This is a genomic window from Paenibacillus endophyticus (genome assembly GCF_014192395.1).
Classification (GTDB): domain Bacteria; phylum Bacillota; class Bacilli; order Paenibacillales; family Paenibacillaceae; genus Pristimantibacillus; species Pristimantibacillus endophyticus.
Genome location: NZ_JACHXW010000013.1, coordinates 57672 through 115342, shown reverse-complemented (window position 1 = coordinate 115342; position 57671 = coordinate 57672). Strand labels below are relative to the sequence as shown.

Sequence of the window (57671 nt, the reverse complement as noted above, 5' to 3'; positions counted from 1 at the left end):
GGAGATGCAGCAGCTTTAGAAGCGGCACTGGATGAGGCGAACCAAGCGCTGACGGATCATCCTGAAGGCTCAAATGTAGGACAAGCATCCGCAGCGGCTCGTTCCGTGCTGCAAGCCGCAATCGAGTTGGCGCAGGCTGTATCCGATGATGCCGCAAATCAAACCCAAGCGCAGATCGATGCTGCCATCACTGATATTAAAGATGCCATCGAACAATTCGATGCAGCTTGGATAGCCTTAGAAGTAGAGGCTCCAGCAGATCGCCTGTATGGCAAAGCGGCAATCCTGCCGTTTACAGTGAAATATGGGTACCAGGTCATTGTGACAGGTACGCCTAGAATACCTCTTATTATAGGAACGGGCAGCACGTCAGAGGTCGTGTACGCTTCATATACAGGCGCGCAAGGCGTGCCGGTTACAGAGCTATCCTTCGCCTATGCCGTTACGGAAGGGATAGAGGATGAGGATGGGATTTCCATTGCTCCGCAGCTTGACCTGCCAAGTGGAGCGGGTATTGTGCGGGTGAGCAGCGGTACCGCCGCTTCTATTGAATATGCAGTGCCGGATACTAGCTTGATTCGTGTCGCAGCGATTCCGCCGAATCTGGTTCTAAGCGCCGTGGGAAGCGGTGGTGCCACGATGGATGTAGATGTAGTAGCGGATATCTATGGTGCAGCAGCAGGAAATACGCTGGCCAAGCTAAGGTGGCTGCCTGGGAGCCATAGCGTTGTTGATTTCGCTGAGGACATAGGCGCGGACATTTTGGCAGCCAAACAATTCACCGTCCGTACGAACGGTGCATACACAGTCTACGCCAGTGATGGTGCAGGCAATGAAACAATCAAGGAGATTTCGGTCACAGGCATCGTCGCGATAGTGCCTGGTTCAGGCAGCACTGGCAGCATTTCTCCGAGCACGGCTACCATTAAGCTGGGCGGTGTCCGAACGGAAGTGCGGGCTGCAGCAGGAACGTCCGCTAACGGGCAATCCGTCAAAGAGCTCTTTTTGACATCGGAGCAATTAGAGAAGGCGTTTGCTGCTGGCAACGGGGATATCGTCATTGCAATAGACGGGCTCGGCTCGGAAATAAAAGTGAATTTGCCTGCGGCTGCGCTTTTGAACGGGCGAAATGGAGCTCCTGACGCAATCGTGCAGGTGATCGTGAACGAGATTACCTTGGAAATTCCGCTTCGATCCATCGGAGACATAACCGGTAAAAGCATGTTCTCGGCAACGATAGCGCAAGCGCCGGATACGGCAAAGGAGGCAATTAGTCTAGCTGCCAAACAAATGGGAGCAGAGCTTATGCTTGATCGAGCGGTTGTCTTTCTTTTGGATGTTGACGGAAAGGCTTTAAACGGAGGAAATCAAGCAGCTGCTAAGCAAATAATCAAGCTTTCGGCAGCAGTCGATGCGAACAAAGCAACGGCGGTGTGGATGGATGCGAGCAACAAGCTCCACTTCGCGCCCTCGCAATTTGGTAATGATGGTACGGTGACGATTCATTCGCTTCATAATGGAGTGTATGCGATGATCCAATCCAACCGCATCTTTAAAGATTTACAAGGACACTGGGCACGAGTCGAGATTGAATTGCTGGCGAATAAGCTGATCGTCGATGGCCGGCCGGATGGAGGCTTCGCTCCGGATCATACCATTACCCGAGCTGAGTTCTCCGCACTGCTTGTACGAGCACTAGGGCTGCCCGAGCTAATCAATGAAGAGCTGTTTACTGACGTGAAAACGTCGAGCTGGTACGCGGGTGCGATAGGAGCGGCTCAGCAAGCAGGCTTAATCGATGGTTTCGAGGGCGGCGCATTCCGGCCTAATGCCAGTATAACGAGAGAGCAAATGGCTGTCATGATTGCGAGAGCAATCACGTATGCAGGGCAGACGAAGCAAGCGGGAAACACAGGTGTGCAGCAGTCATTTACCGATGGTGCAGACATCTCGGAATGGGCTATTCATGCGATCGACCAGTTAGTTGGATTATCGATTATCCAAGGCGTGAGCGATAAAACATTCGCACCGCAGGCTAACGCGACAAGGGCGCAAAGCGCGGTCATGCTGAAGAGGCTTCTTCAATATTTGCAATATATGAACTCATAAATCTAACCAGCCTCCGCCGTCCGATTGGACGGCGGAGGCACCTTGTTGTTGGTCAATGGATTCTGAAGCTGCTGATCGACAAGCATTCGATTTCAATCCGATGTTTCAGAATTGCCCATTGGAGGTAAGATAAGAGCATACTCGAATAGAGGAGCTGATTCATATGAATACAGATGGATTGAAGGATAAAGTTAAAGGCCTTGCGAACCAGGCAAAAGGCGAAGTGAAGGATGATTACGGCAAAGCGACGGATAACAAGAGTCTCCAAGCCGAAGGCAAGCTGGATAAGCTCAAAGGTGTAGCGCAGGAGAAGCTGGGCGAACTGAAGGATAAAATCAACCGTTAATGAGGGTTTCTTGCATTCAAGGGAGCCTGATGCTTCAACGGAACAGACTTGCGTAACGGATAAGCTGTATCCTGCTTGCGAAAAGCCGGTAGCCCGCTGTATAGAGGGTTGCCGGCTTTTTGGTGCGGTCGAGCGTTTGAATGCAAGTGATATGCGGCGGGAAGTGTGGTACCATATAATGGGATAAAAGGTTTTGTGCCGCTCATATTCTCCCCGCAGACTTGTAAAACGAGAGGATTTCATATGAAGACAAGAGACGTTATTTATATGATTTATAACGAAAAAGAACAATCAGTAACATCAACGGGTATAGCGTTTGCTGATTTCGCTACGTCTCTTTCTCAACAATTAAATCATGTATTGCTGCTTGTGTCGGGGTATGCAGGAGAAGATTATCATAAGGGACTTCAATTAGAATTCGTAAGAAAAGAACATTTGAATGATCTTTACCAACAGAATGTTTATCAATACGGAAATTTCTGTTGGATAGATTTTGATCAGGTTGAAGCTCTTGATCGTCTAGATGCTCAAGAAAAAGCAGAGCTATTATATTTGGGCCATTATAAAAAGGCGTTAAACGGTCCGTTTTTCAGTAAACTTAATAACAGATTTGTATATTTAGCCCACGATGATGGATGGTACAACAAGGTTTTCCATAAAGATAAAACCGACTATTTGGATGCGATGTGCCATATCATACCTAATAAGTTGAAAAAGTATAAAAGAGGCTTGCTTCCCATGGGGCTGGATCTTGCGAACCAATTATTATCATTAGCGCAAGAGGGCATACTTGTTGATTCATATCGGAGCATTAAATCGAGAAGCAGCTTGGAAGTACCCCTTTACATCATTGGTGAAGTCATGGACTTTGATGATGTTCATAACGACATGGAGAGATATAAAGCGAAGGCCGGTTCTGTATATTGGCTTGTTTTTCATAACAAACAATGGACGATAAGGTCGTACCAAGAGTAGTTCGGCCAAAAAAATTCAGAGGAGACGGGCATGATTGCTAAATTCGTATCTAGGGTACGAATAGGCTAAAAACCAGATCAATGATTGAAGCCGCTCCTGGCAAAGGAGTGGCTTTATTTTATAAAATGTCAGATAATCCTCGATCTAAAAACGACAGATCGCAATAAACAGAGCTAACGCGAAAAAGACTATGTTAACGCCGATTTCCCGGTATTCCTTGCGAGCAACGTGGAAGATGGCCCCTAAAAGTACGACTGCGGCGAGCCCAGCTGCGGCAATCGGTGTCCATACAGGCGCGATATTCGTCGCTTGCGGCAGAATGAGTCCGATTGCCCCGAGCAGTTCTGCCAACCCGATGAAGACGACGAACGCTTTTGGAACGTCTGACACCCATCCCCAAGACTTTTTGGCTGATTCATACTGAAACGCCTTCAACCAGCCTGAATAGACAAATCCTAATGCTGCGAGCCCTTGAATAATCCATACCGCGATATTCATTTTTGCTACCAACTCCTGACTATGTATTTGAAATCTACTAATGGTATAGTAGACCCTAATGATCAAACCCAGCAAGTAGGCACTTTATCTTAACGTAGTCACTAAAAGGTTACCTTAACGAGCAAGGGGAATTGGAGGAGTGCAATGAAAGAATATTGTAAGTTTGAATCGGCGCTAGATATTTTAGTGGGAAAATGGAAGCCGGCCATTTTGCTTCAGCTTATTTCAAATGGCATAATGAGATTCGGCGAGCTTCAAAAAGCGATTCCGGATATAAATAAGAAGATGCTTACCCAACAATTAAGAGAGCTTGAGCATAACAATATCGTACACCGCGAGGTGTACAACCAAATTCCGCCTAAAGTAGAATACTCAATCTCGGAATACGGCAAAGGGTTAAGCACTGTGTTAAAGGCATTAAATGATTGGGGAACTGCTCATATGAAGCATATGGATGCGCTATACGGCGTAGATCGCTCAGAGAGTGAGCCCAAGGGATAAGATGCAAGGACCAATGGCGGATGACTGCTTGTCGTCTGCGGATAGAAGTGCCCGACATCAAACACAATAAAACAGCGGCAAGCAAGGACGCATTTTTCGTCCATCGCTGCCGCTGTTTCTTTTTAAAAAAGCTACATGCCTATTTGATGCTAACGAGCCAATCCGCCAATTCTTCTGTTTGGCTCATAAGTGTTCGGTATTATTGCTTATTCTCAAAGACGTTAAGGACTTCGTCAATCGCATAGCTGTCTGCGAGCGGGGACATGCCCAGATTGAACCATTCCTTGCCAGCCATCGTATAAACGTGATTGTTTTTGACCGCAGTCATATTTTTCCAAAGCGAGCTGTCCAGCAGCTCTTTATAGCGGTTCTGGATGGCTTCATTGAATTCATTATTAAGCTGCAGGATGATATGGTCTGGATTGTATTCAGGTATTTTTTCCAAAGATATAGAGATGGAACGCTCGGCTTGCGGGAATTCTTTAATCGGGTTTAGGCCAAGCCGCTCATGAATAAAGCTGCCTCGATCAATCGTCTCTCCATAAATGATGATTTCCTTTTCCATGACCATCATGTACATTACCGTCTCATCACCAACGAGGGTATCCAGCTTCTGCTTAGCCGCTGTTTCTTTCGCCTGCAAATCGGCTATGACCGATTCTGCCAATGGTTCCTTTCCAAACACGCCGGCAATATCACGCAGCTCGTCCTTCCAATTATCGCGCTCCGGCAGGAGGATGGTGGGAGCGATTTTGGATAGCTGATCATAATCCTTATCGGACCACCATATTGGAGCAATGATCAAATCAGGCGCAGCGGCAAGAATAGCTTCAAAATTAGGCGTTTGGGCGATGCCCATTTTCACCGTATCTTTAAATCCCTCTTCTAAATAAGAAGGGTACTCCTCATGGTAGTTTTGTACGGCAACCGGCGTGACGCCAAGCGCATACAAAAATTCGGGATAGACGACGGAAAGTCCAATGACCCGCTTGGGATCGGTTGGAATCGTAATATCTCCTTTTAGGCTATTGATGACCCGCTCTGCAGAAGGCGCTTCTGCGCTCGGCTGGCTAGTAGGTTCAGTGGTTGCGCCCGTAGTGTTCGTTTCCGTTTTCGCTGCTGCACAGGCTGTGCTGATCAGCGCCAACAGGATCATCATCAATCCTGCCAATAAGCGTACATTTCTTTTCATTCCGTGGTGCCCCTCCTGTAAATCTGATTGATTAATGACTGCCGCTAATTAAAATTGATAATCATTATCATATAAAAGGAGTATAGTTGAAATTGTTCATTCATCCTATTGACGATAGCGACAAAATTTCATGTACGATCATGCCATAGCTTCAATGCCTCATCTAATAAAAGGTCATGAGTAAAAGCGTTATATTCAATCCAAGGGTAAGCAGGAAGAAAGTCAATCCTGCCATTCTGATAAGCTTTCAGGGAACGCCATCGTTCAGAGCGCATTAAAGTGTGCCAGCTGGACTGGGATTGGGGGTCATCGCCAACGATGACCAGCATGCGATCCGGGTCGATAGCGGTGAGTTGTTCAGGCGTCATTTCCTGATCGGTTGTCTCTTCATATATACGCTGCGCACGCCTAATATGCAAATCATCGTAAAATACCGTTGCAATGCTTTTGCCGCCTAGCAGCGTGAAGCTATTCCCGGTGATCCTCAGAATGAGGAGGGTGTCGTCTTTGAAAGCCCGTTTCAGCTGATCGCTGACGAATGCCGCCTTTCGCTCATAGTGATCCAACCAGACCTCGGCGATGGTTGATCTGTCCAAAAACCGTGCAGTTAGGCGGAGATGCGCGCGCCAATCGTTCTCTAACCATGGAACAAAAAAGGCGGGAGCAATTTCATTTAATTTTTTCTGCTCTCCACTTGAAACCAGATGGTTGGAACCGATAATATAATCCGGCGCAGCAAGCTTTAGTTGTTCCAATCTATTGGCATGCAGGGAGCTTAAACCGAGCACGGAGCTTGTTTCATATTTTCTTTGGTAATAATCGGTCCATGGATGCTCGGCTGGCGCTGCAGATGGCGTCACTTGCAGAGCAAGAAGCTGTCCGATGTTAAAGGAATCGTAGGCAACGATTTTTTGTTTGTTGTTCTTTATAAATGCAGCTGGCGGTATGCCGGATACCTGTTTGAATTTGCGCCGAAAATAAATATCGTCATGGTAGCCCACATGGCGCGCAATGTCCCGTATGCGATAGTGCCCGCCCGTTCTCATCAGCTGCTGCGCTTGCTCAATTCGGTAGATCGCCAAATAATCGATAGCGCTGCAGCCATATCTTTTTTTGAATTGGCGCATGAAATGGCGAGGGCTAATGCCGGCTACCTTAGCCAAATGCTCGATGGTCAGTTCTTGCTGGTAATGCTGCTTCATATAGCTTTTTACGTATTCAAGCACGGCTTCCGAATCGGTTTCCTGCTCGAGAACAGCGTCTTGCAGAATTGTAAGCAGCAACTCTTGGAAGTGGATTTGACCACGAAATCGGTTGAGCGGGCTCACGTCCTTCATATGCCGACAGATGGTTTCGCATAAAGTGCCTACTGTTACGGGAGACGACATGATAACCTCTCCTTTTACCGGGAAGCGGCGGAGTGGATCTTCAACGCTGCCGCTAGGGATCGGCTGTCCATTATCCGCAAAGACATCGAATCGGATATGGTAAAACCCCCGCTCATCCAACGAGTCTACCGCCGCTTCGACGAGCTGGCCCGGCACACATAGATATACGCTGCCTTGCCGCAGTTCAATAAATCTCCCGTCGACGGTCAGTTGACCTTGGCCGCTTGCAGCTACCAGAAGCAGGTGCGACTCTATAAATTGAAGCTTAAGTTTCCAGTCATGTCTATGTATGCTGACGGACTCTATTTCGCGAAGCTTGAAACTCATGTCTTCGAGCGAGCCGTATTCGGTTGTTTTCATGCTTTTATCGGTCTTCATTAAACAAGCTCACCGCCTTGTGGCTAACTAAAGAACATTTTAGCTTACTAAACCCTTCATCGCAATTTTGCAGGCGGGAGCATGGAGGGTTTATAACGCTTGAGTAAACGATTGGTCTTCTTCGAAAGTGGAAATAGCCGCTTATATCCGTCATGATTTATAATGAGATATATTTGCTGTGAGGTGTAGCTATGGAGTGGTCAGAAACGATCCGATTATGGAGCCAGACGCCGGTTAAAATAGTAGACATTCGCCATATCGTCTTAAAGCCATGGGAGGAGCCGCGCGCTTATCGGCTTCCCGCCAACGCCTTCCTATTTGCCAATCAGGGAGAGGCATGGCTGAAGCTGGATGGCATCGAGGTTTCTTCAATGGGCTATCACGTGCTTCACGGTGGAAAAGACGCCGTTTTGTATATGAAAGGTTCGAATCGTTCCATTGATTATTACCTGATTTTATATAAACCGATAATGGAGTTAACAGGTGACAATGCAGCTAAGCGGATAGAGCAGCTTGCGCGTTTCAAGAGGCCCTATACATTCCGCGCGAGCGATCCTATTCTGCTGCTTTCCTTGCTCGAGCGCATGTTTGTGCATTGGACCAAGGGGGAGGAGCTGGAACGCCTGCAAGCAGCAGGCTTGTTCTATCAATTCGTGTATGAGCAGTTTCGGCAGCTGCAGCTGGATGGCGCTGAGCTTGCCGAGCCTGATTTGGCCGCGCAGATCGCACTGTATATTCATGAGCATTACCGGGAATCCATTCCCATGGAGACGATTGCTAATGTGTTTCATTACAGCACGCATTATCTTGCAAGGGTGTTCAAGCGCAAGTATGGAAGCAGTCCGATGGAATATCTCGTACAAATACGTATGAACAAGGCGAAGGCTTTGATTATGGAAACGGATATCCCCATCCGCACGATAGCGGAGAGTGTAGGCTATACTGATATTTACTATTTCAATCGGCTATTCAAAAAGCAGGCTGGCGCTACGCCAGCGCAATTCAAAATGCACCGTCTCGGATTAAAAGGTTCAATTCGTACGAATATTATGCCCGAATCGTTCATTGCGTCCCAAGCAGAGGAAAGCTATATTGTTAATAGTGATAATCATTATCAACAAAATGCTTGGAGAGTGAATGAAATGAACGTTAGATTTAAGCCTTCTTTTGCGGTGAGCTTGTTATTCAGTCTTTCTTTGCTGTTAGCCGCATGCGGCGGCACGGGGGCTGAGGTGCAGCCGACTGCTCAGACAAATAACGAGCAAAAGAATGAATCGGCGAACGCATTGCCGGCAGAGAAAAGAATGTTTAAGGATGCTTTGGGCCGTGAGGTAGAAATTCCAGCGAATCCTGGCAAAGTTGTCGTTGTTACATATGGCGGTTATTTGCTTCCGCTCGGCTTAAAGCCGGTAGGTGCTGATCAAGGCACATTGGACCAATATCCGGAGGATATGGCCGAAGTGGAGAGCATTGGCGAGGGGCTAGGCAACGCAGAGGCTGTTTCGGCGCTGGAGCCCGACTTGATTATACTTCCCGATTATCACAAAGCAGAAGCGTTCGCATCGTACGAGAAAATTGCGCCGACGATTGCTGTAGCATGGGGCGGCGATCCGGATGTAATTAATACGCTTCGTACGATGGTGACATTATGAACCGCAAGGACGAAGCTGAGGCATGGATTAGCAAGTTCGAGGGGAAGCTGCAGCGGATTCGCGATCAAATCGACATCAATATTGCAGAGGGGACGACCTCCATTACGTTCATCCTCTACGAGGGAGAGATCCTTTTAGGGGGCAAAGGCGGTACACTGGGCAAGCTGATCTATGAAGATTACGGATTCAAGATGCCGGAGCAGTTCGAAAAGTATGCCGATGGAGGAAGCGTCATTTCCTTGGAAGAGTTCGTGAATAAGCCAGCCGACTATTTCTTCACCCAAATGACGGATGAAGAGATGGCCCAAATGATGGAGCTGTTCCAAGAGCCGGTCTACCAAGCGATACCGGCGATCAAAGAGAATAGAATCATTAACGTGACGCGTGATAAATGGAATTATGGTCCTTATTTGGTCGACGAAGCGGTTGACGCATTGATAGAACAGGTTGCCAAAGCGCATAAATAAGGAAGCTCACATGTTAGGGATTGAAAAGGAAGAGCCGTGCGGATGACCGCTTGGCTCTTTTTTATATGCCTCATGCGGCAGGGCAGGGAAGCAGGCTGTTCCTTCATGGGTGAGAGGATCATTGAAGAGGAGTATGGATACGGCATGACGAATACCTATTTTGGAAGCAGGAGCAGGAAAATGATTGTCATTGAAATATTTGCAGGGTGAGCTGTCGATTCTATCTGCTCTTATTCGTCGGATATATAGGAGCGATGATTGGCCGCTGGAATGAGGGCCAATCATCGCGTATCCATCATACATTCAGGAGGGAATAACGATGAGATTCATGATGATTGTTAAAGGTACGACGGATTCCGAGGCAGGGGTAATGCCAAGTCAGGAACTGCTGGAAGCGATGCTGCGCTACAATGAGGAATTGGCCAAGGCAGGCGTGCTGCTCGCTGCAGATGGGCTGCAAGCAAGCTCTAACGGGATTCGCATCTCTTACCCGAATCCGGGAGAGAAGCCGAAAGTGATCGATGGCCCGTTTACGGAGGCGAAAGAGATTATCGCAGGTTATACGCTTATTGAGGTCAAATCGCGGGAAGAAGCGATTGAATGGGCGATGAGGATGCCGGATCCGCATGGCAACGGCCAAGGGGAAATAGAGCTGCGGCAGATTATGGGGGCGGAGGATTTGACGCAGAATCCGGAAACGCTGGCGATGGAAGCCGCGCTTCGCGAGAAGCTGGAAGGACCTAAGAAGCAATGACGAAGGAAGCCGTCCAGCGTACGATTGATGCGATCTGGCGAATGGAGTCGGCTAAGCTGATTGCTGGGCTGGCACGCATCGTGCGGGACGTGGGACTCGCGGAGGATCTGGCTCAGGATGCGCTCGTTATCGCATTGGAGAAATGGCCGGAAGCTGGAATACCCGATAATCCAGGCGCATGGCTGATGACGACGGCGAAGCGGCGCGCGATTGACTTGATCCGCAGGAGCAGGCTGCGCGAACAGAAATATGAAGAGGTAGGGCGCGGCAGCGAGCTGTATACGGAGCAGGAGGTGGACATGTCGCTGGATGGCGAGGTTGGAGATGATTTGCTGCGGCTCATCTTCGCGACATGCCATCCGGCTTTATCGCCGGAGGCTCGTGTAGCGCTAACGCTCCGTTTGTTGTGCGGGCTCACGACGGATGAAATCGCGCATGCTTTTCTCGTTGCGGAATCGACCATCGCGCAGCGTATCGTTCGTGCGAAGCGCACGCTCAGCGCCATGCGGGTTGATTTCGAGGTTCCCGCAGGCGAAGAGCTGAAGAATAGGCTGTCAACGGTGCTCGAGGTCATTTATCTCATGTTTAATGAAGGTTATGCCGCAACCTCAGGCGGCAGCTGGCTGCGGCCATTGCTTTGTCAGGAGGCGCTAAGGCTAGGACGCGTGCTAGCGGAGATTGCATCTGCGGAGTCAGAAGTGCACGGACTGGTTGCGCTAATGGAAATGCAATCCTCACGTTTCAAAACACGTGTAAATAGTGAGGGCGAACCGGTCCTGCTTATGGATCAGAACCGGGCGCTCTGGGATCAGCTTCTCATCAGGCGCGGCTTGGCTGCGCTTGACCGTGCGCAGAAGCTGGGTCGACCAATGGGAGCGTATGCGCTTCAAGCTGCCATTACCGCATGCCATGCAAAGGCCCGTAACGCCGGAGATACGGACTGGGTGCGAATTTCCGCTTTATATGAGGCTTTGTCGCGCGTCATGCCATCGCCGATCGTCGAATTGAATCGGGCAGTGGCGATTGCGATGGCTTTTGGTCCAGCGTTTGGGCTGCAGCTGGTTGATCAGCTGACAGCTATGCCCGCAATGAAGGATTACCATCTGCTGCCGAGCGTGCGCGCTGATCTCCTGGCTAAATTAGGCCGTATGGATGAGGCCCGCGTGGAGTTTGAACGAGCCGCATCCATGACACGCAATGCGCGTGAGCGCGAGCTCCTCCTCAGACGGGCGGCAGAATGCGAGTGAATAAGAAGCAAGTCTCCTGCCCCGGATCGACGGCGGCCATGGAGGCTTTTTTTTGTGAGATATAAGCATATATATGTTTTCACCTATAAATGTGCTTATAGATATCCGCGAAACGAATGCTTTTGCCACAGAGGACGGCGACAGCCGTTTACGCTTGAAATATAAGGCTGTATATGTTTCACACGATAAAGTATTCTTCTTTTTCTACGAGAAACGGATAGCCCCTCTTGCAGAAGATGGTGAAACCGTTTCTTCTTGAAATATAGGAAAGTATATCATTTCGCCAAATTTCTCTATATTTCTACGCGAAACGTAAGCTTAGTCGCCAGAGGACGGCTTCAGCCGTTTACGCTTGACGTATAGGAAAGTATATGGGTTTGCTCCTACTTCTCTATACGTTTCGCTGAAACGATGGCGTCAATTGAAAGGACGCCGTCAGGCGTTTCTTCTTACGGGAAAATATTTTGTGAAAGGATGTGCAGTCTGTCGAATACCGGGTCGCTCGTTCGTTGCTTATATAGAGGCAGGTTTGCAAGCGGCCTGCATTCCAAGACGGGAGGCAAATCATATGCGGTATATGTTGATTGTGAAGGCGACTAAATATTCCGAGGCAGGCGTGAGGCCGAGCGATGAGCTAATTGCAAGCATGTCAGCGTTCAATGAAGCTTTGGCAAGCGCGGGCAAGCTTCTCGCGGTAGAAGGCTTGCAGCCGAGCGCGAGCGGGCTGCGCATATCCTATGCGGAGCACGGGGAGCTGCCGCAAGTGTTGGCGGGACCATTCGAGGAGCTGCACGAGCTTATTGCCGGGTTCACGCTGATTGATGTGGAGTCCGAAGAGGAAGCGATACGCTGGGCGCTTCGCATGCCGAACCCAAGCGGCTGCGGCAAGGGAGAGATCGAGCTTCGGCTGCTTCGTGAGGAAGCAGGCCTGCTGAACAACTCGAAAGGGTTAGCCTTAGAGGCTGATCTGCGGGACCAGCTCGGTATGCTCAAAAGAAGCTGACAGTCAGAAATTAGGCATCCATTGCCGTTCGTTTTCATACAACCAGCCGCCGAGGATGAGCATCACAAATACGATCGGCGAAAAGGAGAGCAAGTGATGAATCAGGAAGTATCGGATTTTATTGAAACAGTAAAAGAGCCCTGGCAGGGGGAGCTTTGCAGCAAGCTGCGCAAGGCCGTGCTTGCCGCTGTTCCGGGTATTCAGGAGCGGATGCAATACAAGAAGCCTCATTTTTTGCACAATGGAAAATATGCAGCCGTTATTTCCACGTCAAAGGACGCGGTAAGCTTCACGATTTTTAATGCGAGCGGACTATCGCTCCCAGAAGGATTGTTCGATGGTCCCCCAGAGAGGAAAACGATCAAGCTGCGTCAGGGGCAGCCGTTCGATTCTGAGCAGCTAGCTTCCTTCGTGGTTGAAGCGGCTTCAACATTATAATTCGCCTGCCGTGCAGATGCGAATGGGGTTTTGCGGAGCGGGAGTCTATAGAAATGATATACTAGCAGAGGATGCGTCGATAATGTTTGGCGTATAAGGTATAGCTATTACCCGCCGCTGATGGAGCAATTGGGACTTGCGGAGGTCGAGCATAATCCAAGGAATAATCGTATGAGGGCGATCTAATTCGCTAGTAAGAATAGGATCTTTCTATGAGCAGAGCATGCTGATCGAAAGATCCTATTTGGTTTGGGATCGTTTGGGATCGTTTAAATTCGTTTGGAATCAACGCTGGATAGGCTCAATCCGGTATGAAGCCTTGCCGCCCGTGGCCTGCCCATCGTTTAGCAGAACCAGATGCCATCCAAAAGATAGGACGGAGGTCAGATGCCGAGCTTCACTCTCTGACAAAGAAGCAACTACCGCTTCATGGCCAGGCTCCAGCAGCAGCTCAGCCTCGTGCCGAAGCGCAACGAGAATCCAGCTGTGAATGCCGCGAATCGTATTGTATTTGATCTGGTAGCCTTGATTCACGGCCTGCTCAAAGCTGCTCGCGTTCTCGGCGGCAAACGCGGTTAACCCCGTATAATCAAATTGGAATTTGCTGTCATCCGCAGGAAGATCCCCCGCACGAACTCGGTTAATCAACTCTTCATTCGCCCAGCCATGCGCTTTAAGCGATTCCAGCATAAGGGCATCCCACTGGGAGAGACTTGCTTCCGGCTTATTGATATTGGACATGTGTAGTTGCTCCTTTTCGTATTTTGCATAAATCGGCCAAATGAGAAAAAGACTGCCCCGTCACCGTGGATGATCTGAGGCAGTCTATTTCCAAATATAAGACTCGCTTGACGTATAGGAAAGGATATGGAGTTTGCTCATCCTTTCTCTATACGTTTCGCCGAAACGATGGCGTCTATTGAAAGCACGCCGTCAGGCGTTTCTTCTTCGTTATAAAGGTTTATTTGCTTGCGTTGTACGCAGCCAGGAATTCCTTCACTTTCGCCGAATCGGCCTTCAGCTCTAGTCCTGTGTCAACAAGCGGGCTCAAAGTGGATACCGCTTTGAATTTATTGCCGCCGTAGTATGCAAGAAACTCATCTTGATTGATGGAGTAAAGCACGGCTTTTCTCAAATCAGCGCTAGTTGCTACCGGACGGTTTTTTGTGTTGAAAAGCAGATAAGAAACCGCGTTGCTCGGAATCGTTTGAAGCGTCAGCTTGCTGTCACTCTTAACTACATCGTATTTGGTTTCGGAAACGCCGTAGTAAAGGTGGATCTCGCCGCTGCGCAGCGCGGATAAGCTGCTGTCTGCGTCTTTGATGAAACGGATCTTGATATTGTTGATTTTTGGTTCATTGTCCGTGCCCTTAAAGTAAGCAGGGTTTTTGTAGAAAATGGCTTCGTAATCATTTTTGCTGGAAAGGATGTAAGGACCGCTTGTATAAAGCGTGTTGTTGTATGCATTGCCTTCCGTTACCGTGTTCTGATCGCCGTAAGGGATGTCTTTGTTCACGTCGAATTTGGCTACGTCATACGTATTGATGCTCTCCACTTGCTTCTTGGACACGATGCCTGCGGACTGGTGAGCCAAATAGTTCAGTACTTGCGGGAAAGGCTCGGTAGTCGTAAGCTTCACGACCTGGTATTTGCCGTCTTTGCTGCTTGCTTGCGTTTTGTCGGATACAAGTGCAGAAATCGGTGCGCTAAGCCCTTTCTCTAGCGCTGCTTTCACGCTGTCGCTGCCGCCTGTTACTTTTACGCTATCAAGCGAAGCTGTGTCGGTAACGAGCTCGATTTTTGAGATATGCTCATGAAGCGTGAACGTACGGTGGTCAGGCACTGAGTTTTTGTCCTTCGCCCGGTCAAGGGAGAAGATAACATCGTCTGCGCCAACGCGCTCGCCTGTATCTACGGCAAGCTTGTTTTTAATTTGAGCGAAATTAATATTGTCTCTTAGGATAAAGTAGTAATCGGAATTTCCTTCGGCAATTGCGTGATTGTAAGACAGGGAGCCGTCAGAAGTGATTTTATCGTCATCGGTCAGGTTCACCAAGCGAACGTACATATTGGTATTGATAATATTGATGGAGCCGTCGTTGCCCTTAATCGGGTCGAGCGATGTCAAGGTTGGAATCGTCGATTGCAGCACCAATGCATCCTTGGCGCGCTTAGCCGTATCTTTGAAATCAAGAGCTTCCCATGGAAGCGAACGGGACTTCGAGATGCGAACGGAATCTTTGTTCAGAACTTCTTGGTTGAACGCTTGCGCCTTCAAGGAATTGTACAGTGGAGCAATATAGGCTTTGTCGAATACGAGCTGCTGCTCGAATTGCTTGTAGGTTTCCGTATACTCTGCCGGTGTTTGAGCGCCAGCAGCATCGATCAGAGCATCGATATCCGCATCCGCTAGAATGCTGTAATCCCCGCCTGTTTTGAAAAGCGAGCGAACCGCATAATCCGGGTTTCCCGTTACCGTGGTCCAGCTGGACAATGCGATATCAAAGTTGCCTGCGTCCTGCTGGGACTTGAAGCTGCCGTAATCGGCTTGTACATTCAGCTTCACGTTGAAGCCGTTTTTAGTCAGCTGATCGCGGATAATGTTAATGTCTGCCTCATTGCTGCTCATGCCGAGCAATTCGATATCAGCCGGGCTGCTGTCAACGACTGGCTCTGTGCCTTCGGACGGCTTAGGGGATTCCGCGGCATCGTTCTTGGTGGTTACGCTGCAACCGCTGAGCATAATAGAAGCACTAAGCAGCAGCAAAGCGCCAAACTTGGTTTTGTTCTTCATGGTGTTCCCTCCTGATAGATATTCTATTTTTATTTTAACTCACATTCATTCATCGTCCGTTCATGCTTTCGTAACGTAGAAGTCGATGGAATATGAATGAGTTACGTGTTTATAAAGCTGGCCGTTAGTCCAGCTTAGGGTCGAGCGCATCGCGCAGGCCGTCGCCAAGGAAGTTGAACGAGAGCACGAGCGCAATAATGGCAAGCCCCGGGTAAATGGCCGTATAAGCATGCGTCTCCAGGTACGCGCTGCCAAGCTTAAGGATGTTGCCCCATTCCGGAATATGGGGCTCTACGCCGAGCCCTAGATAGCTCAAGCTGCTGGTCGAGATGACTGCCGTGCCTATCGTAAGCGTGGACTTCACGATCATGGGCGCGATGGAGTTCGGCACGATGTGCTTGAACAGAATGGCACTGTCGCTTGCACCGAATGCGCGCGCAGCTTGCACATACTCAAGCGTGGAGACCAGCATCACGTTCGCTCTCATCGTTCGCGCATAGGTCGGAATGGCTCCAATGCTCAGCGCTAATATAAGATTGACAGTGCTTGCGCCGAAAGCCGCAATGATGGCGATGGCGAGCAATATACCGGGAATGGCATACAGGATATCCAGCGCTCTCATGATTACGTTGTCCGTATGGCGTCCGTAATAACCGGAGATGGCGCCAAGCACGCCGCCAATCACAACCGGAATGAACGTGGACATGAGGCCAACGACCAATGAGATTCGTGCGCCGAATACGATACGTGAAAATAAATCTCTGCCGAAATTGTCCGTCCCTAGCGGATAGGCCAAATTCGGCGATTGCAAAATTAAGCTGTAATTGTTAGCGATGGCCATGCCGTAATCGAAGGTCAGATAGCTGGTAATGGACAACGTAAGCAAAAACAGAATAAAGAGCAGCCCGAGCATCGAAGTTGAGCTTCGGGAAAGGCGCTCTACGACTTCCCCCAGCTTGGAACCGGACGTATGGCCCTTGTCGCGAAGCTTGGAAATAAGCAGCAGCCCTAGGAATAAAGCGAACAAATTGCCGCTGACCGAGGTCAGGAGAAGCACGGCGGCAACCGCCCACATCCAGCGAGGTAAAACGGCCTTGTCGGCATGCCTAGCGATAAGGAGCAGTGCGGCAAGCTGCAGAACGGCTGCAACAATAAGCAGAAACATGCCTGTCAGAAATCCGTTTGCCACGTAAGGCTTGAATAAATTAAGCGCGGAAACGGCGAAAACGAGAACCGTTGTAAGCCATGCATAAGCGGCCAGCGTATAGGCAGCGCTTTTCTTCACCTTCACAAGCTGGAAAGCAGAGGTGGCGATGAATATGTTGGCACTCAGCAAGCTGAGCAGCAGCACGTATCCGAGTGACCTCGTCGAACGTTTTATGGCGCCACTCCGAATGAGATCCCTGCGAATAAGCGCCCATACGCCGAACTGAAGCAGCGTAAACACGAAATAGGCGAGACTAGCTATAAGGACGGCAGGCTTGAAAGCTCCCGTGCTGGGCACGTAGCTGTTCAGCAGCAGGACAATCGCCAAAGCCAAGGATACGATGCCTGAGAAGCTTGCTTGCCCGTATTCTTGGCTGGACTTCAGCCGGAACTGGACTTCTTGCTTGGTGATGGACGGATTCGTCAAAGGTAGCACCTGCTTTAGTATTGTTTCATTTTGGAACGAATTCTCGGGTCAAAAAACGCATACAGCAAATCGACAATCACATTCACGATGGAAATGGTAATGGCCGTATAGACTACCCCGCCCATAATGCTCGGAATATCGGGAATGAACTGCTTGTCTACGATATAGCTTCCGATACCGCTAATATTGAATACTTTCTCCGTGACGGCTGCCCCGCCGAGCATGCCGCCGAACTGGAGGCCGATAACCGTAATGATCGGGATAAGCGCGTTGCCGACGGCATGCTTCCACAGGACATGCCTGCGTGCAAGTCCTTTTGCCTTGGCGGTCGTAATATAATCCTCATGTATGACCTCCAGCGTCGAGGAGCGCGTCATTCTGGCTACCGCAGCCGTTAATCCCGTACCTAGCACGACGATCGGCATAATCGCGGACAGCCAATTGTCGGGATTATAAGTGGCGGGCAACCAGGGCAGTTTAATAGAGAAATTAAGGATGAAGATTAGCCCTTGCCAGAAGTTGGGAATGGACAGTCCAAGCAAAGCAATGAACATAAAGGTATAATCGAGAAAGGAATTCGGCCTTGTAGCCGACAGGATCCCGATAGGCAAGGCAATTAGAACAGCGATCAACGTGGAGATAAACGTTAAGGTTAGCGTAACCGGAAATTTATTCGCGATTGCCGTAGTTACGTTCTCGTTGCCGGCAAATGATTTGCCAAGATCAAAGGTTAATATGCCTTTAATCGTATTCCATAGCTGAACCAAATAAGGCTGATCCAATCCGTAAAGATGGTTGAACGTTGCGATTTGTTCGGCTGTAGCAGTCTCGCCCAGCAGATTCGCTGCCGGATTCATCGGCGAGATGTATAGAATCGTGAAGACTAGGAAGGCGACTCCGAAAATAACGAAAATGGCCATGAACAGCCGTTCTACGATATATTTCACATAAGGATTGGCATAGATCGCCATCAGTAGATACATGGGCAATCCGATGATTACCGATAGAACCATGAAGAAGGGGTTCATCGCTAGTGAATGGTAAGTTTCGCCGAACGTAACCTTCAGGCCGCTCTCACTGGACAAGCGTTCCTTTAACTGCGCTTGCACGGTTTCTTCGAATTTCCGTGCAGCGATCTGTTTGGCTTCGCGAGCAGTCTGCTCCGTACTGACCGTTTGCTCGAAGAAACGATGCTTCCGCTGCAGCTGGTCCTTTGCTTCCATAAACAGCTCGTCCATATAACCTGATTTCAGCAGCTTGTTTCTCGTTTCTTCCACGATGCGAGTGTAGCCGCTCTTGGATTTGAGCAGTTGATGCGCCACATAAACAATAACGGTAACAGGCGCTCCAGCTAACAGGAGAAGCAGCCTATAGGATGGATGTAATAACATTTTGCGGTATATGGCGGCCAAACGATCAGCGAAGCCATTACCCGTTGCAGTAGCGTGCCCTATCAAGCTAGTCCGCTCCTTTTCGTTCAAGCTTTTTTTAATTGCATTATTCCGATCGATATAGTAGATTTTATTTTAAGGATAGAAAAAAGTCAATAACCTCATGGTTGGATTGAAACTATAATCATTATACAATATATAATAGTGTTGAGATATAAATTAGTTACTTACTTTTTGAAATCTTTTTGGCTTTTATTGGAAAATAATAACAACGTAGGTGACGATATGCATACATTGCTTCAAGTAAACGATTTATCAGTATCATTCTTTTCACACGACAAGGAAATAGAAGCCGTTCGCCATGTCAGCTTTGAAGTTCATAAAGGCGAGACGCTTGGCATCGTCGGTGAATCCGGGAGCGGGAAGAGCGTTACTGCCCGCACGATTATGAGGCTGCTGCCATCGCCGCCTTCTATGGTAAAGAATGGCGAGGTGCTATTCCAAGGGCAGAATCTAGCCTTCAAGTCCGATAAGGAAATGGAAGGTATCAGAGGCCGCGATATCGGAATGATTTTCCAGGACCCAATGTCCTCCCTTAACCCAACGATGCGGATCGGCAAGCAGATTGAAGAGAGCTTGATTAAGCACCGGAAGCTGAACAAGCAGCAGGCCAAAGCCGAAGCGATTGAGATGCTTAAGCTTGTAGGCATTCCGAATAGCGAAGCTCGCTACTTACAGTATCCCCATGAGTTCTCCGGTGGTATGCGTCAGCGGGTTATGATTGCCATAGCGCTTGCATGTCGGCCTTCGCTGCTCATCGCTGACGAGCCGACTACGTCGCTCGATGTGACCATACAGGCGCAGATTCTTAATCAAATGAAGGATATACAGAAGCAGCTGGGAACTTCCATTATTCTCATTACGCATGACCTTGGCGTAGTCGCGGGCATGTGTGACCGTGTTGTCGTAATGAAAGACGGCGAGATCGTCGAGACGGGAACGACGGAGCAGATCTTTGCGAATCCGCAGCATCCCTATACAATCAAGCTGCTTAACGCGTTGCCTCGTCTGAATGAGAAGAAAAAGGCAAAGCCTGCTCCAACGCTCTCTAGGCAAGCGGATGATGTGCCGCTGCTTCAAGTGCGGGCACTTAAGCAATATTTTGATATGGGCAAAGGGCAGATTGTTAAGGCGGTTAATGATATCAGCTTTGATATCCGGGCAGGCGAGACGCTTGGCGTAGTTGGCGAATCCGGAAGCGGAAAGTCCACGGCTGGCCGCACGATTCTCCGTTTAAATGAAGCGACAGGAGGCGAAGTGCTCTATCGTGGCATTCCGCTGCAGCAATTGAACCGGACGGAAATGAAGACGATGAGGCGGCATATGGGGATGATTTTCCAGGATCCATATGCATCCCTCAATCCAAGGCTGCGCATTGTTGATATTATCGGCGAAGCGCTCGATGTGCATGGGATAGCGACAACGAAGCAGGAGCGTCAAAGGCGCGTGGAGGAGCTGCTGGAGATGGTGGGGCTGGATGCTTCGCACGCGCAGCGGTACCCCCATGAATTTTCCGGCGGGCAGCGCCAGCGGATCGGTATCGCACGGACGCTGGCCGTTGAGCCGGAGTTTATTGTATGCGATGAGCCGTTATCCGCGTTGGACGTATCCATACAAGCACAGATTGTGAAGCTGCTCGAGGAGCTCCAGCAGCGGCTGGGATTGACCTATCTGTTTATTGCTCATGATCTATCGATGGTCAAGCATATCAGCGATCGCGTCGCGGTGATGTATAAGGGGAAAATCGTCGAGCTTGCCGAAAGCGAGGAGCTGTACGCGAATCCGATTCACGCTTATACGAAGTCGCTGCTCGCGGCGATTCCCGTACCCGATCCCAAGGTTGAGTCGTTGAAAAAAGCGGTGCCGCATACGGAAGCCTCCAAAGCCGACCCTTACGGGCTGGAGCACTCGACTTTTGTGGAAGTGAAAAAGGGGCATTGGGTAGCAATAGCTGACTAATAAGAGCAGGCGCTGCATATAAGAAATAAGCGGTACGCTAATGAAACACATAGGCAGCAGGAAACGGGCCGCAGCAGGTTAAGAGTAATAACCTGCTGCGGCCATTTTGTTGTCTTATGTTGCTGGATCTGTTTAATCACTTCGCCGATAGGGGTAAATAATAGCAGCTTGTGCAGGAGCAGTATGAACTGCGGGTCTGCAAATCACGATTTGGAAGGAGGGATGGAAGATGCCTTGGACAAAAGAGGAATACCCCGATTCACTGAAAAATTTCATGGCACCTGTTCGGAATAAAGCGATCGAGATTGCCAACGCGTTATTAGAGGATGGCTATGAAGAAGGCAGGGCTATTGCAATCGCCACAGCTCAGGCCAAAGAATGGGGCGAGAACCGGGATAAGCAAATTCGGAAAAAGAATGCGTAGACGAGACCTTCTCCTCATTCCTTCCCTCACAGAGGAAATGGCGAGCAGCCCGCGAATTTTTACTAATGGGATTGATTCTATAAGCCATTAATCGTAAATGCGGTGAATAAATGGACAGGAACCGAGTAAAATATGAAGCGGTTAGCGCTCGCATATTTCCCTTGCTCCTAGCTTAGCATACCGTTTGATGAAAATCGGGCTGTGACGGAGTCATTAAGATCGTAAGTGAATGAACGAGCTCGCAAATAAATACTGAAAAAGCTGATCGCGGGAGGAAATCCGCGATCAGCTTTTTTTATTCCATAAGCTGCTGGTGCGCGGAAGCGGTACTGGGCTCTGATTTGGCAGGCTCGGTACGCTTTCGCTTTTTTTTATAGAAGGATAAGATGCCGGAGGTGACGGCGATTGAAAGTGCAGAGTACAGCCCGCTCGTAAGGGAGAATGCGGTTAAGCTGGTGAGTACGACTAGAAGGTCGAACGTAAAATTGATTTTGCCTGGATTGATCCCGTAGTTCTTATGCAAATAAATCGCAAGGATAGTCGCCCCGCCCAATGAAGCGCCATTCTTGAACAGAGCAGTAATGCCAGCTCCGATAATGGCTCCACCGGCTATAGCCCCAAGCAGCGGTGAAATTGTAAATACGGGCAGTAAGCTGTCCATGCTGCTGAACAAGGAAAGAAGAACGATTGCCAGCGTGGTTTTGAGCGTAAAGGACCTGCCCATGTAAAAGTAGGAGAATACAAAAAACGGAAGGTTGAGCAAAATGAACAAATAGTGGAATTGGACATGGAGCAGAGGGGATATGCTTAAAGAGAGCCCCGCCGTGCCTCCGGTAACGATATCTGAATGCTTCAAGATGACCAAACCACTGGCCGTAACGAGACAGCTTGCTGCAAAATGAAGCCATTTTCTTGTGTTCGCCTTCACTTTGTCGGTCGACTTCCTTGCCATATCGCATGCACCGCCTGCTTGAATTTGTTCAATATAAGCATACAAAACAAGACGGAATGGATATATGATAAACTGAATGGAATTTATGTGAGTTTATGTAACATTGAAGTAAATAGCAGCATTTGTTCTGCAATGTGAAGGAGGGGAAGTTATGATCGATCCAATTGACAGAGCGCTGCTCCAATTGCTTCAGGAGGATGGGCGAATGACGGTAAGCGAGCTGTCCAAGCGGCTCTCCCTTAGCCGCCCCAGTATTTCGGAACGACTGCTTCGCCTGCAGGAGAATGGCATCATAACGGGATTTGGCGCAAGGGTGTCGCCGGCCGCGATCGGGAGAAACATTCAGGTCATTATACAAATGAGCGAATTGAAGGTATTTCCGACGGAGTTTGAGAAGCGAATAATGAATGACGATGAAATTATGGAATGCCATCGCGTAACGGGTACGGTCAGCTATATTTTGAAAGCGTCGGTTACGGGGATGGATGCGCTAAGCGAGCTTGTAGAACGGCTTATGCCCTTCGGCAATGTCAATACTTCGGTTATTCTCTCCTCCCCAGTGATGAACCGGAGCATACTGCCGAAAGCGTAAGCGGCTCCTTACGCCAGATCGTTGTTGATGTCGATCCGGGCGTGATTAGTCATAGGCGATTAAAAAGAGTAGTTACGCTTGATATAGTATCTATACTCCACGCTAGATAGTGATGTTTTTTTCCCTTCTTCCCTATAGGTAACAACTTCTCTAGAATAAAGATGCAAGCTTGGACAGCGCTTTAATTGCTTGCGAGCATCGAATCATGAGGAGCTGAGTAAAAATGCAATTTCGTCATTTGGGAAAAAGCGGTTTGAAGGTTAGTGAAATTAGTCTAGGCAGCTGGTTGACATATGGCGGATACGTTGAGCGCGATCATGCTGTGAAGGCTATTCAATCGGCATATGGACTTGGCGTTAATTTTTTTGACACGGCGAATGTGTATGAACGGGGAGAAGCAGAGAAGCTTCTGGGCGAGACGCTGCGGGCATTCCCGCGTGAATCCTACGTGCTCGCGACGAAAGTATTCGGGGAAATGGGCGAGGGGCCTAATGACCGCGGCTTATCGCGCAAGCACATTATGGAGCAATGCCACGCCAGCTTGAACCGCTTGGGTGCAGATTATGTGGATTTGTACTATTGCCACAGGCATGACCCGAATACGCCAATGGACGAGACGCTTCGAGCACTCAGCGATTTGGTGCGGCAAGGAAAAGTATTATATGTAGGGGTAAGTGAATGGACGGCTGCTCAGATGGTAGAAGCGCATGCAATTGCCGATCGCTACTTATTGGATCGTATCGTTGCCAACCAGCCGATATATAATATGTTTAATCGTTATATTGAGAAAGAAGTCATTCCGTACGGCGAGCGCAGCGGGATTGGCCAAGTCGTATTCTCGCCGCTGGCTCAAGGCCTTCTTACCGGCAAATACAGCTCGGTAAGCGATATTCCTGAAGGCAGCCGGGCTGCCAAGTTGGAAGGTATGCGCAAGGGAGTAACGGAGGAGAAGATCGCGAAGGTCATTGAGCTCAGCCGAGTGGCGAAGGAGCTTGAGCTCACGGTAGGACAGCTTGCCTTGGCTTGGATTCTAAGACAGCCTAACGTAAGCAGTGCGTTGGTTGGCGCAAGCCGTCCGGAGCAGGTAGAGGAGAATGTGAAGGCTTCGGGAATTAAGCTAAGCGCGGATAGTCTAGCCCGCATTGAACAAATACTAGGCGCATAAGCAACCGGGAGAGTAACGATAGACACTTTGCAAGACTGAAGACTGAGCTGCCTTTAGATTCATAAAGGCGGCTTTTTTTTGCTCTGTGCAAGCTGGGCAAGCTTGACGATTGTCTAAGGCAGGGGTACGATTGAGTTTAATGTTTCCTTCTTTACTAGATTTTAGGTGTGCAATATGCGCCATGCATGGGAGAAGGAGAAGTTGACAGGGTAGGAGAGAGAGTGATGAGAAAGCTTTTTGCCATCGAAAATATTTATGTCTTGCTGGCGTCCTGCGTCGCGATATGGCTGCTATTCGCAGGGACGTTTATCGGCGTGGCCGACAACGGAGACTTTCTACGAATGATGGGTTCGGCGGGATTGAACTATTATGATGCGTTGGAGTCATATGAGGATCGTTTTTTTGGTTATGCGCATGCATACTTCGCGTATGATCATTTTTTTCGAGGCTTTTATCCGTCTACGCAGTTTATTGTTGTAGCGATAGCTAGGTTTATTGGAAAGCTGTTTAACGGGTCGGCGTTTGACGTGCGGGTTCTTGGCGGTATGTATGCTGCTTTGCTGATTGCGGCAGGCTATCTTATTATTAAATACAACAAGACAAAGTCGGTTGTCACGGCAGTTGTGCTGGCGCTGCTCATGCTGCTTGTCTTCTCTGATATCGGGTATTTAGCTTACTTCAACTCTTTGTTCGGGGAGCCAGTATCGTTTGTATTCCTTCTGCTTACAGTCGGTCTCGGACTGCTGCTTACGAAGCAAGAGGAGCCCTCCCGCAGGACGCTGGTGCTTTTCTTTGCAGCCATTCTGTTTCTTGTTTGCTCCAAAACGCAGAACGCGCCGATTGGCGTGGGCTTTGCCCTTCTTGGCCTACGGTATGCTTGGCTCAGAGAAGATAAAAGCTGGCGCAAGCTCGCGATCATCCTATCTGCATTGACTTTCCTTGCTTCTATTGTCATGTACGCAGCGGCGCCTAAGGATTTCAGGCATATTAATATGTATCAAACCGTGTTTTTTGGCATATTGAATCAGTCACCGGACGTAGAAGGTGATTTGAAGGAGCTCGGGCTGCCTAGTCGTTTGGCGGTGCTTGCAGGAACGAATTATTTCCAAGGAGACACGGCAATCAAGCCGAATGATCCATCCCTAAAGGCGGAATTCTATGACCGAATCTCGCATATGGACGTATTGCTGTTTTATCTCAAGCATCCTGCCAGGCTGATTAGCAAAATGGAGTATGCGGCGGAGAACGGGATGAGCATACGGCCCTACTACTTGGGCAGCTTTGAGAAATCGGAAGGCAAGCCGTCAGGCGCCATTGCATACAGCTACAGCACATGGAGTGAGTTCAAACGCCATCATATGCCAAACGCATTGTGGTTTATCGCGGTTGTTTACGTGCTGTATTTCGCGGCGGCTGTCTTCGAATGGCTGCGGCGCTATGACAAGCGTTCCCGTATTGCGGTCGAGCTGTTGATATTGCTTGGCTTGACCGGAATATTCAGTTTCCTTATCCCGATTCTAGGCGACGGCCAAGCGGATATGGGTAAGCATTTGTTCCTGTTCAACGTCGTATTCGATATGATGCTGGTTGCAGGCGTCGTGTGGCTGGTGTACCAGCTGGTCTGCTTGGCTTCGTTGCGAAGCAGTCGCAGGATGTAGCGTGATATGAAAGAGTACGGAAGCGCTGAGGGCTCCCGTGCTTTTTTTATTACGGTGCAGGACTCAACCGTCGCGGATTGCAAGGGGAGAAAGCGGACAAACAACGAGCTGTTCACGTTTCTCAGTCGAAGAGGAGGTACGGTATGTATATATCCAAGCATGTGACAAATGGTGAGATAGCTATACATTACTTGGACTCAGTCAATAACTGCGATTATGCCAAGTCGACATTAGTCGTTTGCCCCGGGTTATCGGAAACGGCGGATGAGTATATTGATTTGCTTGAAGCCGTGCAGCCAAGAAGGAGCGTGATCCTATCGTTCCGAGGACGAGGTGAAAGTGAAACACCCAGCTTTGGATACAACCTGGGCGAGCATGTATCTGATATTGAAGCCGTTGTGCAGGATGCCGGTCTGAGCCACTTTCATTTGTTCAGTTACTCACGCGGTGTTTCTTATGCATTAGGATATGCATTAAAGCACAAGTCGAAAGTTAAATCGATTATGGTTGGAGACTATCCACCAGAGCACAGGGCAATGGATGAAGAGTGGCCGGAAGATTACATCCATAACTATCTCATTCCATTTAACCGAACGAAACAAATTAGACCGGAGGCTGTGAGAGGGATACAAATGGAATCGCGGCAAATTGAGCTGAAAGGAAATTTTGATATGCCTGTTTTAGTGGCGCGAGGTCTGCTGGAGGGTTCATTAGTGGCTGACTCTGATCTCGAACGGTATAAGAGCATGTGCCTGAAGCTAACGGTCAAGGAATATGCAGCTTCGGGCCATGCTCTTAAGGGGCAGGACAAAGTAACGTTTTATAACGACATTATTGCGTTTATAGACAGCATAGATTGACAGATAAACTTGTCTTGCTATTCATTTTTGTATGGGGTATCTGCGCAAAGGAGAGATGATATGATTGGTTTTGATGAGAGCCCCGGGTTTTTCGGATTCCTAAAGGAAGTGCCGTTATTTTTCAAACTTTTTGGAGGATTCGTCATTACTGTCGTAGCCAGTACATTCCTCTATGTAATCGTAAGGGGAATTAGGACCTGGATAGGCAATAATGCTTCGGAAGCCGTAACAAGATCCGTGACGATCGTGGACAAGCGGACAGAGGTATGGGGAGGTTCCGGCGATTCCAGCGCAAGTACGGATTACTACATTACTTTCGAAATGGATGATCGATCCCGTATCGAATTAGCGGTGAGAGCGGATAGATATGGACTAATTGTCGTAGGTGACCAAGGGGAGCTTACGCATCAAGGGACCCGTTTCAAACAATTTCACAGACATGGGATTGCATAGAATTAAACCATCGAGAGCGGAGATAGATCATGAGTCATGACTTGAAAAAACTTTGACTTTCCTGCATCTTTCGAAAATGATGTCCGGGTAAACCTGTATGTCGAATGGTTGTTTGATGCAGGCATCGATTGCAAATACTCGAAAATAGGATGAGGCTGTCGGTATTAACGGCAGCTTCGTTGGCGATTAGGCAATGGAGATGGACAGCTTAATATCACATATCCTTCATATCGTTACAAATTAATAAGCTCAACATCTAACTTAGATAAATACTTAAGGATGTGACACGTATGGTTAATAAAAGGCTTCCGAACTTCTGGAGATCATCCAATCTCGTATTCAATAGACTGTTAGAGAATGAGATTGCCGAGGCACAACAATTATATTCAAGCAGTCGATATATGAACCAATGGGATGGCCTTGAATATGACCCAAAGCATATTGAACACTGTTTTTTTTATGGGGATATCCCACCTGAAGGAGAAAAGGAGAATTATCGTATTTTTACAATAAGGCAAGAAGATAGGGAAGAAATAATAGGGATTTTAAGCGTATATCATGGATATCCCACTTTTGATTCTGTTTATATTACCTTTTTATACATAGGTACAGAACTACAAGGAAAAGGTTTTGGGAAAGAAACGGAAGCTCAGTTGTGCAAAGAAATCATAAAGCTGGGATTTGAGCATATTAGAGTCAATATTGCCATTAAAAACTGGCAAGCTATACGGTTTTGGACAGTAGCAGGTTTCAATGGAATCAGTGGTATATATGGTGACAAAGTACATTCGGAAGACACATTTGCAAATATAGAATTAATGAAGAGCCTTAATATGCGAAATATATATCAGGAATTTTCCGAAAGCAGGTGATCGTATGAATCACCCAGCGTTATATGAGTTGGAATACTTATTTGAGTGTGAGGCAGGCATCATTGAAGAAGGAATTCCATGGGTGTATGGCGATGCAAAGTTTAGGCTGGCTAGGGAGAATAGAGAGATTGATTTTATAATTGGCATAGCAAATAGATGCGGGGAAATCATCATGAGAGTAGATCACCGTTCTCTGTTGCAATTAGAGATAAGAATCACATGGGGAACATCATTAGAGCTTCAGAGATAACGAACTGTGGTGGCGAATCAATCCAAATGGTAAAGCCTTTTGAAAGGATGACATACATGCAAATCATTGAAATGGAAAGCGCCACTTGCAGCGCGCCCACGCTATTTATAACTATTATGTTACCCATACAACAGTTTCTTTTCATACCATTGAGCTTTCTATCGAAGAAATGCAACAAACCGTTTTAAATGGAAATACAAGATATAAAGCTTATGCTCTTGAAGCTGGGGGACTAATCATCGGTTACGCACTATTAACCCCGCATAAAAACAAACAAGCATAGGATACGACGGCGGAGGTAACCATTTATTTGGATCCCGATCATGTCGGCAAGAAGGTAAGCACAGCGGCTATACGCTTCTTAGAAACCCAAGCTCGAGAGCTTGGCTTCCATGTGCTTGTTGCTACGATTTGTACGAAAAATGAGCGGAGTATTAGAATGTTTGAGCGCCTCGGTTATGAGAAATCAGCTCATTTCAAAGAAATTGGCAATAAGTTCGGCAGATGGCTGGATATTGCGAGCTATCAGAAGATCCTTTGACGCAGCAGCTAAATGGACATATAAAAATATTTTTTTTCCATTGTCGATTTCACGATTGTTCATTCGTCGTCCTCATAGAAAGACAAATTCAAGCAGGAAGGTTGTTGAACGGTTATGGGAGCAAAAATCAATTCTTATTTGATGTCGGAGGATGCAAGAGTTCAGGCGGATTTTTACATAGGGTCACTTGGCGGCGAAATTCAATTCCTCAGCACCTTCGCTGAAACACCGGGAATCCCCGAGGAGATGAAAGATAAAGTGATGCATTTGGCTTTGACAGTGGCGGGTGCCAATACGTTAATGATCTCCGATTCCTTCGAGCCGGTTGCATATAACCGCAGCATCTGCCTTTCTTTGAACTATGATGACGAATCAGAAGCCAGAACAGCTTATTTCAAGCTAAGCGAGGGCGGCGAAAGCAAGTATCCTCTCGCGCTTCAGCCATGGGGAGCCTATTATGGAGAAGTGGTCGATAAATTCGGTGTCACATGGATGATTACCAAACAGTAAGCTTTTGAAAGGCATGTATATGGATTTCAGTTGCAGCAAAAAGGTGAGAAAACACATATCATTAAGCATTCAACTTTCGGAACAGTATTAGAATAAACTAGGGGCATATCATACGGATATGCTCCTAACTCTGTTACAAGCAGCGAGCAGCAAGCTATATGCAGATTCATAATAGAAAACCTGAAACGGTTGGAGAGGTCATTTATCATTTATGGGATTAAGCACGGTCTCCAAGGATCTGCCGAGTTTGTATAAATATTTTTGTTCAGAATGTGCATTGAGCACCGCAAGCGTTATGAGGTACAATCGAGCCTATGTGAGTGATAATGATAATCATTATTCAGATTGCAAAAATGAAGGGCATAGGAGAGGGTACGGTCATGGCTTTGCGAGGATTAGTAAAAGCAGGATACATATCGTTGTTTTCGGCAGCTATCATGCTGTCTGGATGCGGCGTTGAGGGGAATAAATCGGAGAATGCTGCAGTGCAGCAGCCTTCAGCAACGACGGAAACGAACACGAATAGCCAAGCAGGAAATGCGGCAGCGGAAACAAGAGTCGTAACGGACCAATTCGGAGAAGTAGAAATACCTGTTCAACCAAAACGTGTAACGGCATTGTATCGCGAGGATTATTTGGTTGCTCTTGGCGTGACGCCGATCGTGCAATATTATAATCCGATGTGGGGCAAGCAAGACTACCTTGAGCTAGAGGTTCCATTGTTAGATGTGACCGGCAGCATTGAGGCGCTTCTTGCATCAGAGCCTGACTTGATTATAACTGCTGGAGAGGGAGATGCAGCCCAGTATGAGAATTACTCGAAGATAGCACCGACCTATCACATTGCGAACGAGGTTTTGTCCGACACCCGTGAAACGTTGAAGATGATCGCGGATCTAGTGGGGTTGCCAGAGAAGGCCGAGCAGGTGTTGCAAGATTACGAGAGCAGGATCGGTCAAGTGAAAGAGGAGCTGAAAACGGCGCTTGGAGAGGAGAGCATCGTCGTGCTGCGGATGAATGTAGTTGACCATTCCATCAATATTTTTGGCACGAAGAACATATTTATTGGAGAGCTCCTTTATAAGGACTTGGAGCTCAAAGCGCCTGCTTATGCACAAGCGATGACCGAGGGGAATATGGTATTGGCTGAGGAATCTTTACCAGAGCTTGGGGCGGATCATATCATACTCCTGCCTTCCAACGGAACATGGGAGGATGAGGAAAACGCCAAAGCTTTGAAGGAAATGCTGGACAGCCCAATATGGAAATCCATTGCTGCCGTGAAGGAAGGCCATGTATATCCGGTTGAGAGATCATACTGGCAAACGGGCGCAATCACCGCGAATTTCAAAAAAATGGACGAATTGCTGAAGCTGATGACTCCTTAGTCGTTCGATTATAAAAGCCAACGTTTTGCTGGCCGTTTCCATTCTAAAAAGAGCAGCTTTTCAACGATGGTTGAAGAGCCGCTCTTTTTGCGTTACAATAAATAATGATAATCATTCTCATTATTGAAACGGGGTTTCAACGATGGAAGAACATAACAGCGAACTTATGATTACGGCTCCTGCCGCTCAATATAATCTGCAAACGATTCGGTTCATAAGAAATGCGAAGCGTAATCACCAACCGGTGATACCTGCAAGCTTCCATACACTTCTCCTTGTGACTAGAGGGCGGGGCAGCATTCATATGAAAGGCGAGGCGCCACATTCGATGGGTACGGGAAAATGCTTCTTGCTTCGGCCTGAGGCAGCTGCCGCATTGGAGCCGGAAGGAGAAGGCGTTTCCTACTACTTGCTCATATTCGGAGTGCAGACGGTTAAAGAGGGGAAAGAAGCAAAGAACTTACTGCCAGCGAAGGCGGAGCTGGCTTGCACGCCATTTGCCAGAGTGCTGGAGCTGATCGAGGATATGTATGGCTGCACGCATGTGCAGGAAGAGCTGAGACGTTTTCATTGCTCTGTCCGCTTTCAGGAGCTTCTGCTGCTGCTCATAAGCCAGAATCAAGACCATGCAGCTGTAAACGACAAGATCGGCTCCGTTGAATGGGAAGGCATTGACCAATCGATTCGCCACATCCAGCAGCATTATCGGAATGTGCTGACGGTCGAGGAGCTGGCTGACCTGGCGGGAATTGACCGATGGAAATATACCCGTCTATTTAAGGAAAAGACAGGGCTGGTGCCGCTCCAGTATTTGAATGGCGTACGAATCGAGCAAGCCAAGCGCCGGTTGATGCGCGGAGAGGAACGTTTATCTGACATTGCGGAGCATGCCGGTTTCACGAATGAATATTATTTCAATAGGCGCTTTAAGCAAATGGTCGGCGTATCGCCGGGACAATTCCGTCGCAGCCACCGCGACCAGCCTAGAGTGGCGGCTCCGTTTCTGGAGGATTTTCTTGTAGCGCTTGATATATTGCCGATTGTGCAGTATTCCCACGCGAAATGGGGGAAGCAGGATTACTTAGCGCTTCACCACGTCCCGACATTCGATGAGCTAAGCGAAGAGTTCACAGCGCTGTCTGCGCATAATCCCGATTTTATTATTTTGCGGGATCGTTATCAAAACAGTGAATATGTACAATGCCGCAGCGTATCTCCACTTTGTGTTTTGGATGAGCAAAGCGATAATTGGCGGGCGCTGCTTCGAATGGTCGGCAGCTATGTCGGGCGCTCGGAGCGGGCCGAGGAAGTCATTGCGGGCTACGAGGCAAAAGCAAGCGAGGCTCGAACGAAGCTGAGCAGCATGAGCGGTGAGACCGTCGCATTTCTACGAATATCAGCCGATTTCGTTCATCAATACACGGATACGGGGAGAGGTTTTGCCACAGCCGTACTTTATGGAGACCTGGGCTTGTGTCCACACCGGATACAGAAGGCTGAGGCTGTGGGAAACAATGCAAGAATGACAAGGCTCTCGCTGGATGAGCTGTCCATGCTAACGGCTGATCATTTGTTTGTTACATTCGATAAATGGCATAGCCAGGCTGACGGTGAAGAGAGGGCGCTGCTTCAGCATCCGCTATGGTCGGCTCTTCCGGCTGTAAGAAACAACCGCGTATATGAGGTGGATTTTATGACATGGATGAATTATGGCGTTATCTCCAATAGCAAAAAAATAGACGATATCCTCCATGCTCTTGCTTAGCCAATGTGTCTAGGAGGGGCGCGAATTGCAAAGTTTGTACAAAATCTCCTTACAGTTTGTCCATTGATCTAAAGAGAGATCGAAGTCTACAATTATAGTGAGAATCAATCTCAAATAAAAGTTCAGGAGGAAATGCGTTGACGGAGCAATTGGAATTATACGATGTCACGATTATTGGCGGCGGCCCTGCTGGGATGTACGCTGCTTTCTATAGCGGAATGAGAGATTTGAAAACCAAAGTGATTGATGCGAATGAGCAGCTTGGAGGCCGCATGCTGATTTATCCCGAGAAGATGGTTTGGGACGTTGGCGGCGTGACGCCTACACTTTGCGAGAAGCTAATCGTTCAGTTGGAGCAGCAGGCGAAAACCTTCGATCCTACGATTATACTTGGCACGCAGGTTTATGGGATGGAGCAGCAGGAGGACGGCACGTACATCCTCGTTACATCAGAAGGGGAAAAGCACTGGACGCGCACCATTATTCTGGCAATCGGGCGCGGCATTCTGAGAATGGCGAAGCTTGAGCTTGAAGGGGCTGAGCGTTACGAGGTTTCTAACCTGCATTATACGGTTCAGGAGCTTGAGCCTTTCCGCGGCAAACGCGTGCTCATATCCGGAGGCGGCAATTCGGCAGTGGATTGGGCAAACGAGCTGGAGCCTATCGCTGAGCAGGTTACGGTCGTGCACCGGCGCGAGCAATTCGGCGGACATGAGAAGAATATTATCAAAATGAAGGAATCCTCCGTTGACGTACGGACGCCGTACGAGGTGACCCAGCTGTCCAGCAGCAATGGGGAGATGATTGACCGCGTGACGGTTGCCCATCTGGAATCAGGAGAGACCGAACAATTCACCGTAGACGCGGTGATCGTCAATCATGGGCTGAAGGCTGATTTCAGCGGTATCAAGGACTGGGGCCTTCAGATGGATGACTGGAATGTATTTGTCAACGGGAAGCTGGAGTCGAACCTCCCAGGCATCTTCGCAGCGGGCGACTTCGCCAACTTCGATAGCAAGCTCAATCTCATCGCCGGGGCGTTCACGGATGCGGCGCTTGCTGTGAACAGCGCGAAGCTGTATATGGATCCCGAGGCGCCGAAAGTGGCTTACGTCTCCTCTCATAATGAGCGATTTAAGGAAAAGAACAAGGCGCTAGGCGTTGTGGAGGAATAGAACATAAAGGATGGAGTCTCATTGCGGAGGCTCCATTCTCTTTCCAATAGAGGGATAAAAAATTATACACGATATAATCTATCTCTTTATTTCAAAACACTCGTTAGTTTAGCGCCGGTTTGGGGTATACATACTTATAAACGAAGGGAGATGCAGCGCTATGTCAGATTATTTGAATGTGACCTCAGAGATTCCGAACATTAATCCGGATAATAAACCGGAAATAACGCCGCCGGCTTCTCCAGAGATCTTGCCAAATCAGCCGGCACCGGAAATTATTCCGCAAACACCGCCCGAGATCAAGCCGGATGTCATCCCTGAGATTAAACCGGATGTTCCAACGGAGATTCCGCCGGGCACGTAACACAATGGCCAAGAAAGCTCTGTGATGATCGGAACTGGCTCCTGTATAAGACAGGGCAGTTCCGATCGGTAATCACAGGGCTTTTTTTATTGCTAGGAGAGCCAGTTAAAGAGGACAGTAAAACGGTTGACAAATTTTTGAGGTAAGAAATATAATACAAATGTAATATATTTTTGACACGAAGGAGATCGGAGTATTGGATATCAGCAAAGGTACATTGCAAAACAATTTGTTCTTGCTGAGAGCAGAGCGGAAATGGACCCAGAAGTATGTTGCTGAGCAGCTTGACGTCACAAGGCAGACAATAAACTCGCTGGAATCGAACAAATATAATCCTTCGCTCATGCTGGCTTTCGAGATTGCACAGTTGTTCGAGAAGAGAATTGACGAGATTTTCATTTATGGGAAGAAAGGCAAAGGTGAGGCATAATGATGACGGCCATTTATATTGTCATGATGATGATTGTAGTAATGAGCTTAGGCGCTTATATTGGGTTTGCCCGCAATGACGGTAGAGACGAGAGAGGCAGGACGATACTCGCCAAGTCAAGCCAGATCGCTTTTATTTTTATATTGGCAGGTTTCGTATTTCAAATCTTGTATTTTCAATTCGCGGAGCCTAATCCAGATCATATCAAGGCAGCCATTTCCGTGTGGATGGCGCTCATTTTCGGCAGCAACGCAGTCAGCATTGTTATTCTTCAAAGGAAGATGTAAGACAATTTAAAGGGATTGTTCTTGCCTGCTGGAAGCTTTTCTAAGGCGGGCTTCATTTGCTGACAGGAATCATTCCTTTTTTGTCGAAAAATACAGCTATGAAAAAGAATAGAAAAATACTCGTTTACTTGACTTTATTTATAATAGCGCTAACAGGCTTACGGCTTTATTGGCTCTTTGTTGTAACGCCGCCAGAGCCTGCGCAAGCCATTCACGGCGAATTGGATCTGCGTGAGTGGGACTTCGAATCGGGGAGAGCCATTTCGCTTAACGGGGAATGGGCGTTTTATCCGAATCAATTGCTGACGAATGCAGCGTCCATCGATACGGAAGAACAGCTTCCCATGCAGATGCTTAACGTTCCGGGCAACTGGAACCATGTTTTTGGAAACGACAAGAATCCGACCTTCGGTTACGGTTCATACCGCCTGCTCATACAGGTCAAAGCGGATGGAGACCGTGTGTACGGCATCCATTTGCCAACGACTCCAGCTTCGTCGAAGATCATTGTGAATGGCCGGGTAGTTGCTCAAGCCGGGGAGCCGGGCGCTTCGGCTGACAGCTATAAGCCGCGAATCGTTCCCTACTCGGGAACCTTCTCCTCGGGCGAGGAAGAAATAGAGATTATTGTTCAGGTTGCAAATTTCAATGATCGGATCGCAGGAGGGATCTATTGGCCGATCAAATTCGGTAGCGACCAGGCCGTACACAGAACGACATGGTTTTCTGCAGGTCTGCAGCTGTCGGTATGTCTGGTTTTGTTGGGCCATGCTATTTATTCCGCTATTCTTTATGGAATGGGGGTCCGGCAAAAAGCGCTGGTTTACTTTTTTCTATTGCTGCTGTTTGGCATTGTCTCCATTCTCATCGATAACAGCTACCTGCTTATTGCATGGCTTCCAATTAGCTACGAATGGAATCTCAAGCTGTATTATTTGTCTTATCTGGGGATGGCCGTGCTCATTCTCCTATACACGAGAAGCCTGCTGCCGGAGATACGCCAAATTCGGGGACTGCGCGCTTACACGGTAATTAGTGCCGTATACGCGGCAACCATTCCATTCTTGCCCGTCGAATGGCTGACGTATACGGATTATATCCACGTTCCGCTCGTTATGATTTCTTTCTTGGCTGTTCCGGTTATCGCATTTATGGCTGCGCGCAAAGGCAATAAAGATGTTATTTTTATTTTGCTTGGGATCAGCGCGATTACGGTTAACTCGATTTGGGGCATTGTCAAAAACACGGGCTGGATGGAGATGGGCTTTTACCCGTTCGATATGATCGCAACATTTATTGCCTTCGGTTCTTATTGGTTCAAGCGTTATTTGCGGAGCTCGGCTCAAACGGCTAAGCTTGCCGAGAAACTTCTCGAAGAAGATAAGCGCAAGGATCAGTTTTTGGTGCAAACCTCGCATGAGCTGCGAAATCCGCTGCATGGCATGCTTGCCATCGCCCAGACGATTCTTAGCGGAGATGAGAGAGTGGATGATGCCAAAAATCGTGACAATATGGGCCTACTCCTATCGGTAGGCAAGCGCATGTCTTACTTGCTCAATGATTTGCTTGATATATCGCGTCTCAAAGAGAAGCAAGTTCGCCTCCAACTAAAGGTTGTTTCTGTTCAAGCAGTTGCAGCCGGTGTGTGCGATATGATCCGCTTGATGACAGCGGGCAAGCCAGTCCAGCTCGTCAACCGCATTCCGGATGAGCTGCCGGTTGTGCTAGCCGATGAGAATCGGCTTGTGCAGATTTTATTTAATTTGCTTCACAACGCCGCGAAATTTACGGATGAAGGTATCATTGCCGTAGACGCGTGGATTAAAGACGGGCAAGCAGTTATTACCGTAACGGATACGGGTATCGGAATGGACGAAGAGCAGCTTCGTAAAGCATTCGAGCCTTATGAGCAGGGAGCCGACGGTGATACTGCTTATGCGAGCGGTCTAGGGCTGGGCCTCGGTATTTGCAGGCAGCTTATAGAGCTTCATGAAGGCAAGATTACAGTAAGCTCAAAATTAGGTTTTGGATCGGTATTTACCTTTACTTTGCCGTTAGCTGATGCTGCATCAGATGAAGAAAAGCCATCAGCAATTCCTCTTCCGGTTCAGGCGATGCTGCGAGAAACAGCGTCCGCCTTTGCGAAACCGGTGAACGCGCCTCATGCTGGAGGTTCGGCAAGCCGCTTGCATTTGTTGGTCGTGGATGATGATCCGATTAATTTAAGTGTAATGAGAAACGTATTGTCGCATGAGGGCTTCGAGGTCGCAACGGCGACTAGCGGCAAAGAAGCATTAAATCAATTGACAGCCGTAGAGTGGGATTTGATCATTACGGATGTAATGATGCCAAATATGTCGGGCTACCAGCTCACGCAAGCGGTTAGGCAGCGTTTTGAAGTAACGGAGCTTCCGATTCTGCTTCTTACCGCACGAAGCCGGCCTGAGGATATTGAGATGGGCTTCCAATCCGGGGCAAACGATTATTTGACGAAGCCTATGGATGTGCTGGAGCTGAAATCGCGGGTGCGCGCTCTGACGGGCATTCGCAAGTCGTTCAAGGAGCGGCTGCGTGTGGAGGCGGCTTGGCTGCAAGCACAGATCCAACCTCACTTTCTATTTAATACATTAAACGCGATCGGGGCGTTGAGTGAAATTGATACGAATCGAATGATGAGCCTCTTGAACGAATTTGGCGATTATTTGCGCGCAAGCTTCGATCCAAGAAATTTGGAGCGGGTTGTCGTTTTGGAGCATGAGCTGAAGCTGGTACGCTCCTACCTCCATATCGAAAAGGAGCGTTTTGAGGAGAGGCTTCAGGTGTACTGGGAGATCGATGAGCATTTGACATTCGAGCTTCCGCCACTGTCGATTCAACCGCTTGTTGAAAATGCGGTAAAGCACGGTATTCTGAAGCGCGCGCGCGGAGGAAGCTTGTACATTCGGATTAAAGGTTATGCCGATTATACGGAGGTTGTTATTGAGGATGATGGCATTGGCATAGAGGACAGCAGATTGAAAAGTCTGCTTAATGGGGAAGCGGCGGAAGGACAGGGAATCGGGCTTCGCAATACGGATCGGCGGCTTAACCAGCTATATGGTAGCGGCCTGCAACTGGAGAGCATTGTCGGTCAAGGGACGAAGATTTCTTTTGTTATTCCGAGGAGTGGCTGAGCCTCTCTTATCCTAAGACCGTTCACAACATGTAATAGGCATGTAATTGAATTGGAACGATAAAGGAGAAATACAACATGAGCGTACTGCGAACCAGTAACTATACGACTACCCAGGTACTCGATCAGGAGTCTGTTCTAACAGCTGTCGAGCAATCGCTAGCGATGATCGAATTTGATGCTCAGGGGAAAGTGCTATGGGTAAATGCCAACTTTGCGCAAGCGATGGGTTACCAATCTGAAGAGATGCTGGGAATGATGCATCAACAGTTCTGTTCTACAGATTTTGTTAACAGTGCTGAGTATGCTTTGCTTTGGGATAACTTGCGCAGCGGGCGGCCTTTTCAGGATAAAATATTGCGAATGACCAAAAACGGAAGCATGATCTGGCTGGAGGCGACCTACATGCCGATCCGTAATGCGCAGGGCCATGTCGGAGCCGTATTAAAAATAGCCACCGATATAAATGATCGCGAGCAAGCAACGGCCAAAATTACTGGCGAATTGTTGGATATGTCGGAGGAGCTGCTCGGCCGGGCGAAGGCTGGAATCGCCCAGAGCCAGGATGTGGAGCTAGCAATAGAGAAGGTAGCTTCAGAGACGGATGGCATTATGGTTCTGCTTCGCGAGCTTGAGAAGCAGACGGAGTTGATTAGCGGTATTGTGCGAACGATCCGTGACGTAGCGTCCCAGACGAATCTACTCGCTCTGAATGCGGCAATTGAGGCTGCACATGCAGGTGAGCACGGGCGCGGCTTCAACGTTGTTGCCACGGAGGTTCGCAATCTTGCTGGTCAGGTGCAAGAGGCAACAAAAGAAGTAGGAACCTATGTCAAAGGAATCGTGACCCGCGTCAATGAAATGACGCAAGGAACAACGCAAACAAAGTCCGCAGTGGCAGAGAGCCAACAGCGGATTCAGCAAGCCGTCAATGAATTTATGGGTATCGGAGAAGCGGCTGTCCAACTCGATACGCAGGCCAAAGAGCTCCGAATAACGATGCAGTGAACGGTCAGTCTATATAGAAGGCTGCCCGCGAGTTGTTCAGAATATAGAGGGACAGCCTTCCATGCAGTAGGCGAAGTCTAGTTAAGTCTCGATTAATCAGGCTTGTTGCCCATTCGTCTCTATGTAGAAGAAAGAGCGCTTCGATACATACAATTGCTCGTTAACTTGTTCATCGGCGCAACCTATGACTAGCCGGAAGCGTCTAATTCCTGGAAGGGTACATAATGGGTAACCGGATAGGAGAATGAAGGTAATGAAGGCAAGGAAATGGGCGTTTTGGCTGCTTTGTGCAGCTATTTGCATGTGTATAGCAGCTCCCGCTGCTGCTGCGGCCGAGGCTGCAGTTATTCGTATTGTTTTGGATGGCAAAACCATAAAAAGCGATGTAGCTCCTTATATTATACCTAGGGTTAATGTAACGATGGTTCCGCTGCGCGTCATCAGTGAGGAATTGAAAGCGAGCGTGGATTGGAGCCAGGCAGATCAGCGAGCAACAATTACAAGCCATGATGGCAAAATCATTCGAATGGTCAAAGGCGATACAGTCGCAACCGTGAATGGCGACATCGTAAGACTTGATAATACTGTTCTCCTTAACAACGGCCGCGTGATGGTACCGCTTCGCTTCGTTAGCGAGGAGCTTGGCCTCCAAGTCAATTGGAACCAAAGCAATCGTACGATTACAATGCTCTCAGCCGCGATTGATCATCCATCAGACGGCACTGTAACTCCACCCACTGAACCTGAACCGAGTCCAGGACCAGATGCGAGCACAGGTATGCGCGGGGCTTGGGTGTCGACGGTGTACAATCTGGACTGGCCCTCAGCGGCTTCTTATTTGAATCCTGTGAAGCAGATGGGGGAGTTCGTTAATTTGCTGGATGATTTGCAAAATATGGGGATGAATGCCGTGTTCGTACAGGTTCGTCCTGCGGGAGATGCGCTGTACCCGTCCAAATTGGTCCCTTGGTCCAAATACGTAACAGGTGTTCAAGGCTTGGCGCCGACTTATGACCCGCTTGCCTTTATGATAGAGGAAGCCCATAAGAGGGATATGGAGTTTCATGCATGGTTCAACCCGTTTCGTGCTCATGTAGACGCGAAGACGGAATCGCTTGCTCCTACCCATGTATCTAAGGAGCATCCGGATTGGATTGTGAATGCAGCCGGGAAGCTCTATATTAACCCCGGCATTCCTGATGCGCGCCAGCATATTATTAACGCGATCATGGAGGTTGTGAACGGGTATGATGTGGACGGCGTACATCTTGACGATTATTTCTATCCGTCGAATGTCGCGTTTGCCGACGATGTGACTTTTAAAACGTTCAATTCCGCTAAGATTCAATCGAAAGCAGACTGGCGAAGAAATAATATTAATGAATTCGTGCGGCAGCTGGGCAATTCGATTCATATGGCTAACCCGCAGGTAGAATACGGAATAAGCCCATTCGGAGTGTGGCGAAACAAGGCCGTAGATAAAACAGGCTCGGATACGAAAGCAAGTATTACCGCGTATGACGATATGTATGCAGATGTTCGAACATGGATAAAGCAGGGCTGGATCGACTATGTCACGCCACAGATATATTGGAGCTTGTCGTTCAACGTCGCGAGATACGACAAGTTGGTTGACTGGTGGGCAGAGGAAGTGAAAGGTACTGGCGTTGATCTGTATATCGGTCATTCGCCTTATAAGCTCGGAACGAAGGAGGCAGGCTGGCAAAGCGCGCAGGAAATTGTTAACCAACTGGAATATAATCGAAAATACCTGGAAGTGAAAGGTGATGTGTTTTTTAGCGCCAAAGATCTTCGAAAAAACACATTAGATATTATTAACGTGCTCCAGACCTATTATTCGGAGCAAACGAAGTAAGCCTTTAACACGCTGCACCGCCGAAGAGACGCGCACCGCCTGGAGTTATGCCAGTGAGGGCCGTCTCTTTTTTGCTGCGTGACCTGCGTGCGAGTATGGTGTTTTATGGTACTCGTATTCGGTATGCGGAAATGAACAGGCAGCTTAGGCTTGCAAAAAGAGCAATTATCGTTTATTCTATGTTTAGTGATTGATCAATTACTAAACATGACGAACATATGAAGGTGGGATACAGGATGACGAAAGCATCTTCAACCTCTGCCAATCGCCGAACGGATATTGTATCTGCTGCGATTGAGGTTTTCGCGGAGATTGGCTATTACCGTGCGACAACTGCGAAGGTGGCAGAACGCGCACAAATCTCACAGCCTTATGTTTTTCGGTTCTTTTCCACGAAGGAAGCGCTTTTGCAGGAAGCATTGGAAGTATCTTGGACTCGTATTTTTGACGCTTTTCGCTCCGTTATTGCGACGACAGGTCCTGAACGGCTTGAGAATGAGCTGGTGCAAGCGTATGTGAAAATTATGGACGATTACCAGAATGAAACATTGCTCCAAATGCAAGCACAGACCATCAAAGAAGAAACGATCACCCAGACCATGCAGAATGGCTTCCGTGAAATCCAGCAAATCGTTTACACAGCTTTCAAAGACGCCGGCCTCGAACGGCCGCAGGAGAAGACGCTTATTTTTCTGGCAAAAGGGATGCTGTGCAACATTTCGCTGGCGTTGTCATTGCCCGAATTAATGGTTGTCGATGAGTAAGCCAAGGATACCTTGGCTCACTGCCATAATCTGATACATGCTTCTAAGGGCATGAGTATGATGATGAATTACGAAGGAGTGACCACGCCTTTCCGAGTAGGCACACAATCGGGCAACTTGCCGGATTTATGAGGGTTACTAGGCAGAGGCATGAATTGCGTTTAATTCTGCTTTTTCATCACGGGAATGACCTTAAACATTCCTAATGACTGATTACAAAGTATCAACATTGTCATCTGAATAGGCGAATGATAGTATAGAACCAAAGTGCTGAAAGGGGGAAACGCAGCATAATGGCCATGCTCTCTTGAGGGAGTTGGCGGTTATGATCTGCGGCCCATAATGACAAATGATTTACCGCTTAGCAAGGAACAAATATTAGACGCGGCAGAGCAGGTTCTTCGGCGGTTCGGCCCGGATAAAACCTCGGTGGTCGACGTGGCGAAGGTGCTCGGAGTCAGCCACGGTACGCTATACCGCCATTTCGCAAGCAAAGCGGCTCTTCGTGAAGCGGTCACAGAGCGATGGCTGCATCGATCCGTTGCCATACCGCTTGAAGATATTGCAGCGCGCAAAGATGGGAGTGCGGCAGACAGGCTTCGACTATGGCTGGACACTTTAATAGCAGGCAAACGCAAATTTGCGGCTGAGGATGCAGAGATGTTCGCGATGTATGCCGAGGTTACATTGCATGCGGTTGAGATCATTGCGTCGCATGTCGACAGATTAATGGGGCAAATGGCCGTCATTATTGAAGAGGGCATAATAAAAGGGGAATTCAAGCCAGCTTCCTCCATAAAGACCGCTAATGCCATCTTTATGGCAACGTCCCGTTTTCATCATCCTGCGCATGTTGCGGAATGGTCCTCCGAGCATCCGAATGAGCCATTCGAGCTCGTGTGGGAGCTGCTGCTTTCGGGCATCGTATCATCGCATGAAAGTTAAAATAGAGTCCTTTTGATGGCAAACATCGAAGGGGCTTTTTGTTTTACCCAATAGGAAAGAAATGAAATTAACTAATGACAAATATACGATAATGTCACTTGATATTAGTTTGAATGATGTATATAATCGACTTATGAACAGGACACCTGAGGGGGAATAAATGAAATGGAACATAAATTGGCTGGCAAAGTAGCTTTGGTAACAGGCGCGTCGAGAGGGATCGGTCGAGAAATAGCCGAGGAGCTAGCGCGCAGCGGCGCGAAGGTTGTCGTTAATTATGCGAGCAGTCCGGCTAAAGCGGAGGAAGTCGTTGCGGTAATTAAGGAGCAGGGAGGCGAAGCAGCAGCCATTCAAGCCGATATTAGCCGCGTAGCTGATATCGAGATGCTGTTTCAGAAGACGCTCGAGACGTTCGGACAAATCGATATTCTCGTCAACAATGCAGGGGTCATGATTACAAAGCCGCTTGTCAGCATGACGGAGGCTGATTTCGACAAGCAGTTCGCCATTAACGTAAAAGGAACCTATTTTGCGTGCCAGCAGGCGGCGGTGCATATGAATGCGAATGGACGGATTATTAACTTCTCAACCTCGGTAAACGGCATGATGTTTCCGGCATACAGCGCATATGCGGCAACTAAAGGTGCGGTGGAGCAGATTACGAGACAGCTTACGAAGGAGCTTGGACATAAGGGCATTACGATTAATGCGGTTGCGCCTGGTCCAATAAATACAGAGCTGTTTAAAGACGGGAAATCCGAGCAGCAAATTCAGAATATCGTCAACATGAATTCCCTAGGGCGTTTGGGCGAGCCCGATGACATCTCCAGTGTGGTGTTGTTTCTTGCAAGCGAGGAATCACGCTGGATGACAGGGCAGACCGTGCGGGTAAATGGCGGGTTTGCTTAAGATTATTATAGTCAGGCATACGAATTGAAAAAAACGAGGCTGTTCCGTATGTTTCCGGAACTAGCCTCGTTTTTTGGTTATTCCTTGCCTTCGTTGAACCAGAGGGGGTCGTCGTTTTCAACTTCGCCATTATAATTGATTAGAATTTCTTCTCCCGCAGCAATGTCCGTATGGGCATAAAAGTCGACGGTATGGTTGTCGAAATTCAAATCATAGTGGGCGTTAGGGGTGTAAGAATGGTTGAACAGCATGCCGTACCCGAGCAGAATGGCCGTATGGTGCTCTCCATACTCAAATACGTAATCAGCGAGCAGTGTTTTCTCTATGTGTTCATGCTCTTCATTCGGGAATGGAATAACAGGCGCCTCGTGAAATATAGTTCCTTGCGGTATGTCTTGTGTTGCAAATACGCCCCTATTGAATTCTCCATCGCTTAGCTTAGAAGTTTTTACCTCAATCATGTTCGTCACCTGCGCGTTCTATAGTCTAAGGAGCTCTCATCAAAAAGAAGATTCGGACTCACCTAAGGTAATATAACAAGATAACGAAGAAATAGCCAGCAACAAGGGAGATTCATAAGGGGAAAACTAGACCTTTATTGCTTGCAGACGGTGAAAAGAGTGCGATCAACATCGTTGAAATACGATATAATATCTTCTATAAGCGATTGGTGCGGGCTCGATTACGCATACGCGGGATAACCCAGCTGTATACGGCCATCTATCAGATCAGAAAGCTATTGCAGGCAGAGGGAATCCCTATTTAAATACTATTTGCAGTTCATGAAATACAGCATTGCCATCCCAGCTGAGATTGGCTTTTTGCCGTAGGACAAGCAGTTTCAGAATTGTTTCAGCAAATGGTTGTACAATCAGAAAGCGAAGATAGATATTGAATCCATTTAGGAGGGTGCCTGGTTCATGTTAGATAGGAAGAACAGCTTCATGCTATGGTTTTCGGCTGCAGCCGTTTTGTTGAGCGTGATCATATTCCCGACAACACGAATGATGTATCCCTGGCAGGATATGCACGGAATACTCACGCAACACTCTATGGGCGAGGCTATTCTGATAATCTTGCCTTTTATAAGCTTCATGCTGGCGTACTCCGTGTTCTTAATAAAAAAGGATCATGTGCTGTTGCGATGGCTGCATACGTTAACGTTATCGTTTTCGAGCATTTCAATGATTAGCGGGAGCGGCGGGCACTCTGCCTACTACTTTTCTGTTTTTATCGTGATTGCCATGATTGCTTCTTATGATGATATCCGGCTAGTTCTTCTGACGAATTTTATTTTTACGATGCAGCATGCTGCAGGCTATTTCTTTTTTTCTGAGATTTTGCTCGGATCCGCGGAATATGAGGCCTCCAAAGCGTTCATACATATAGCCTTTTTAACCGCTATTTCGGGCGCGAAGATTTGGCAAATTCGATCCAAGCAGGCTATTACCGAGCGGCTTGAGAATGAGAAAAGAGAAAAGGAAGAAAGGTTGAATCAATTGCTCGTGGAGCTTCAGGGGCTTACCAAGCAAATCGGCAATACTTCGGACACGGTTCTGCGCGCCTCCTACCAAGCTGCTCATACGAACAAGCAGATGCGTTTTGTCTGTGAGGAAATGACGGGCGGTCTTGGCGATCAAGCTTATTCCATTGAATTAATCGAATCGAATCTCAGCAAAATTAATCATGCGGTTCAAGCATCGAGCGACAGCATGGAAATGAAGATCCGCGTAAGGGATGGAGCATCGGGAGTGACCGCCGAAATGGTAGATATTGCTGCCGTGATCGAGGAAGGGATGGCTTCGCTTGAACAGCTCACGGAAGCTTGCGAGCGCCAGATTGAAGAGTCTGAGCAGGTTGATCAAGCCATTAGGCAGTTGAATCAATTATCAATAGCGCTGCAGCAGCGTTTGCACGCTTAATCATAAAATGAAGAATTACACGAAAGGGGGGTACGCCATGCATCATCTTCATGGATCGCATGATACAACATTGGTAGCCGTTTCTTATCTCGTTGCTGTAGTTGCCTCTTATACCGTACTAGTGATGGTTGAGAGATTAAGCATAGCCAAAGGAGCACAACGATGGGGGTGGCTTCTGTTCGGCTCAATCGCTATGGGCATGGGAATATGGTCGATGCATTTCGTAGGGATGCTCGCATTCTCATTGCCTGAGCCGGTCAGCTATGATTTGAGCATCGTATTCGTTTCGGTATTGGCGGCTATTGCCGGCTCCTTTATCGCTTTGATCATCATCGGACGGCCAGAGCCTCGGTTTAAGCATGTGTTTTTTGGCGGCCTGCTGCTGGCGTCGGGCATATCGGCCATGCATTACATCGGAATGGCTGCCATGCGGATCAACATCGAATATGACCCATTGTACTTTACGCTGTCTATTGTGATAGCCATTGCTGCGTCGATAGCAGCGCTTTGGCTGGCTATTTATTTCCGAAAGGCTGCCGGGAGCGCCGGCGAATGGATGAAGCTGGGAGCGGCGCTGTTAATGGGTGCTGCGATTGCCGGCATGCATTATACAGGAATGGCAGGGGCTCAATTCCATGTCATGGACGAATCGGCTCAGTCCACGGGCATAATGCTGAATCAGAAGTGGCTTGCGTATTACATATCAACAGGAACGCTCGTAACGCTCGCCCTATCCATTATCGGCATTTATATCTCCCGAAAATTCGCGTATAAGGATTCGGAGCTTCAGCAGAAGTCGGACGAGATTTATATGATGAATCAGGAGCTGGTTGCGTTAAATGAGCATCTGGAGGATCTGGTAGCGGTTCGGACAGAGCAGCTTGCGAAGGCACATGATGAGGCCATTCAAGCGAATCTGATCAAAAGCCAATTTCTAGCGAACATGAGCCACGAATTGCGCACGCCGCTAAATGCTATTATCGGATATAGCGAAATGCTTCAAGAGGAGGCAGAAGAGCTTGGCGAGGCCACATTCGTAGACGATTTATCCAAAATCAGCAAAGCAGGAAACCATCTTTTGGCTCTTATTAACGATATTCTCGACATTTCCAAGATCGAGGCCGGCAAGATGGAGCTGCATCTGGAGAGCAGCAGCCTACCGGAATTAATTCAGGATGTTATGACGACGATCCGTCCCTTAGTCGAAGGGAAAGGCAATCAGCTTCAAACGATATGCGAGGAAGACGGAGAGATTCAGGCTGATGTTACTAAGCTGCGTCAGATTCTGATCAACTTGCTTAGCAACGCCAACAAGTTTACAGAGGCTGGTTCAATTACATTCGACGTATATAAGGAAGCAAGGGACGGACAGTCTGGATATGTTTTCCGTGTCCGGGATACGGGAATCGGGATGACGTCCGTTCAGCTTGCCAAGCTATTCCAGCCCTTTACGCAGGCGGATGCTTCTACGACACGAAAGTATGGAGGAACAGGGCTGGGGCTTGCGATCAGTCAGCGCTTCAGTCAGATTATGGGCGGGGATATTCAAGTAGAGAGCGAATTCGGCGTTGGAACGACCTTTACCTGCTGGCTGCCAAGCTCTCCCTCTGATGCGCTTGTAACGATTCCAGCCCTGATTAAGGATGCCGCCTCGTTTTCACAGGAAGAGGCTGGGCATGTTAGTATCCTGCTCATTGACGATGAAGCATTTAACCGTGAGTTAATGCAGCGCTATCTCGCCAAAACCGGCTGGAAGCTAGCTTTTGCCGAGAACGGTCCGGAAGGGCTGCGGCTCGCCAAAAAGCTTAAGCCCAAAGTAATTTGCTTGGATATACTCATGCCGAGCATGGATGGCTGGAGCGTGCTTGGCGCGCTAAAGAGCGACCCGGAGCTGGCCGAAATTCCGGTCGTCGTCTGGTCCATGACGAGCGACAGGCAGCTGGGATACACGCTTGGTGCCGCTGAGTTTCTGATGAAGCCGGTCCAGAGAGAGCAGCTGCTTACCGTTATGGACAAGTACGTTGCAATTCGTGAGCAGCACTCGATTCTAGTCATAGAGGATGATATGTCGGCAAGCGAGCTGGTGGCAAGACTGCTGCGAAAAGAAGGATATGCCGTTAGGGAAGCCAGCAACGGCATCCTTGCATTGGCAAGCGTAGAGAAGGAAACCCCCGCGTTAATATTGCTGGATTTGATGATGCCGGAGATGGATGGCTTTGAATTTATAGAAGAGCTCAGGAAGCAGGAGGCATGGAGGCGCATACCGATTGTTGTCTTGACGGCGAAGAGCATTACGCCGGAAGATGAACGGAAACTAAGCGGATATGTGAAAAATATCGTCCAGAAAGGAGCCTTTAATCCGCAGTCCTTGCTGGCAGAGATCAGGCCTTATCTTTCTTAGGCATGCATGTTGGACTTTAATAGTTGACTACATACTGGACAGCATGAGCTGGATAGGAGAAGCAGATGTTAACGGAACTTAAAGATGTGAAGCATGCATTATCGGCAATGGAGCTATCCTCCATTATCTCGATTACGAATGACAATGGGATGATTACCTATGTGAATGATTATTTTTGCGAGATTTCCAAGTTTGATCGCAATGAGATTATCGGACAAAGTCATCATACGGTAAATTCGGGCTATCATCCCGCTGCCTATTTCCAAGACTTATGGGAAACGATCAGCCAAAAGCTCGTATGGAAAGGAGAAATGAAAAACAGAGCCAAGGATGGCACCGAGTATTGGATAAGCATGACGGTCATGCCGATTGTAAATGATCAAGGTTTTGTCTACCAATATGTTTCTATAGGCACAGATATAACGTCTCGCAAGGAAAATGAGAATATACTGCTTCAGACCATGGAAAATTTGCATGATATTGAAAACGCGCTGGACGCTTCATCTATCGTGGCTATCACTGATGATAAAGGCGTCATCACATACATCAATGAAAAGTTTTGCGAAATTTCAATGTATGATCGCGCAGAGCTAATCGGCAAGACACATCGGATCATTAATTCAGGGTATCATCCCAAATCCTTTTTCAAAGAGATGTGGGAGACGATTAAGCAAGGGCTGGTGTGGAAAGGCGAGGTCAAGAACCGGGCCAAGGACGGCAGCGAATACTGGATGCATACAACCATTGTGCCTTTTCTTAATGATGACCGCCGCCCGCGGCAATTTATTTCGATCCGAACGGATATTACGGATCGGGTCAAAGCGGAGACCGCACTTGCCGAACGGACTAAGCAGCTTGCCAAAGCGCATGATGAAGCTATCAAAGCGAATATGATCAAAAGCCAGTTTCTAGCGAATATGAGTCATGAGCTGCGTACGCCGCTTAATGCGATTATCGGCTATAGCGAAATGCTTCAAGAGGAAGCAGAGGAGCTTGGGGAATCTTTTTTTGCAGAGGACTTGGCCAAGATCAACAAAGCAGGCAATCACCTGCTCGCCTTAATCAATGATATTCTGGATATATCCAAGATTGAGGCAGGCAAGATGGAGCTGCATCTAGAGATATACAGCTTGCCCGATTTGATTCAAGACGTGATGACGACGATTCGGCCGTTGGTCGAAAGTAAGGGGAATAAGCTTCAAACTGATTGCAGAGATGGCGGAGAATTCACCTCCGATGTGACTAAGCTTCGGCAAATTCTCATTAATTTGCTAAGTAACGCCAATAAATTTACCGAAGCAGGCTCCATTGCTTTCGATATATATAAGGAGGCTAGAGGAAACCGTTTCGGTTTCGCCTTCCGTATAAGAGATACGGGAATCGGGATGACGCCGGATCAGCTGGAGAAGCTGTTTCAACCCTTTACGCAGGCGGATGCTTCAACGACGAGGAAATATGGAGGTACCGGCCTGGGGCTTGCGATCAGCCAGCGCTTTAGTCAAATCATGGGCGGAGATATAAGCGTAGAGAGCGAATTTGGCTTAGGTACGACCTTCACTTGCTGGCTTCCCAGTTCACCTCCCGACGCGGGCGCTGTGGAGGTGTTCGATGAGGAGACCGAAGCTTTACAGGCGCTGGCGCTGAAGCGAAATTCCGAGCTGGCGGCCATTCCCGATGTCAACCGCTCCTTGGGTGAGGACATACAGTCTAGCCGTACGCTTGGTGCGGCTGAGTTCCTGGTAGAACCGATTCTGAGAGAGTCGTTAATCGCCGTTATGGACCAATTTGCTGTGAACCGCGCGGAGCATACCGTGCTGGTTATTGAGGATGATAAGTCGGCAAACGAGCAAGCTGCGAGGCTGCTTCGCATGGAAGGCTATAACGTATGCGAAGCGCGGAACGGTGTCATTGCGCTGGCTTGTATGGGGAGGGTAAAGCCTTCGCTAATTGTGCTTGATTTAATGATGCCGGGAATGGATGGGCTTGCTTTCATAGAAGAATGGAGAAAGCATGACAAGTGGAGCCGGGTTCCAGTCATACTCTTGACGGAGGAGAACAAAGCGCCGGATGATAGGCAAAGCAATAAGCACAAGCCAGCGAAAGGAGGACCGCTTTATGTACAAGATATTACTGGTAGAGGATAACGAAATGAACCGGGATATGCTGAGTCGGAGATTGACTCGCAAAGGATTTGTGGTTATTACGGCTAACGATGGTCAGCAGGGCGTTGAGCTAGCCGAGTCTGAACGTCCCGACCTTGTGCTGATGGATATGAGCTTGCCAGTCATGGATGGTTGGGAAGCTACGCGGTTTCTCAAAAGCTCGGAGGAGTTGAAGGCCATACCCGTTATTGCACTGACAGCGCATGCGATGGCCGGAGATGACGAGAAAGCCTATCAAGCAGGCTGCGATGACTTCGATACGAAGCCGGTCGTGCTGGATCGATTGCTTAATAAAATGAATCATCTATTGACTACTGAGAGCATCAACTGAACGGAGGACGAACGTGGCTCAAGCTGCTCCGAACCAAGCCAAAATTTTAATTGTAGACGATCAGGAATATAATATCAGCTTGCTCGAACGAATTCTCAGCAGGGCTGGTTTCGTACATGTATTCAGTACCGTTGATCCGCATCAAGTTCTGCAGCTGCTGAAGGACAAGGATCCGGATATCATTCTGCTGGATCTGCATATGCCGGGAATGGATGGCATCGAGGCGCTCAAGCTGATTCGGGAGCAGACGGGGCAGGACAACTATTTGCCAGTACTGATGCTGACTGCGGACGTCACGCCGAAGGCAAGACAAGAAGGCTTGCAGGCAGGCGTGAATGATTTTCTGACAAAGCCATATGACCGTACAGAGGTTATTCTGCGCATTAATAATTTACTTAAAACGCGTGAGCTTCATAAACAGCTCCAATCCCACAACGCTTTGCTGGAGGAGCGGGTTAGGCAGCGTACGGAACAGCTGCAGCAGGCCCAGCTGGAAATTCTGGAGCTGTTCGGGCGTGCCGCAGAGTACCGCGATGATATGACAGGCATGCATACGCAGCGGGTAGGGCAATTGTCCAGCCGCATCGCGAGCCGCTTAGGCCTGCCCGAATGGCAGGTTGAGCTTATTGCAAGAGCCGCGCCACTACATGATATTGGGAAAATAGGCATACCCGACCATATCCTGTTGAAGCCTGGCCGCTTCGAGCATGACGAATTCGAACAAATGAAGCTGCATACCTTGATCGGCGCAAGCATATTGGAAGGCAGCTCCTTCGATGTGCTGAGGATGGCGGAGGTCATTACGAGATCGCATCATGAGAAATGGGATGGAACGGGTTATCCGCAAGGTTTAAAGGGAGAAGAAATCCCCATTGAAGCGCGTATCGTAGCACTTGCCGATTTTTATGACGCGCTCACTCATGAAAGGCCTTATAAAAAAGCATGGACCTCACTTGAGGCGATTACAGAGGTTGAGGCCCAAAGCGGTCATCATTTCGACCCTCAAATTGTAGAGGCATTTCTTCACGAGATTCTTCAGCCGCAGCAGCAGTAGTAGCAGTAGAGTAGCAGTAGTAGTAGAGTAGCAGTAGTAGTAGCACAGTAGCTGTAGCAGTAATAGTAGCAGCAGCAGCAGCAGCAGCAGCAGCAGTAGACTAAACTTCAATGGCATTAAGGAAGCGAGAAAACGCTCGCTCGCGATAGCAAGTGCTCCAAGGCTCGCGATTATACTCTCTCTGATAAAAACAGTCCGTGGATATTCCGCGGGCTGTTCTTATCGTTTCTGCCTAAGAATCGGAGTCCTTGCATACCCATGGGTGTCGTCGTTAGATCTGACTACTGATTTGGCAGCAGCAGGAATGGATTGGAGGTGCGTTTCATACGCTCATTGAGGGGTAATAGATAGGAGGGTCGTACATATGATCAGACATCTGGGAGCCTAACTGTGAAGAGGGAGTTGAAGTCTTGAAAAAGAAAATGTGGAGTCATACGGTAATGTCATTCGCACTGGTCATGGCGTTAGGGGCGTGCGGCAATGCCGCAGCAGAAAATAATCCAAACGAACCAAATGGCGAAAACGTGCAAGATACATCAACCAATAATGCTGTCGGCCAAACCGCTGATCCCGCAGTGAACGGAAACGAGACGAGTGTAAACGATACGACTGGTGCGGAGAAGGTACCCGCGTATTTGCCTAAGGATTTTCCGCTGCCGCAGGATGCGGAGATTACGACGGCGCATTCCTCGGAGACCGATGGCAAAAAGTCGGTATTGCTCATCTTTTCAACCAAAGAGAGCATGGAATCCGTTGCCAAAACGTACAAAGATTATTTTGATGCGCAGAACCTGGATGAGGCAGGCCAGACCATTGATGATAACAATCTCATTATTCAAGGCATGAATACCGAGAAAAAGCATAGCTGGTCTATGATCGGCGGCCCGCTGGCTTCCCCTCAAGAAGACATTGTTCAGTTGACGGTGACTTGGACAGAAATCTAATGTGACTCGTTGACGTGCCTATACAAGAAGACCGATGATCCTGTGTGAAGGAGTATCGGTCTTTTCTTCGTGCAACGATACTCGTATGTTTAGTTGATTGTATTTGCATAATAAGGAAATAGAAAGCAAAGGATTCCTTGATCAAAGGTTTCTGTATGTACAATAATGAAATCTGTGGCAAAATGGGAATTGGCGGGATGCAGGCAGCAGGCCTGCGCCATGGTCATAGCAAGCTTTTTAGGGGGAGCCAAATGTATAAGCTGCTGCTCGTTGACGACGAGCCGGAAGTGACGGAAGGGTTAATGGTAGAGATTGATTGGGAAGGCTGCGGCTTCACGGAGGTCAGAACGGCCGGGAACGGCAAGGAAGCGATGGAGTTATTCGAAAAAATGGAGCCGGATGTGCTCATTACCGATATCAGTATGCCTTATATGAACGGACTCGAGCTGTCGGAATGGGCTAGAAAGACGTATCCGATTACGCGAATCGTTATTTTATCCGGTCATGATGAGTTTGAATATGCCAAGCAAGCGATTCATCTGCAGGTGGACGCTTACGTTTTGAAACCGTTCTCAGCGGGGCAGCTAACCGAAACCGTTGTGGATGTAGCGAGGCGGATGGACGAGGAGCGCGAACAGCGGAGCAATGTCGAGCTGCTGGAGGAGCACTACCGCACCAGCCTGCCCATCGTTCGGGAGAAGTTTCTATCCTCATTGATTACGCGAAAGCAGCCGTATCTTGATATTGCGGCGAAAGCAAGGAAGTATGGCATGCAGCTGGATGGAGAGGGCTATGTGGTTTCCATCATCTCGGTGCAGCATTCTGACGAGACGACGGAACAAAATGGCGCCAAGCCTTCGGTATCCTTGGCGTCATCAACGGATTTGGATCTGAAGCTGTTCTCAGTCAGCAACATTGCGAGCGAAATATGGGCAAGGCATGAGCTCGGCAAAGTATTTATCCATCAGGATCAAGTCGTCTTGTTCACGGTAAGTCCGCATGGCGATCAAGCGAAGATGATGGAGGACACGCAGACCGCTTTGAAGGAAATCTTGCAAAGCATCGAACGGTTTTTACGGTTCCCGGTCATGATCGGAGTTGGCACGTTCACCAGAGAGCTCGGAAACTTGAAATATGCCTATGAGGCAGCGATGGTGGCGCTGGACTATCGGCGGATACTTGGCAGCAATATGATTATTTGCATTGACGATATGGAGAAACGCGTCCAGGAGAAGCTGCTTTTCGATGAATCGAAGGAGCGGAGCTTGATCAGTGCGGTGAAGCTTGGAACGGAGAAGGAGCTTGAGGAGGTCATAGATGGGCTTTTTGACGAAATCGCGCGCGTGCAGGCTTCTGTACCCGACTATCAGCATTATTTGCTGGAGATGGTGACCGCGATCATTAAGCTGACTAAGGTGCTCGAAACCGATGAAGAGGATATCCTCGGCGGAGGGTGGGGGATTCTAAACCAATACCAGAAGCTGAACAGCCCGCAGGAAACGAAAGTTTGGTTCGGGGAGATGTGCGCCAAAGTAAGAAGAAGCATTGCGAGCCGCAGACAGCATACCTACAAACAGATTGTGGAGGACGCGATCAGCTATACAAAAAGTCATTTCCATGAGAGCGAGCTGTCGATTGCGAAAGTATGCGGACAGCTGCATGTCAGTGCGGGCTATTTCAGCGGTTTGTTCAAAAAGGAGCTGAAGCTTACGTTCGGTGCTTACTTGCTGCAGCTGCGAATGGAAGAAGCGAAGGAGCTGCTGCGCACGACGGAGCTGAAAGCTTTCGAGATTGCCGAGAAGGTCGGGTTCGCTGATCCTAATTATTTCAGTCTCAGCTTTAAGAAATATGCAGGCGTATCCGCTAAGGAATATCGAAGCAGTCCGGCGGAGAAGGAAGAGTGATGCAGCGCCGAAGCATTCAATTCATTCTAACGGTGTCGTTCACGCTGTTCTCCATCTTTATTATTTTGATTGTCAGCGTTCTTCTATTTGGACGTTTCTCGGCAACCGCACAGGACAACGCTTTTCGCAATTCGCAGCAAATCGTCGATCAAGTCAGCTATAACCTCGAAAACTACGTGGAGGTTACATCCGATTTGTTCAATATGATGCATCATGCGCTCGGTCAAAGCGAGAATGTGGAATCGGATATGATGCGTCAACAGCTGGAGTCGATGATGTCGACGCGAACCGATACGGTATCGCTGGTTCTCTTTGACGATAAGGGACAGCTGCTGCTGGATTTGCCGAACGTTGAGCTGAAGGAAACGCTCCGTATCTCGGAGGAAGGCTGGTTCCGCAGCGCGATGGATACAGCCGGCCATCTATCGATATCGCTGCCCCATGTTCAGAATCTGTACAAGCAGCAGTATAGATGGGTCGTATCCATGAGCAAAAGCATTACCGTCCAGCATAACGGCAAGCAGGTGAATGGCGTGCTGCTGATGGACGTCAATTTCAGCACGATCGATGAGCTGTCCGAGCGCATCAGCTTGGGGAAGAAGGGCTATGTGTACATGCTGGATGAATCGGCCGGCAATATCGTGTATCATCCGCAGCTTGAGCTCATTTATGCAAACCTGAAACAAGAAAATGTCGAGCTTGCGCTCAAGCATACGTATGGCAGCTTTATTGATGAAACGTCAGAGGAAGCCAAGATGATCAGCGTTCAGACCATTGGCAACGTCGGTTGGAAGGTCGTCGGCGTATCCTATATGGATGAAGTCATGACGACAAGCTGGGAGCTGAACCGTTCGATGTCGAAGCTCCTCATCGCGTTAGTGCTTATTGTATTCCTGCTGTCGAGTTTGGTGGCACGCCGTATTTCGAGACCGATCAAGCGGCTTGAGCTCTCTATGAAAAGCGTGGAACGCGGTGACTTCGATAAAGCGGTCAGCGATGAGGGGCCGCTTGAAATCAAGCATCTTGCCGATCGATTCAATACGATGATAGGTACGATCAAGCAGCTTATGGTCCGAATCGTGTCGGAGCAGGAAAGCAAGCGGAAGTATGAACTGGAGGCGCTGCAGGCTCAGATTAATCCCCATTTCCTGTACAACACGCTTAATACGGTCGTACGTATGGTCGGCATGAACAAGAATGAAGAGGTCATTACGACGATTACGGCGTTGTCCAAGCTGTTCCGGATCAGCATAGGCAAGGGAAAGAGCCTTATTGCGATTGCCGATGAGATGGAGCACGCACGCAACTACCTCATTATCCAGCAGATGCGGTTCAAAAATAAATTCGATTACTCCTTTGATTTGCAGGACGAGGCGCTGGTTCATCCAACCTTGAAGCTTATCGTTCAGCCGCTGATCGAAAACGCGTTGGTGCATGGGATCGAACCTTCCGTGGACAAAGGGCATATTGCCGTTTCAGTACGGCTGGAAGGCAGTGAAATCGTCATACGAATCAAGGATGACGGGCTCGGCATGTCCGAGAAGCAGCTCTCGCAGATCCAAGCGGGAACGGTTGTGAGCTCGAAGGGCTCGGGCGTCGGCATTACCAACGTGCAGGAAAGAATCAAGCTTTACTTTGGGGACGCATACGGGCTGCAGTTCGAGAGTGAGCTTGAATTGGGAACAACGATTACGATTCGCTTCCCAGCGCTTATGCCTAATCAAATCGACGGAGGGGAGCAGTCCTAATGGCGAAGCACAAAAGCATGATTATAAGCTGGCTGCTCTTCCTCGTGGCCATAAGTTTGCTGTATTCCGCGCTTTATCCAGGCTCCGAGGAGCCGCAGCAGGAAGAGGCAGGCAAAACGATTCAGCTCATTCTCCGCACAAGCAAAGGTGACTATTGGAAAAATGTCACGATGGGCGCGCAAGCAGCGGTAAAAGAATTCGGCATTACGCTGCACGTATCCGCACCTGCCGACGAAGGGGATATTGACGGGCAGCTGCAGACAGCGATGCAGTCGCTGGAGACAAAGCCAGATGCCATTGTGCTTGGAGCGAATGCAGACTCTGCGTTCGAGCCGTTTCTACTCGAAGCTGCCAAACGCCATATACCGGTTATTGCGATAGACAGTCTGCTCACATCAGGCGAAATCGCTTCCTACATCGGTGCGGACAATTACCTTGCCGGGAAAGAAGCGATGCGCGAGATGGCTGATCGCCTCGGCGGAAAGGGAGATGTAGCCATTATTGCCTTCAGCAAAGGCGGCATTAACGGGAAGCTGCGGGAGAAAGGAATCCGTGATGCGGTCAAGGATTATCCAGGCGTTCGGCTAGTAGACGGCCAGTTCTGCTCCGATGAATACGGCGCATGCCAAGCAGCTGTCAGAGGCATGCTGGATAAGCAGAAGCTGGACGGGGTATTATCACTGAATACGGAGACATCCATCGGTGCCGCGCTCGAATTGAAGCACAGACTGGCTGGCGAGAAGATTAAGTTGGTTGGTTTCGACAGCTCCTCCGAGCTGCTGGAGCTGCTGCAGGAAAACCAGCTTCAAGCGTTAATCGTCCAGAATCCGTTCAGCATGGGCTACCTCAGCGTCAAGCATGCCCTGGAAGCCGCCTCAGGGAGTAGCGTTCCTGATCAGGTCGAGATAGGGATGGAGCTCATCACCGAAGAGAACATGTTTTGGCTCAAAAACCAAAAGCTGCTGTTCCCTGTTGTGCAATAAGGGGGATCAAATGCGAAATAGATGAGAATATTAATAAAAATGATGAGGATATTACATGTGAATCTCCTATGAAGTGAGACATAATGAAGCAGTAGTTAATTCATCCACCAGGGGGTCAATAAAAATGAAAAAGTGGACAGCAGCGCTCGTTATTGGAGCATTGGCAGTGACGGCAGCAGGTTGCGGAAGCGACAACGGAGAGGGAAGCACAAGCGGCTTGCCCAAAGCAGGTGTCGCCATTTATAAATTCGACGATACATTCATGAGCGGCGTGCGTAATGCCATCGAGACGGCGGCAGAAGGTAAAATGGCAGTAGACATCGTAGATAGCCAAAACTCGCAGCCGACGCAGAATGATAAAGTTGATTTATTCATTACGAAAAAAGTAAAAGCGATGTCGGTTAACCCGGTTGACCGTACGGCAGCTGGCATTATTATCGATAAAGCGCAAAAAGCAAACATTCCGGTTGTATTTATCAACCGCGAGCCGCTTGCCGACGATTTGTCGAAATGGGATAAAGCGTTTTTCGTAGGAGCGAAAGCGGAAGAGTCTGGCACGATGGAAGGCGAGATCGTAGCCGAATACTGGAAAGCTCATCCTGAAGCCGATAAAAACGGCGATGGCATCCTGCAATACGTGATGCTGAAAGGCGAGCCAGGCCACCAAGACGCCGAGCTTCGCACGAAGTTCTCCGTACAGGCGATTCAGGACGCAGGCATTCAAGTCGAGAAGCTTGCTGAAGATACGGCGATGTGGGACCGCGTGAAGGGCCAAGAGAAAATGGCTGCATTCCTGTCTTCCAAAGGCGACAAAATCGAAGCTGTTATCGCGAACAATGATGATATGGCGCTTGGCGCAATCGAGGCGCTTAAGGCTGCGGGTTACTTCAAAGACAATAAATTTATGCCGGTTGTCGGCGTAGATGCTACGGATCCAGCACAGCAAGCGTTGAAAGAAGGCACGCTGCTTGGAACGGTATTGAACGATGCGGCTAACCAAGGTAAAGCAACGGTTGAGCTGATGAGCGTACTGGCTGCAGGCGAGACGCCGACGAAAGAAAACACGGGCTTTGAAAT

The 57671-nt window shown here is 48.5% G+C and carries 54 protein-coding genes and 1 pseudogene (2 of these 55 cut by a window edge); 46 read left to right on the top strand and 9 right to left on the bottom strand.

Translation table 11 applies throughout. From position 1 onward, the window contains the following. The 3 genes from FHS16_RS20015 to FHS16_RS20005 form a co-directional block, all read left to right on the top strand. A protein-coding gene (locus tag FHS16_RS20015) for an S-layer homology domain-containing protein (RefSeq protein ID WP_183566677.1) crosses the window boundary here: on the top strand, positions 1 to 2109 show its 3' portion. Its footprint begins 1191 nt before the window's first position; only the last 2109 of its 3300 coding nucleotides appear in the window; the start codon falls outside the window, past its left edge; the stop codon is at positions 2107 to 2109. A gap of 163 nt (positions 2110 to 2272) precedes the next feature. Further along, positions 2273 to 2455, top strand: a complete 183-nt coding sequence (locus FHS16_RS20010; protein ID WP_183566674.1) for a CsbD family protein — start codon at positions 2273 to 2275, stop codon at positions 2453 to 2455. A 243-nt stretch (positions 2456 to 2698) separates the two neighbouring features. Further along, entirely contained in the window at positions 2699 to 3430 is a 732-nt protein-coding gene (locus tag FHS16_RS20005; RefSeq protein WP_183566671.1) for a hypothetical protein, read from the top strand. Positions 3431 to 3574: 144 nt separating this feature from the next. On the opposite strand, the gene FHS16_RS20000 is transcribed toward FHS16_RS20005, so the two are convergent. Next, on the bottom strand, positions 3575 to 3928 hold the full coding sequence (locus tag FHS16_RS20000; RefSeq protein WP_183566669.1) for a DoxX family protein: 354 nt from the start codon (positions 3926 to 3928) through the stop codon (positions 3575 to 3577). A 144-nt stretch (positions 3929 to 4072) separates the two neighbouring features. Between FHS16_RS20000 and FHS16_RS19995 the strand changes: the two genes are divergently transcribed. After that, complete coding sequence (locus FHS16_RS19995) at positions 4073 to 4429, top strand: winged helix-turn-helix transcriptional regulator (protein ID WP_183566665.1); 357 nt, start codon at positions 4073 to 4075, stop codon at positions 4427 to 4429. A gap of 199 nt (positions 4430 to 4628) precedes the next feature. Here FHS16_RS19995 and FHS16_RS19990 read toward each other — a convergent pair whose 3' ends face one another. Further along, positions 4629 to 5621, bottom strand: a complete 993-nt coding sequence (locus tag FHS16_RS19990) for an ABC transporter substrate-binding protein (RefSeq protein WP_183566662.1) — start codon at positions 5619 to 5621, stop codon at positions 4629 to 4631. Between the two features lie 128 nt (positions 5622 to 5749). Continuing rightward, positions 5750 to 7387, bottom strand: coding sequence for a helix-turn-helix domain-containing protein (locus FHS16_RS19985; RefSeq protein WP_183566659.1), 1638 nt, complete (start codon positions 7385 to 7387; stop codon positions 5750 to 5752). A 191-nt stretch (positions 7388 to 7578) separates the two neighbouring features. On the opposite strand from FHS16_RS19985, the gene FHS16_RS19980 reads away from it, so the two are divergent. From FHS16_RS19980 to FHS16_RS32685, 8 genes are all read left to right on the top strand, one after another. Beyond that, a complete protein-coding gene (locus FHS16_RS19980; RefSeq protein WP_246431858.1) occupies positions 7579 to 9039 on the top strand; it encodes a helix-turn-helix domain-containing protein in 1461 nt (486 codons plus the stop codon). Continuing rightward, positions 9036 to 9506: an ABC transporter substrate-binding protein gene (locus tag FHS16_RS31885; RefSeq protein ID WP_246431857.1), complete on the top strand. Its 471-nt coding sequence runs from the start codon at positions 9036 to 9038 to the stop codon at positions 9504 to 9506. Before FHS16_RS19980 ends, FHS16_RS31885 begins: the two co-directional genes overlap by 4 nt. A gap of 42 nt (positions 9507 to 9548) precedes the next feature. After that, positions 9549 to 9716, top strand: a complete 168-nt coding sequence (locus tag FHS16_RS19975; protein ID WP_183566656.1) for a hypothetical protein — start codon at positions 9549 to 9551, stop codon at positions 9714 to 9716. Between the two features lie 109 nt (positions 9717 to 9825). After that, on the top strand, positions 9826 to 10260 hold the full coding sequence (locus FHS16_RS19970) for a YciI family protein (protein ID WP_183566653.1): 435 nt from the start codon (positions 9826 to 9828) through the stop codon (positions 10258 to 10260). Then, entirely contained in the window at positions 10257 to 11507 is a 1251-nt protein-coding gene (locus tag FHS16_RS19965; RefSeq protein WP_183566650.1) for an RNA polymerase sigma factor, read from the top strand. The genes FHS16_RS19970 and FHS16_RS19965 overlap by 4 nt, the downstream gene beginning before the upstream one ends. Positions 11508 to 12075: 568 nt before the next feature. Continuing rightward, positions 12076 to 12510, top strand: a complete 435-nt coding sequence (locus tag FHS16_RS19960) for a YciI family protein (RefSeq protein ID WP_183566647.1) — start codon at positions 12076 to 12078, stop codon at positions 12508 to 12510. Positions 12511 to 12606: 96 nt separating this feature from the next. Further along, positions 12607 to 12948, top strand: coding sequence for a DUF1801 domain-containing protein (locus tag FHS16_RS19955; RefSeq protein WP_183566644.1), 342 nt, complete (start codon positions 12607 to 12609; stop codon positions 12946 to 12948). 93 nt (positions 12949 to 13041) lie between these two features. Beyond that, positions 13042 to 13134 (top strand): DUF6855 family protein, encoded by a 93-nt coding sequence (locus FHS16_RS32685; RefSeq protein ID WP_376769686.1) that lies wholly within the window; start codon positions 13042 to 13044, stop codon positions 13132 to 13134. Between the two features lie 99 nt (positions 13135 to 13233). Here FHS16_RS32685 and FHS16_RS19950 read toward each other — a convergent pair whose 3' ends face one another. The 4 genes from FHS16_RS19950 to FHS16_RS19935 all read right to left on the bottom strand — a co-directional run bounded on the left by FHS16_RS19950 (position 13234) and on the right by FHS16_RS19935 (position 18832). After that, entirely contained in the window at positions 13234 to 13689 is a 456-nt protein-coding gene (locus FHS16_RS19950) for a hypothetical protein (RefSeq protein WP_183566641.1), read from the bottom strand. 220 nt (positions 13690 to 13909) lie between these two features. Then, entirely contained in the window at positions 13910 to 15742 is a 1833-nt protein-coding gene (locus FHS16_RS19945; protein ID WP_183566638.1) for an ABC transporter substrate-binding protein, read from the bottom strand. A gap of 124 nt (positions 15743 to 15866) precedes the next feature. Then, positions 15867 to 17375: an ABC transporter permease gene (locus FHS16_RS19940; RefSeq protein ID WP_183566635.1), complete on the bottom strand. Its 1509-nt coding sequence runs from the start codon at positions 17373 to 17375 to the stop codon at positions 15867 to 15869. A 14-nt stretch (positions 17376 to 17389) separates the two neighbouring features. Further along, positions 17390 to 18832: an ABC transporter permease gene (locus tag FHS16_RS19935; protein WP_376769684.1), complete on the bottom strand. Its 1443-nt coding sequence runs from the start codon at positions 18830 to 18832 to the stop codon at positions 17390 to 17392. 219 nt (positions 18833 to 19051) lie between these two features. Here FHS16_RS19935 and FHS16_RS32280 point away from each other — a divergent pair, with 219 nt between their 5' ends. Then, on the top strand, positions 19052 to 20785 hold the full coding sequence (locus tag FHS16_RS32280; RefSeq protein ID WP_183566632.1) for an ABC transporter ATP-binding protein: 1734 nt from the start codon (positions 19052 to 19054) through the stop codon (positions 20783 to 20785). A gap of 229 nt (positions 20786 to 21014) precedes the next feature. Next, positions 21015 to 21209, top strand: a complete 195-nt coding sequence (locus FHS16_RS19925; RefSeq protein ID WP_183566629.1) for a DUF2188 domain-containing protein — start codon at positions 21015 to 21017, stop codon at positions 21207 to 21209. Between the two features lie 295 nt (positions 21210 to 21504). Here FHS16_RS19925 and FHS16_RS19920 read toward each other — a convergent pair whose 3' ends face one another. Then, complete coding sequence (locus FHS16_RS19920; protein ID WP_183566626.1) at positions 21505 to 22161, bottom strand: YitT family protein; 657 nt, start codon at positions 22159 to 22161, stop codon at positions 21505 to 21507. A gap of 154 nt (positions 22162 to 22315) precedes the next feature. Between FHS16_RS19920 and FHS16_RS19915 the strand changes: the two genes are divergently transcribed. The 22 genes and pseudogenes from FHS16_RS19915 to FHS16_RS19815 all read left to right on the top strand — a co-directional run bounded on the left by FHS16_RS19915 (position 22316) and on the right by FHS16_RS19815 (position 43145). Then, positions 22316 to 22753 carry an Lrp/AsnC family transcriptional regulator gene (locus FHS16_RS19915; RefSeq protein ID WP_183566899.1) on the top strand — a complete coding sequence of 146 codons (438 nt, stop codon included), beginning with the start codon at positions 22316 to 22318 and terminating at the stop codon, positions 22751 to 22753. A 223-nt stretch (positions 22754 to 22976) separates the two neighbouring features. After that, entirely contained in the window at positions 22977 to 23918 is a 942-nt protein-coding gene (locus tag FHS16_RS19910) for an aldo/keto reductase family protein (RefSeq protein WP_183566623.1), read from the top strand. A gap of 224 nt (positions 23919 to 24142) precedes the next feature. After that, complete coding sequence (gene wsfD, locus FHS16_RS19905) at positions 24143 to 25576, top strand: glycan biosynthesis hexose transferase WsfD (RefSeq protein ID WP_183566620.1); 1434 nt, start codon at positions 24143 to 24145, stop codon at positions 25574 to 25576. A 143-nt stretch (positions 25577 to 25719) separates the two neighbouring features. Further along, positions 25720 to 26436 carry an alpha/beta fold hydrolase gene (locus tag FHS16_RS19900; protein WP_183566617.1) on the top strand — a complete coding sequence of 239 codons (717 nt, stop codon included), beginning with the start codon at positions 25720 to 25722 and terminating at the stop codon, positions 26434 to 26436. 60 nt (positions 26437 to 26496) lie between these two features. After that, positions 26497 to 26889 (top strand): DUF2500 domain-containing protein, encoded by a 393-nt coding sequence (locus FHS16_RS19895; protein ID WP_183566614.1) that lies wholly within the window; start codon positions 26497 to 26499, stop codon positions 26887 to 26889. 290 nt (positions 26890 to 27179) lie between these two features. Then, positions 27180 to 27761 carry a GNAT family N-acetyltransferase gene (locus FHS16_RS19890; RefSeq protein WP_183566611.1) on the top strand — a complete coding sequence of 194 codons (582 nt, stop codon included), beginning with the start codon at positions 27180 to 27182 and terminating at the stop codon, positions 27759 to 27761. A gap of 4 nt (positions 27762 to 27765) precedes the next feature. Further along, the gene (locus FHS16_RS19885; RefSeq protein WP_183566608.1) at positions 27766 to 28011 is read left to right on the top strand and encodes a hypothetical protein; all 246 of its coding nucleotides are present in this window, start codon (positions 27766 to 27768) and stop codon (positions 28009 to 28011) included. 85 nt (positions 28012 to 28096) lie between these two features. Further along, on the top strand, positions 28097 to 28294 hold the full coding sequence (locus tag FHS16_RS31870) for a GNAT family N-acetyltransferase (RefSeq protein WP_246431855.1): 198 nt from the start codon (positions 28097 to 28099) through the stop codon (positions 28292 to 28294). A gap of 15 nt (positions 28295 to 28309) precedes the next feature. Next, positions 28310 to 28552: pseudogene (locus tag FHS16_RS31865) on the top strand (GNAT family N-acetyltransferase); the annotation flags it as partial. 114 nt (positions 28553 to 28666) lie between these two features. Continuing rightward, entirely contained in the window at positions 28667 to 29062 is a 396-nt protein-coding gene (locus FHS16_RS19875; RefSeq protein WP_183566605.1) for a VOC family protein, read from the top strand. Between the two features lie 380 nt (positions 29063 to 29442). Continuing rightward, on the top strand, positions 29443 to 30450 hold the full coding sequence (locus tag FHS16_RS19870) for an ABC transporter substrate-binding protein (RefSeq protein WP_183566602.1): 1008 nt from the start codon (positions 29443 to 29445) through the stop codon (positions 30448 to 30450). A 142-nt stretch (positions 30451 to 30592) separates the two neighbouring features. Continuing rightward, positions 30593 to 32215: a helix-turn-helix domain-containing protein gene (locus FHS16_RS19865; protein ID WP_183566599.1), complete on the top strand. Its 1623-nt coding sequence runs from the start codon at positions 30593 to 30595 to the stop codon at positions 32213 to 32215. Between the two features lie 137 nt (positions 32216 to 32352). After that, positions 32353 to 33390, top strand: coding sequence for an NAD(P)/FAD-dependent oxidoreductase (locus FHS16_RS19860; protein WP_183566596.1), 1038 nt, complete (start codon positions 32353 to 32355; stop codon positions 33388 to 33390). A gap of 160 nt (positions 33391 to 33550) precedes the next feature. Next, complete coding sequence (locus FHS16_RS19855) at positions 33551 to 33754, top strand: hypothetical protein (RefSeq protein ID WP_183566593.1); 204 nt, start codon at positions 33551 to 33553, stop codon at positions 33752 to 33754. A gap of 202 nt (positions 33755 to 33956) precedes the next feature. Next, positions 33957 to 34184, top strand: coding sequence for a helix-turn-helix transcriptional regulator (locus FHS16_RS19850; protein WP_376769685.1), 228 nt, complete (start codon positions 33957 to 33959; stop codon positions 34182 to 34184). Continuing rightward, positions 34184 to 34471 (top strand): hypothetical protein, encoded by a 288-nt coding sequence (locus FHS16_RS19845; RefSeq protein WP_183566587.1) that lies wholly within the window; start codon positions 34184 to 34186, stop codon positions 34469 to 34471. Before FHS16_RS19850 ends, FHS16_RS19845 begins: the two co-directional genes overlap by 1 nt. A 56-nt stretch (positions 34472 to 34527) precedes the next feature. Beyond that, a complete protein-coding gene (locus FHS16_RS19840) occupies positions 34528 to 37644 on the top strand; it encodes an ATP-binding protein (protein ID WP_246431853.1) in 3117 nt (1038 codons plus the stop codon). A gap of 77 nt (positions 37645 to 37721) precedes the next feature. Then, positions 37722 to 38651 (top strand): methyl-accepting chemotaxis protein, encoded by a 930-nt coding sequence (locus tag FHS16_RS19835; protein WP_183566584.1) that lies wholly within the window; start codon positions 37722 to 37724, stop codon positions 38649 to 38651. 253 nt (positions 38652 to 38904) lie between these two features. Beyond that, on the top strand, positions 38905 to 40527 hold the full coding sequence (locus FHS16_RS19830) for a family 10 glycosylhydrolase (protein WP_183566582.1): 1623 nt from the start codon (positions 38905 to 38907) through the stop codon (positions 40525 to 40527). 236 nt (positions 40528 to 40763) lie between these two features. After that, the gene (locus FHS16_RS19825; protein ID WP_183566579.1) at positions 40764 to 41291 is read left to right on the top strand and encodes a TetR/AcrR family transcriptional regulator; all 528 of its coding nucleotides are present in this window, start codon (positions 40764 to 40766) and stop codon (positions 41289 to 41291) included. A gap of 342 nt (positions 41292 to 41633) precedes the next feature. Next, entirely contained in the window at positions 41634 to 42236 is a 603-nt protein-coding gene (locus FHS16_RS19820; protein ID WP_183566576.1) for a TetR/AcrR family transcriptional regulator, read from the top strand. Between the two features lie 165 nt (positions 42237 to 42401). After that, entirely contained in the window at positions 42402 to 43145 is a 744-nt protein-coding gene (locus FHS16_RS19815; protein WP_183566573.1) for an SDR family oxidoreductase, read from the top strand. A 77-nt stretch (positions 43146 to 43222) separates the two neighbouring features. On the opposite strand, the gene FHS16_RS19810 is transcribed toward FHS16_RS19815, so the two are convergent. Continuing rightward, positions 43223 to 43606 (bottom strand): SET domain-containing protein, encoded by a 384-nt coding sequence (locus FHS16_RS19810; RefSeq protein ID WP_183566570.1) that lies wholly within the window; start codon positions 43604 to 43606, stop codon positions 43223 to 43225. Positions 43607 to 44065: 459 nt separating this feature from the next. On the opposite strand from FHS16_RS19810, the gene FHS16_RS19805 reads away from it, so the two are divergent. The 10 genes from FHS16_RS19805 to FHS16_RS19760 all read left to right on the top strand — a co-directional run. After that, the gene (locus FHS16_RS19805) at positions 44066 to 45067 is read left to right on the top strand and encodes a methyl-accepting chemotaxis protein (protein WP_183566567.1); all 1002 of its coding nucleotides are present in this window, start codon (positions 44066 to 44068) and stop codon (positions 45065 to 45067) included. Positions 45068 to 45104: 37 nt separating this feature from the next. Then, on the top strand, positions 45105 to 47468 hold the full coding sequence (locus tag FHS16_RS19800; protein WP_183566564.1) for a response regulator: 2364 nt from the start codon (positions 45105 to 45107) through the stop codon (positions 47466 to 47468). Between the two features lie 65 nt (positions 47469 to 47533). Then, positions 47534 to 49612 (top strand): hybrid sensor histidine kinase/response regulator, encoded by a 2079-nt coding sequence (locus FHS16_RS19795; protein ID WP_183566561.1) that lies wholly within the window; start codon positions 47534 to 47536, stop codon positions 49610 to 49612. Beyond that, a complete protein-coding gene (locus FHS16_RS19790; protein WP_183566558.1) occupies positions 49584 to 49961 on the top strand; it encodes a response regulator in 378 nt (125 codons plus the stop codon). Before FHS16_RS19795 ends, FHS16_RS19790 begins: the two co-directional genes overlap by 29 nt. 13 nt (positions 49962 to 49974) lie before the next feature. Then, a complete protein-coding gene (locus FHS16_RS19785) occupies positions 49975 to 51015 on the top strand; it encodes an HD-GYP domain-containing protein (protein WP_183566555.1) in 1041 nt (346 codons plus the stop codon). Between the two features lie 410 nt (positions 51016 to 51425). Next, positions 51426 to 51959: a hypothetical protein gene (locus FHS16_RS19780; protein ID WP_183566553.1), complete on the top strand. Its 534-nt coding sequence runs from the start codon at positions 51426 to 51428 to the stop codon at positions 51957 to 51959. A 251-nt stretch (positions 51960 to 52210) separates the two neighbouring features. Further along, positions 52211 to 53863, top strand: coding sequence for a response regulator (locus tag FHS16_RS19775; protein ID WP_183566550.1), 1653 nt, complete (start codon positions 52211 to 52213; stop codon positions 53861 to 53863). Continuing rightward, a complete protein-coding gene (locus tag FHS16_RS19770; RefSeq protein WP_183566546.1) occupies positions 53863 to 55611 on the top strand; it encodes a cache domain-containing sensor histidine kinase in 1749 nt (582 codons plus the stop codon). The genes FHS16_RS19775 and FHS16_RS19770 overlap by 1 nt, the downstream gene beginning before the upstream one ends. Beyond that, positions 55611 to 56594 carry a substrate-binding domain-containing protein gene (locus FHS16_RS19765; RefSeq protein ID WP_183566543.1) on the top strand — a complete coding sequence of 328 codons (984 nt, stop codon included), beginning with the start codon at positions 55611 to 55613 and terminating at the stop codon, positions 56592 to 56594. The genes FHS16_RS19770 and FHS16_RS19765 overlap by 1 nt, the downstream gene beginning before the upstream one ends. Positions 56595 to 56718: 124 nt before the next feature. Continuing rightward, positions 56719 to 57671 carry the 5' portion of a galactose ABC transporter substrate-binding protein gene (locus FHS16_RS19760; protein WP_183566540.1) on the top strand. 58 nt of this gene lie beyond the right edge of the window, so only the first 953 of its 1011 coding nucleotides appear in the window; its start codon is at positions 56719 to 56721; its stop codon lies off the right edge, out of view.

What these genes read in the sequence shown, in the direction of transcription:
- FHS16_RS20010 (WP_183566674.1), top strand. Translation starts at nt 2,273, where the DNA reads ATGAATACAGATGGATTGAAGGATAAAGTTAAAGGCCTTGCGAACCAG.
- FHS16_RS20005 (WP_183566671.1), top strand. Translation starts at nt 2,699, where the DNA reads ATGAAGACAAGAGACGTTATTTATATGATTTATAACGAAAAAGAACAA.
- FHS16_RS20000 (WP_183566669.1), bottom strand. Translation starts at nt 3,928, where the DNA reads ATGAATATCGCGGTATGGATTATTCAAGGGCTCGCAGCATTAGGATTT.
- FHS16_RS19995 (WP_183566665.1), top strand. Translation starts at nt 4,073, where the DNA reads ATGAAAGAATATTGTAAGTTTGAATCGGCGCTAGATATTTTAGTGGGA.
- FHS16_RS19990 (WP_183566662.1), bottom strand. Translation starts at nt 5,621, where the DNA reads ATGAAAAGAAATGTACGCTTATTGGCAGGATTGATGATGATCCTGTTG.
- FHS16_RS19985 (WP_183566659.1), bottom strand. Translation starts at nt 7,387, where the DNA reads ATGAAGACCGATAAAAGCATGAAAACAACCGAATACGGCTCGCTCGAA.
- FHS16_RS19980 (WP_246431858.1), top strand. Translation starts at nt 7,579, where the DNA reads ATGGAGTGGTCAGAAACGATCCGATTATGGAGCCAGACGCCGGTTAAA.
- FHS16_RS31885 (WP_246431857.1), top strand. Translation starts at nt 9,036, where the DNA reads ATGAACCGCAAGGACGAAGCTGAGGCATGGATTAGCAAGTTCGAGGGG.
- FHS16_RS19975 (WP_183566656.1), top strand. Translation starts at nt 9,549, where the DNA reads ATGACCGCTTGGCTCTTTTTTATATGCCTCATGCGGCAGGGCAGGGAA.
- FHS16_RS19970 (WP_183566653.1), top strand. Translation starts at nt 9,826, where the DNA reads ATGAGATTCATGATGATTGTTAAAGGTACGACGGATTCCGAGGCAGGG.
- FHS16_RS19965 (WP_183566650.1), top strand. Translation starts at nt 10,257, where the DNA reads ATGACGAAGGAAGCCGTCCAGCGTACGATTGATGCGATCTGGCGAATG.
- FHS16_RS19960 (WP_183566647.1), top strand. Translation starts at nt 12,076, where the DNA reads ATGCGGTATATGTTGATTGTGAAGGCGACTAAATATTCCGAGGCAGGC.
- FHS16_RS19955 (WP_183566644.1), top strand. Translation starts at nt 12,607, where the DNA reads ATGAATCAGGAAGTATCGGATTTTATTGAAACAGTAAAAGAGCCCTGG.
- FHS16_RS19950 (WP_183566641.1), bottom strand. Translation starts at nt 13,689, where the DNA reads ATGTCCAATATCAATAAGCCGGAAGCAAGTCTCTCCCAGTGGGATGCC.
- FHS16_RS19945 (WP_183566638.1), bottom strand. Translation starts at nt 15,742, where the DNA reads ATGAAGAACAAAACCAAGTTTGGCGCTTTGCTGCTGCTTAGTGCTTCT.
- FHS16_RS32280 (WP_183566632.1), top strand. Translation starts at nt 19,052, where the DNA reads ATGCATACATTGCTTCAAGTAAACGATTTATCAGTATCATTCTTTTCA.
- FHS16_RS19925 (WP_183566629.1), top strand. Translation starts at nt 21,015, where the DNA reads ATGCCTTGGACAAAAGAGGAATACCCCGATTCACTGAAAAATTTCATG.
- FHS16_RS19920 (WP_183566626.1), bottom strand. Translation starts at nt 22,161, where the DNA reads ATGGCAAGGAAGTCGACCGACAAAGTGAAGGCGAACACAAGAAAATGG.
- FHS16_RS19910 (WP_183566623.1), top strand. Translation starts at nt 22,977, where the DNA reads ATGCAATTTCGTCATTTGGGAAAAAGCGGTTTGAAGGTTAGTGAAATT.
- wsfD (WP_183566620.1), top strand. Translation starts at nt 24,143, where the DNA reads ATGAGAAAGCTTTTTGCCATCGAAAATATTTATGTCTTGCTGGCGTCC.
- FHS16_RS19900 (WP_183566617.1), top strand. Translation starts at nt 25,720, where the DNA reads ATGTATATATCCAAGCATGTGACAAATGGTGAGATAGCTATACATTAC.
- FHS16_RS19895 (WP_183566614.1), top strand. Translation starts at nt 26,497, where the DNA reads ATGATTGGTTTTGATGAGAGCCCCGGGTTTTTCGGATTCCTAAAGGAA.
- FHS16_RS19890 (WP_183566611.1), top strand. Translation starts at nt 27,180, where the DNA reads ATGGTTAATAAAAGGCTTCCGAACTTCTGGAGATCATCCAATCTCGTA.
- FHS16_RS19885 (WP_183566608.1), top strand. Translation starts at nt 27,766, where the DNA reads ATGAATCACCCAGCGTTATATGAGTTGGAATACTTATTTGAGTGTGAG.
- FHS16_RS19875 (WP_183566605.1), top strand. Translation starts at nt 28,667, where the DNA reads ATGGGAGCAAAAATCAATTCTTATTTGATGTCGGAGGATGCAAGAGTT.
- FHS16_RS19870 (WP_183566602.1), top strand. Translation starts at nt 29,443, where the DNA reads ATGGCTTTGCGAGGATTAGTAAAAGCAGGATACATATCGTTGTTTTCG.
- FHS16_RS19865 (WP_183566599.1), top strand. Translation starts at nt 30,593, where the DNA reads ATGGAAGAACATAACAGCGAACTTATGATTACGGCTCCTGCCGCTCAA.
- FHS16_RS19855 (WP_183566593.1), top strand. Translation starts at nt 33,551, where the DNA reads ATGTCAGATTATTTGAATGTGACCTCAGAGATTCCGAACATTAATCCG.
- FHS16_RS19845 (WP_183566587.1), top strand. Translation starts at nt 34,184, where the DNA reads ATGATGACGGCCATTTATATTGTCATGATGATGATTGTAGTAATGAGC.
- FHS16_RS19835 (WP_183566584.1), top strand. Translation starts at nt 37,722, where the DNA reads ATGAGCGTACTGCGAACCAGTAACTATACGACTACCCAGGTACTCGAT.
- FHS16_RS19830 (WP_183566582.1), top strand. Translation starts at nt 38,905, where the DNA reads ATGAAGGCAAGGAAATGGGCGTTTTGGCTGCTTTGTGCAGCTATTTGC.
- FHS16_RS19825 (WP_183566579.1), top strand. Translation starts at nt 40,764, where the DNA reads ATGACGAAAGCATCTTCAACCTCTGCCAATCGCCGAACGGATATTGTA.
- FHS16_RS19820 (WP_183566576.1), top strand. Translation starts at nt 41,634, where the DNA reads ATGACAAATGATTTACCGCTTAGCAAGGAACAAATATTAGACGCGGCA.
- FHS16_RS19815 (WP_183566573.1), top strand. Translation starts at nt 42,402, where the DNA reads ATGGAACATAAATTGGCTGGCAAAGTAGCTTTGGTAACAGGCGCGTCG.
- FHS16_RS19810 (WP_183566570.1), bottom strand. Translation starts at nt 43,606, where the DNA reads ATGATTGAGGTAAAAACTTCTAAGCTAAGCGATGGAGAATTCAATAGG.
- FHS16_RS19805 (WP_183566567.1), top strand. Translation starts at nt 44,066, where the DNA reads ATGTTAGATAGGAAGAACAGCTTCATGCTATGGTTTTCGGCTGCAGCC.
- FHS16_RS19800 (WP_183566564.1), top strand. Translation starts at nt 45,105, where the DNA reads ATGCATCATCTTCATGGATCGCATGATACAACATTGGTAGCCGTTTCT.
- FHS16_RS19795 (WP_183566561.1), top strand. Translation starts at nt 47,534, where the DNA reads ATGTTAACGGAACTTAAAGATGTGAAGCATGCATTATCGGCAATGGAG.
- FHS16_RS19790 (WP_183566558.1), top strand. Translation starts at nt 49,584, where the DNA reads ATGTACAAGATATTACTGGTAGAGGATAACGAAATGAACCGGGATATG.
- FHS16_RS19775 (WP_183566550.1), top strand. Translation starts at nt 52,211, where the DNA reads ATGTATAAGCTGCTGCTCGTTGACGACGAGCCGGAAGTGACGGAAGGG.
- FHS16_RS19770 (WP_183566546.1), top strand. Translation starts at nt 53,863, where the DNA reads ATGCAGCGCCGAAGCATTCAATTCATTCTAACGGTGTCGTTCACGCTG.
- FHS16_RS19765 (WP_183566543.1), top strand. Translation starts at nt 55,611, where the DNA reads ATGGCGAAGCACAAAAGCATGATTATAAGCTGGCTGCTCTTCCTCGTG.